At 38.5% G+C, this 57,671-nt stretch carries 56 protein-coding genes and 1 tRNA gene (1 of these 57 cut by a window edge); 30 read left to right on the top strand and 27 right to left on the bottom strand.

The window, feature by feature from the left end; all coding sequences use genetic code 11:
- Window position 1 precedes the first annotated feature (1 nt).
- The 3 genes from rpsO (at window position 2) to QJV33_RS06295 (ending at window position 4,232) form a co-directional block, all read left to right on the top strand.
- The gene (rpsO, locus tag QJV33_RS06285; RefSeq protein ID WP_281462520.1) at window positions 2-271 is read left to right on the top strand and encodes a 30S ribosomal protein S15; all 270 of its coding nucleotides are present in this window, start codon (window positions 2-4) and stop codon (window positions 269-271) included.
- Between the two features lie 245 nt (window positions 272-516).
- Window positions 517-2,685, top strand: a complete 2,169-nt coding sequence (pnp, locus tag QJV33_RS06290) for a polyribonucleotide nucleotidyltransferase (RefSeq protein ID WP_281462521.1) — start codon at window positions 517-519, stop codon at window positions 2,683-2,685.
- 128 nt (window positions 2,686-2,813) lie between these two features.
- Entirely contained in the window at window positions 2,814-4,232 is a 1,419-nt protein-coding gene (locus QJV33_RS06295; RefSeq protein WP_281462522.1) for an NAD(P)H-dependent flavin oxidoreductase, read from the top strand.
- A gap of 210 nt (window positions 4,233-4,442) precedes the next feature.
- Here QJV33_RS06295 and purD read toward each other — a convergent pair whose 3' ends face one another.
- The gene (gene purD / locus QJV33_RS06300; RefSeq protein WP_281462523.1) at window positions 4,443-5,717 is read right to left on the bottom strand and encodes a phosphoribosylamine--glycine ligase; all 1,275 of its coding nucleotides are present in this window, start codon (window positions 5,715-5,717) and stop codon (window positions 4,443-4,445) included.
- Window positions 5,718-5,775: 58 nt separating this feature from the next.
- Between purD and xseA the strand changes: the two genes are divergently transcribed.
- From xseA to QJV33_RS06315, 3 genes are all read left to right on the top strand, one after another.
- Complete coding sequence (xseA, locus tag QJV33_RS06305; protein ID WP_408869669.1) at window positions 5,776-7,221, top strand: exodeoxyribonuclease VII large subunit; 1,446 nt, start codon at window positions 5,776-5,778, stop codon at window positions 7,219-7,221.
- Between the two features lie 8 nt (window positions 7,222-7,229).
- Window positions 7,230-7,691, top strand: a complete 462-nt coding sequence (locus tag QJV33_RS06310) for a YcgN family cysteine cluster protein (protein ID WP_281462525.1) — start codon at window positions 7,230-7,232, stop codon at window positions 7,689-7,691.
- 146 nt (window positions 7,692-7,837) lie between these two features.
- A tRNA-Leu gene (locus QJV33_RS06315) sits at window positions 7,838-7,923 on the top strand.
- Window positions 7,924-8,139: 216 nt separating this feature from the next.
- On the opposite strand, the gene QJV33_RS06320 is transcribed toward QJV33_RS06315, so the two are convergent.
- The 6 genes from QJV33_RS06320 to QJV33_RS06345 all read right to left on the bottom strand — a co-directional run bounded on the left by QJV33_RS06320 (window position 8,140) and on the right by QJV33_RS06345 (window position 12,698).
- Window positions 8,140-8,715, bottom strand: a complete 576-nt coding sequence (locus QJV33_RS06320) for a TerD family protein (RefSeq protein ID WP_281462526.1) — start codon at window positions 8,713-8,715, stop codon at window positions 8,140-8,142.
- Between the two features lie 77 nt (window positions 8,716-8,792).
- Window positions 8,793-9,368, bottom strand: coding sequence for a TerD family protein (locus QJV33_RS06325; RefSeq protein ID WP_281462527.1), 576 nt, complete (start codon window positions 9,366-9,368; stop codon window positions 8,793-8,795).
- A 33-nt stretch (window positions 9,369-9,401) separates the two neighbouring features.
- Window positions 9,402-10,439: a DUF475 domain-containing protein gene (locus tag QJV33_RS06330; protein WP_281462528.1), complete on the bottom strand. Its 1,038-nt coding sequence runs from the start codon at window positions 10,437-10,439 to the stop codon at window positions 9,402-9,404.
- A 36-nt stretch (window positions 10,440-10,475) separates the two neighbouring features.
- Window positions 10,476-11,639, bottom strand: a complete 1,164-nt coding sequence (locus QJV33_RS06335) for a TerD family protein (RefSeq protein ID WP_281462529.1) — start codon at window positions 11,637-11,639, stop codon at window positions 10,476-10,478.
- Window positions 11,640-11,654: 15 nt separating this feature from the next.
- Entirely contained in the window at window positions 11,655-12,098 is a 444-nt protein-coding gene (locus QJV33_RS06340) for a tellurite resistance TerB family protein (protein ID WP_281462530.1), read from the bottom strand.
- Window positions 12,099-12,188: 90 nt separating this feature from the next.
- Window positions 12,189-12,698, bottom strand: a complete 510-nt coding sequence (locus tag QJV33_RS06345) for a TerD family protein (RefSeq protein ID WP_281462531.1) — start codon at window positions 12,696-12,698, stop codon at window positions 12,189-12,191.
- 162 nt (window positions 12,699-12,860) lie between these two features.
- On the opposite strand from QJV33_RS06345, the gene QJV33_RS06350 reads away from it, so the two are divergent.
- Window positions 12,861-13,076: a hypothetical protein gene (locus QJV33_RS06350; RefSeq protein ID WP_281462532.1), complete on the top strand. Its 216-nt coding sequence runs from the start codon at window positions 12,861-12,863 to the stop codon at window positions 13,074-13,076.
- A gap of 14 nt (window positions 13,077-13,090) precedes the next feature.
- Here the strand turns inward: QJV33_RS06350 and QJV33_RS06355 are convergent, their stop codons facing one another.
- The 4 genes from QJV33_RS06355 to QJV33_RS06370 form a co-directional block, all read right to left on the bottom strand.
- On the bottom strand, window positions 13,091-14,599 hold the full coding sequence (locus QJV33_RS06355; protein WP_281462533.1) for an efflux transporter outer membrane subunit: 1,509 nt from the start codon (window positions 14,597-14,599) through the stop codon (window positions 13,091-13,093).
- Between the two features lie 11 nt (window positions 14,600-14,610).
- On the bottom strand, window positions 14,611-15,522 hold the full coding sequence (locus tag QJV33_RS06360) for an efflux RND transporter periplasmic adaptor subunit (RefSeq protein WP_281462534.1): 912 nt from the start codon (window positions 15,520-15,522) through the stop codon (window positions 14,611-14,613).
- Window positions 15,523-15,557: 35 nt separating this feature from the next.
- Window positions 15,558-15,752 (bottom strand): DUF1656 domain-containing protein, encoded by a 195-nt coding sequence (locus tag QJV33_RS06365; RefSeq protein WP_271789617.1) that lies wholly within the window; start codon window positions 15,750-15,752, stop codon window positions 15,558-15,560.
- Between the two features lie 352 nt (window positions 15,753-16,104).
- A complete protein-coding gene (locus QJV33_RS06370; protein WP_281462535.1) occupies window positions 16,105-16,920 on the bottom strand; it encodes an extracellular solute-binding protein in 816 nt (271 codons plus the stop codon).
- A 382-nt stretch (window positions 16,921-17,302) separates the two neighbouring features.
- Between QJV33_RS06370 and QJV33_RS06375 the strand changes: the two genes are divergently transcribed.
- The 3 genes from QJV33_RS06375 (at window position 17,303) to QJV33_RS06385 (ending at window position 18,905) form a co-directional block, all read left to right on the top strand.
- On the top strand, window positions 17,303-17,584 hold the full coding sequence (locus tag QJV33_RS06375; RefSeq protein ID WP_281462536.1) for a hypothetical protein: 282 nt from the start codon (window positions 17,303-17,305) through the stop codon (window positions 17,582-17,584).
- Between the two features lie 34 nt (window positions 17,585-17,618).
- Window positions 17,619-18,050, top strand: coding sequence for a hypothetical protein (locus QJV33_RS06380; protein ID WP_281462537.1), 432 nt, complete (start codon window positions 17,619-17,621; stop codon window positions 18,048-18,050).
- A 144-nt stretch (window positions 18,051-18,194) separates the two neighbouring features.
- Window positions 18,195-18,905 carry a response regulator transcription factor gene (locus tag QJV33_RS06385; RefSeq protein WP_281462538.1) on the top strand — a complete coding sequence of 237 codons (711 nt, stop codon included), beginning with the start codon at window positions 18,195-18,197 and terminating at the stop codon, window positions 18,903-18,905.
- A 6-nt stretch (window positions 18,906-18,911) separates the two neighbouring features.
- On the opposite strand, the gene QJV33_RS06390 is transcribed toward QJV33_RS06385, so the two are convergent.
- Complete coding sequence (locus tag QJV33_RS06390; RefSeq protein WP_281462539.1) at window positions 18,912-19,700, bottom strand: NAD kinase; 789 nt, start codon at window positions 19,698-19,700, stop codon at window positions 18,912-18,914.
- A 450-nt stretch (window positions 19,701-20,150) separates the two neighbouring features.
- On the opposite strand from QJV33_RS06390, the gene QJV33_RS06395 reads away from it, so the two are divergent.
- On the top strand, window positions 20,151-20,678 hold the full coding sequence (locus tag QJV33_RS06395; protein ID WP_281462540.1) for a helix-turn-helix domain-containing protein: 528 nt from the start codon (window positions 20,151-20,153) through the stop codon (window positions 20,676-20,678).
- 15 nt (window positions 20,679-20,693) lie between these two features.
- On the opposite strand, the gene QJV33_RS06400 is transcribed toward QJV33_RS06395, so the two are convergent.
- From QJV33_RS06400 to sdhC, 5 genes are all read right to left on the bottom strand, one after another.
- On the bottom strand, window positions 20,694-21,371 hold the full coding sequence (locus QJV33_RS06400; protein ID WP_281462541.1) for a tyrosine-protein phosphatase: 678 nt from the start codon (window positions 21,369-21,371) through the stop codon (window positions 20,694-20,696).
- Between the two features lie 18 nt (window positions 21,372-21,389).
- The gene (locus tag QJV33_RS06405; RefSeq protein WP_281462542.1) at window positions 21,390-22,172 is read right to left on the bottom strand and encodes a succinate dehydrogenase iron-sulfur subunit; all 783 of its coding nucleotides are present in this window, start codon (window positions 22,170-22,172) and stop codon (window positions 21,390-21,392) included.
- A 21-nt stretch (window positions 22,173-22,193) separates the two neighbouring features.
- Window positions 22,194-24,005: a succinate dehydrogenase flavoprotein subunit gene (gene sdhA, locus QJV33_RS06410; RefSeq protein ID WP_281462543.1), complete on the bottom strand. Its 1,812-nt coding sequence runs from the start codon at window positions 24,003-24,005 to the stop codon at window positions 22,194-22,196.
- Between the two features lie 33 nt (window positions 24,006-24,038).
- A complete protein-coding gene (gene sdhD, locus QJV33_RS06415) occupies window positions 24,039-24,449 on the bottom strand; it encodes a succinate dehydrogenase, hydrophobic membrane anchor protein (RefSeq protein WP_281462544.1) in 411 nt (136 codons plus the stop codon).
- A 75-nt stretch (window positions 24,450-24,524) separates the two neighbouring features.
- On the bottom strand, window positions 24,525-24,977 hold the full coding sequence (gene sdhC, locus QJV33_RS06420) for a succinate dehydrogenase, cytochrome b556 subunit (RefSeq protein ID WP_281462545.1): 453 nt from the start codon (window positions 24,975-24,977) through the stop codon (window positions 24,525-24,527).
- A gap of 592 nt (window positions 24,978-25,569) precedes the next feature.
- Here sdhC and QJV33_RS06425 point away from each other — a divergent pair.
- Both QJV33_RS06425 and QJV33_RS06430 read left to right on the top strand, forming a co-directional pair.
- Complete coding sequence (locus tag QJV33_RS06425) at window positions 25,570-25,827, top strand: hypothetical protein (protein ID WP_281462546.1); 258 nt, start codon at window positions 25,570-25,572, stop codon at window positions 25,825-25,827.
- A gap of 42 nt (window positions 25,828-25,869) precedes the next feature.
- The gene (locus QJV33_RS06430) at window positions 25,870-26,181 is read left to right on the top strand and encodes a hypothetical protein (protein WP_281462547.1); all 312 of its coding nucleotides are present in this window, start codon (window positions 25,870-25,872) and stop codon (window positions 26,179-26,181) included.
- Between the two features lie 64 nt (window positions 26,182-26,245).
- Here QJV33_RS06430 and QJV33_RS06435 read toward each other — a convergent pair whose 3' ends face one another.
- Window positions 26,246-27,268, bottom strand: coding sequence for an aspartate-semialdehyde dehydrogenase (locus tag QJV33_RS06435; protein WP_281462548.1), 1,023 nt, complete (start codon window positions 27,266-27,268; stop codon window positions 26,246-26,248).
- 212 nt (window positions 27,269-27,480) lie between these two features.
- Between QJV33_RS06435 and zapE the strand changes: the two genes are divergently transcribed.
- The 6 genes from zapE to QJV33_RS06465 all read left to right on the top strand — a co-directional run bounded on the left by zapE (window position 27,481) and on the right by QJV33_RS06465 (window position 35,976).
- A complete protein-coding gene (gene zapE, locus QJV33_RS06440) occupies window positions 27,481-28,602 on the top strand; it encodes a cell division protein ZapE (protein ID WP_281462549.1) in 1,122 nt (373 codons plus the stop codon).
- Window positions 28,603-28,668: 66 nt separating this feature from the next.
- Complete coding sequence (locus QJV33_RS06445) at window positions 28,669-31,545, top strand: 2-oxoglutarate dehydrogenase E1 component (protein WP_281462550.1); 2,877 nt, start codon at window positions 28,669-28,671, stop codon at window positions 31,543-31,545.
- A 48-nt stretch (window positions 31,546-31,593) separates the two neighbouring features.
- Window positions 31,594-32,778 carry a 2-oxoglutarate dehydrogenase complex dihydrolipoyllysine-residue succinyltransferase gene (gene odhB, locus QJV33_RS06450; protein WP_281463398.1) on the top strand — a complete coding sequence of 395 codons (1,185 nt, stop codon included), beginning with the start codon at window positions 31,594-31,596 and terminating at the stop codon, window positions 32,776-32,778.
- 51 nt (window positions 32,779-32,829) lie between these two features.
- Window positions 32,830-34,533, top strand: coding sequence for a dihydrolipoyl dehydrogenase (gene lpdA, locus QJV33_RS06455; protein ID WP_281462551.1), 1,704 nt, complete (start codon window positions 32,830-32,832; stop codon window positions 34,531-34,533).
- A gap of 81 nt (window positions 34,534-34,614) precedes the next feature.
- Window positions 34,615-35,607, top strand: coding sequence for a L,D-transpeptidase (locus QJV33_RS06460; protein ID WP_281462552.1), 993 nt, complete (start codon window positions 34,615-34,617; stop codon window positions 35,605-35,607).
- A 141-nt stretch (window positions 35,608-35,748) separates the two neighbouring features.
- Window positions 35,749-35,976, top strand: coding sequence for a DUF3126 family protein (locus tag QJV33_RS06465; protein ID WP_281462553.1), 228 nt, complete (start codon window positions 35,749-35,751; stop codon window positions 35,974-35,976).
- Window positions 35,977-35,979: 3 nt separating this feature from the next.
- Here the strand turns inward: QJV33_RS06465 and QJV33_RS06470 are convergent, their stop codons facing one another.
- Window positions 35,980-36,543: a DUF2939 domain-containing protein gene (locus tag QJV33_RS06470; protein WP_281462554.1), complete on the bottom strand. Its 564-nt coding sequence runs from the start codon at window positions 36,541-36,543 to the stop codon at window positions 35,980-35,982.
- 226 nt (window positions 36,544-36,769) lie between these two features.
- Here QJV33_RS06470 and QJV33_RS06475 point away from each other — a divergent pair, with 226 nt between their 5' ends.
- Both QJV33_RS06475 and pyk read left to right on the top strand, forming a co-directional pair.
- Window positions 36,770-37,585, top strand: coding sequence for an SH3 domain-containing protein (locus QJV33_RS06475; protein WP_281462555.1), 816 nt, complete (start codon window positions 36,770-36,772; stop codon window positions 37,583-37,585).
- Between the two features lie 90 nt (window positions 37,586-37,675).
- Window positions 37,676-39,121: a pyruvate kinase gene (gene pyk / locus QJV33_RS06480; protein WP_281462556.1), complete on the top strand. Its 1,446-nt coding sequence runs from the start codon at window positions 37,676-37,678 to the stop codon at window positions 39,119-39,121.
- A gap of 38 nt (window positions 39,122-39,159) precedes the next feature.
- On the opposite strand, the gene QJV33_RS06485 is transcribed toward pyk, so the two are convergent.
- From QJV33_RS06485 to QJV33_RS06495, 3 genes are all read right to left on the bottom strand, one after another.
- Window positions 39,160-40,788 carry an ATP-binding protein gene (locus QJV33_RS06485; protein ID WP_281462557.1) on the bottom strand — a complete coding sequence of 543 codons (1,629 nt, stop codon included), beginning with the start codon at window positions 40,786-40,788 and terminating at the stop codon, window positions 39,160-39,162.
- A gap of 434 nt (window positions 40,789-41,222) precedes the next feature.
- Window positions 41,223-42,113, bottom strand: coding sequence for a prephenate dehydrogenase/arogenate dehydrogenase family protein (locus QJV33_RS06490; RefSeq protein WP_281462558.1), 891 nt, complete (start codon window positions 42,111-42,113; stop codon window positions 41,223-41,225).
- 42 nt (window positions 42,114-42,155) lie between these two features.
- Window positions 42,156-43,223, bottom strand: a complete 1,068-nt coding sequence (locus tag QJV33_RS06495) for a lysylphosphatidylglycerol synthase domain-containing protein (RefSeq protein ID WP_281462559.1) — start codon at window positions 43,221-43,223, stop codon at window positions 42,156-42,158.
- A gap of 159 nt (window positions 43,224-43,382) precedes the next feature.
- On the opposite strand from QJV33_RS06495, the gene hpnA reads away from it, so the two are divergent.
- The 7 genes from hpnA (at window position 43,383) to QJV33_RS06530 (ending at window position 51,681) form a co-directional block, all read left to right on the top strand.
- A complete protein-coding gene (hpnA, locus tag QJV33_RS06500) occupies window positions 43,383-44,372 on the top strand; it encodes a hopanoid-associated sugar epimerase (protein ID WP_281462560.1) in 990 nt (329 codons plus the stop codon).
- Between the two features lie 87 nt (window positions 44,373-44,459).
- The gene (locus QJV33_RS06505; RefSeq protein WP_281462561.1) at window positions 44,460-45,725 is read left to right on the top strand and encodes a glycosyltransferase; all 1,266 of its coding nucleotides are present in this window, start codon (window positions 44,460-44,462) and stop codon (window positions 45,723-45,725) included.
- Window positions 45,725-46,612: a squalene synthase HpnC gene (hpnC, locus tag QJV33_RS06510; protein WP_281462562.1), complete on the top strand. Its 888-nt coding sequence runs from the start codon at window positions 45,725-45,727 to the stop codon at window positions 46,610-46,612. The genes QJV33_RS06505 and hpnC overlap by 1 nt, the downstream gene beginning before the upstream one ends.
- 145 nt (window positions 46,613-46,757) lie before the next feature.
- Window positions 46,758-47,654, top strand: a complete 897-nt coding sequence (gene hpnD / locus QJV33_RS06515; RefSeq protein ID WP_281462563.1) for a presqualene diphosphate synthase HpnD — start codon at window positions 46,758-46,760, stop codon at window positions 47,652-47,654.
- A gap of 10 nt (window positions 47,655-47,664) precedes the next feature.
- Window positions 47,665-48,969, top strand: a complete 1,305-nt coding sequence (hpnE, locus tag QJV33_RS06520) for a hydroxysqualene dehydroxylase HpnE (protein ID WP_281462564.1) — start codon at window positions 47,665-47,667, stop codon at window positions 48,967-48,969.
- An 81-nt stretch (window positions 48,970-49,050) separates the two neighbouring features.
- On the top strand, window positions 49,051-51,015 hold the full coding sequence (gene shc, locus QJV33_RS06525) for a squalene--hopene cyclase (protein ID WP_281462565.1): 1,965 nt from the start codon (window positions 49,051-49,053) through the stop codon (window positions 51,013-51,015).
- Window positions 51,016-51,681: a phosphorylase family protein gene (locus QJV33_RS06530; RefSeq protein WP_281462566.1), complete on the top strand. Its 666-nt coding sequence runs from the start codon at window positions 51,016-51,018 to the stop codon at window positions 51,679-51,681.
- Between the two features lie 65 nt (window positions 51,682-51,746).
- On the opposite strand, the gene QJV33_RS06535 is transcribed toward QJV33_RS06530, so the two are convergent.
- Together QJV33_RS06535 and QJV33_RS06540 are read right to left on the bottom strand one after the other, a co-directional pair.
- The gene (locus QJV33_RS06535) at window positions 51,747-52,304 is read right to left on the bottom strand and encodes an LOG family protein (protein WP_281462567.1); all 558 of its coding nucleotides are present in this window, start codon (window positions 52,302-52,304) and stop codon (window positions 51,747-51,749) included.
- A 4-nt stretch (window positions 52,305-52,308) separates the two neighbouring features.
- Window positions 52,309-53,547 carry an MFS transporter gene (locus QJV33_RS06540; RefSeq protein WP_281462568.1) on the bottom strand — a complete coding sequence of 413 codons (1,239 nt, stop codon included), beginning with the start codon at window positions 53,545-53,547 and terminating at the stop codon, window positions 52,309-52,311.
- A gap of 114 nt (window positions 53,548-53,661) precedes the next feature.
- Between QJV33_RS06540 and QJV33_RS06545 the strand changes: the two genes are divergently transcribed.
- Entirely contained in the window at window positions 53,662-55,053 is a 1,392-nt protein-coding gene (locus QJV33_RS06545) for a M20/M25/M40 family metallo-hydrolase (RefSeq protein ID WP_408869670.1), read from the top strand.
- Here QJV33_RS06545 and QJV33_RS06550 read toward each other — a convergent pair.
- Window positions 55,048-55,791, bottom strand: coding sequence for a methylenetetrahydrofolate reductase (locus QJV33_RS06550; protein WP_281462570.1), 744 nt, complete (start codon window positions 55,789-55,791; stop codon window positions 55,048-55,050). The genes QJV33_RS06545 and QJV33_RS06550 overlap by 6 nt on opposite strands.
- 117 nt (window positions 55,792-55,908) lie before the next feature.
- Here QJV33_RS06550 and QJV33_RS06555 point away from each other — a divergent pair, with 117 nt between their 5' ends.
- The gene (locus tag QJV33_RS06555; protein WP_281462571.1) at window positions 55,909-56,412 is read left to right on the top strand and encodes a lytic transglycosylase domain-containing protein; all 504 of its coding nucleotides are present in this window, start codon (window positions 55,909-55,911) and stop codon (window positions 56,410-56,412) included.
- 25 nt (window positions 56,413-56,437) lie between these two features.
- Here the strand turns inward: QJV33_RS06555 and QJV33_RS06560 are convergent, their stop codons facing one another.
- Together QJV33_RS06560 and folD are read right to left on the bottom strand one after the other, a co-directional pair.
- Window positions 56,438-56,968, bottom strand: coding sequence for a splicing factor 3b subunit 2 (locus QJV33_RS06560; RefSeq protein WP_281462572.1), 531 nt, complete (start codon window positions 56,966-56,968; stop codon window positions 56,438-56,440).
- A gap of 151 nt (window positions 56,969-57,119) precedes the next feature.
- On the bottom strand, window positions 57,120-57,671 hold the 3' portion of the coding sequence (gene folD, locus QJV33_RS06565) for a bifunctional methylenetetrahydrofolate dehydrogenase/methenyltetrahydrofolate cyclohydrolase FolD (RefSeq protein WP_281462573.1). Its footprint extends 321 nt past the window's final position; 552 of the gene's 873 nt are visible here — the last part of the coding sequence; its start codon lies beyond the right edge, outside the window — the gene reads right to left on this strand; the stop codon is at window positions 57,120-57,122.

A 57,671-nucleotide genomic window follows, 5' to 3' on the forward strand; every position in this document is an offset into this window, starting at 1 on the left:
GATGTCGATTACAGCAGAACGTCGTACAGCGTTAATGAAGGAATATCAAACAAAAGAGAACGATACTGGTTCTCCTGAAGTTCAAGTTGCTTTGTTAACAGAAAGAATTGTTAACTTAACCGAGCACATGAAAGATCATGCTAAGGACTTTCATTCACGTCGTGGTTTGTTAAAATTGGTGGGGCAACGTCGTCGTTTATTAAGCTATTTGCGTAATAAAGATCAAGGTCGTTATGAAAACCTCATCAAACGTCTAGGCTTACGTCGTTAGTAATAATTAGAGGTTGGTTTGACTGGTTGAACCGACCTCTATTTTAAAAATTGTACAAATTAAAGATTGATAACTAAGGAAGAATTTTAAGATCCCGTTTACAGCGTTTCAGGCCACATGGTGCGATTAATGATAACAGTAAAACAAAGTTCCATGCCGTCCGAGACGCTGTCATTTGCAGTTTTATGGTGTAAGAGTGATTTGAATTTTTTCCTGTGGCTTATCTTAAAAATAGGACATAATTAATGTTTAAATATTATCGTAAAGAAATTGAATGGGGCGGTCGTCCTCTTGTTCTTGAAACAGGAAAAATTGCTCGCCAAGCTGATGGTGCAGTTGTGGTGACTTATGGTGGAACGGTTGTTTTATGTACCGCTGTTGGGGATAAAAAAGTAAAACCAGGTCAAGATTTCTTTCCATTGACCGTACATTATCAAGAAAAAGCATTTGCTGTTGGTAAAATCCCAGGTGGTTTTTTTAAACGTGAAGGTCGTGCATCCGAAGCGGAAACCTTAAATTCACGTTTAATTGATCGCCCAATTCGTCCATTATTCCCAGAAAACTTTACCAATGAAGTGCAAGTGATTGCAACAGTACTAAGCCATGATCTTGAAAATGATCCGGCGATTGTTGCTTTGATTGGATGCTCTGCGGCATTAACATTATCCGGTATCCCTTTCTTAGGTCCAATTGCGGGATGTCGCGTGGGTTATAAAAATGGGGAATATATTTTAAATCCAACCTTATCTGAAGTAGAAGATGGTGAGCTTGACCTTGTGGTTGCTGGTACTTCCGAAGGTGTGTTGATGGTTGAATCCGAAGCCAAAGAACTTACAGAAGAAGTGATGTTGGGTGCTGTTAATTTCGGTCACCAAGCAGGACAAGAGGTCATTGATGCGATTATTGCTTTGGCTGAACATGCAGCACGTCAACCTTGGGATTTGGTGGAACCTAGTGCAGAAGAGAAAAAAATAAAAACACGTATTGATAAAGTTGGTCGTAAGATTTTAGCAGAAGCCTATAAAGAAAAAGAAAAGCAAAAACGCTATACCGCTCTTGGTGAGGCGCGTGCTAAGATTATTGAAAAAATTACCGAAGAAGAATTAGATGTTGAAAAAGCACCTGCTTTGATTGATTCCCTTGAAGCAGACATCGTTCGTACGTCTGTGTTAAAAACAGGGATTCGTATTGATGGTCGTGACCTTACCACGGTTCGTCCAATTATCAGTGAAGTTGGTATTTTACCAAGGGCTCATGGATCTGCATTATTTACACGTGGTGAAACACAAGCCCTTGTTGTTGCGACATTGGGAACAGCGCAAGATGAACAAATTATTGATGCGCTAGAGGGTGAATATCGTTCTAACTTTATGTTGCATTATAATTTCCCCCCATATTCTGTTGGGGAATGTGGTCGTTTAGGTGCGCCTGGTCGTCGTGAAATTGGTCATGGTAAATTGGCATGGCGTGCAATTCATCCTTTGTTGCCAAGCAAAGAACAATTCCCATATACAATGCGTGTTGTTTCTGAAATTACGGAAAGTAACGGCTCATCCTCTATGGCAACTGTTTGTGGCACCTCACTATCTTTGATGGATGCTGGTGTGCCAATGGCACGCCCAGTTGCAGGGATTGCAATGGGTTTGATTAAAGAAGATAAAGGTGTTGCTGTATTAACCGATATTCTTGGTGACGAAGATCATCTTGGCGATATGGATTTCAAAGTTGCTGGAACCGAAGTCGGTGTCACTGCATTACAAATGGATATTAAAATTACTTCTATCACGCCTGAAATTATGAAACAGGCTTTGGCTCAAGCCAAAGATGGTCGTATGCATATTCTTGGTGAAATGGCGAAGGCATTAACTGAAAGTCGTTCTGAAATTTCAGAAAATGCACCTCATGTTATTATTATGAATATTCCAAAAGAAAAAATCAGAGATTTGATTGGTACTGGAGGAAAAACTATTCGTGAGATTGTTGAATATGCTGGGTGTAAAATCGATATTGAAGATGATGGTACGGTAAAAATCGCTGTAACGTCTAGCGAGCAAGAGCAAAAAGCCAGAGAACGTATTGAGGCAATTGTTGTCGAACCAGAAGTAGGTCGTATTTATTCTGGTAAGGTGGTTAAAGTGGCTGATTTTGGTGCATTTGTTAACTTTATGGGTGCTCGTGATGGGTTGGTTCATATTTCTGAACTTGCAGAAGGTCGCGTTGCCCGTACTGGTGATGTTGTAAAAGTTGATGACGTGGTTAAAGTCAAAGTCGTTGGTTTTGATGATCGTGGTAAAATCAAACTTTCTATGCGTGAAGTTGATCAAGAAACAGGTGCTGATATCAGCGAAAGCCTGCCTCCACGTGCGCCATCCCCTAGTCGTAACAGAGGTGATCGTCCTCAAAGAAGATCATAAAATCTGGTCGTTTTGGTGGAGGAAGAGTAAAAGAATTTTCTTTTTCCACTGGAAAAAAGAGTTTATATGAGTAAAAGATTTTATTTAAGTGTTTGTTCTAGATAATTGTATGTTGAGCTGGAGTAGGAATGAAGGCAGTTAATCCAATCCTTATGGGCGGTAAAGAAATTTTGCCACTGATTGAAGGGGGCAAAGGGGTTGCAGTATCTACAGGGGTCTCTGCTGGATATTGGTCTGCTGCTGGTGGTGTTGGTACTATTTCAGTTGTAAACGCAGATAGTTATGATGATAAGGGAAATATCATTCCTCAAATTTATCATGCTAAAACGCGTCGTGAACGCCACGAAGAACTCATTAAATACGCAATTTCTGGCGGAATTAGTCAAGCAAGAATTGCGCGAGAAATTGCAGGATCCAATGCGCCTATTCATGCAAATGTTATGTGGGAAATGGGCGGATGTGAAACGGTTATTTCTGCAGTTTTAGAGCAAACCAAAGGGACAATAACCGGCGTGACTTGTGGTGCAGGAATGCCGTTTAGATTGTCAGAGCTTGCTTCTAAAAATGGTGTATATTATTATCCAATTATCTCTTCTGGACGTGCTTTTAATGCGTTGTGGCGTCGTGCTTATAAAAAACATCCTGAATGGTTAGGTGGCGTCGTTTATGAAGATCCTTGGCGTGCGGGTGGTCATAATGGGTTGTCCAATAGTGAAAATCCATTGGAACCACAAGATCCGTTCCCTCGGGTGTTAGAGCTTCGCAAGGTCATGCGCCAATATGGGTTGGATAACACGCCGATTATTATGGCAGGCAGTGTTTGGTGGTTATCAGAGTGGGAAGACTGGCTTGATAATCCTGATTTAGGACCTATTGCCTTTCAATTTGGAACACGTCCTTTATTGACCAAAGAAAGCCCTATTCCACAAGCATGGAAAGATCGTTTAAGAACACTCAAAAAAGGGGATATCTACCTTAATCAGTTCTCACCCACTGGTTTCTATTCGTCTGCGGTTAAAAATAGCTTTTTGTTAGATTTAAAAGCACGTTCAGAGCGTCAGGTTTCTTTTGCAAAAGAACCTGAGGGGGAGCTGATTTTGCCTTACGAATATGGTGCAAGAGGTCGCGTTATTTACGTAACCGCTCAGGATCGTGAACATATTGCTGGGTGGGAACAACAAGGGTTCACACAAATGTTGTTAACCCCTGATAATACTTATGTATTTGTTACGCCTGAACAAGCAAAGTTAATTCAAAAAGAGCAAGCGGATTGTATGGGTTGTTTGTCCATGTGTCGTTTTTCCAACTGGTCACAACATGGTCCAGAATTTACCACTGGAAATCGCCCAGATCCTCGATCCTTTTGTATTCAAAGAACATTGCAAGAGATTGCACATGCTTCTGGTGAACATGCAGAAGAGGTTGTAGATCATAATTTGATGTTTAGTGGCACTCAAGGGTGGCGTTTCAGTAATGATCCATTCTATGCTAATGGGTTTACCCCAACCGTCAAAGAGTTGGTGGATCGTATTTTAACGGGATATTAATTTATAAGAGCCCTCTGATTTTTCAGAGGGTTTTTTTATATTTAATTGTAGGAATTGACCACTTTTGCAATTTATTAAGTAAAATTAAGAAGTTATTGTACATTACAACTATAAATAATTACACATTTATAATTAATTTATTTTTTTAAATAATTTTAAAAGAAATTGTCCATAAACCATTTTGTTAGTTTATAGACAAAATAAAAAAGACTATTTTCTTAATGCACGATTACCAATATCATTGCGCCAAATGCCGTCTTTCCATTTGATTTTATGGACAGCTTGATAGGCGATTTTTTGTGCTTGGGTGAGGTCATCGTGTAATACAGATACGCAAAGCACACGTCCTCCTGCAGCACAGATTTCGTTGTTACTATTGAGGGATGTGCCTGCATGGAATACTTTAACATTTGGTAAAGATTCAGCATCTTCGATCTTTGAAATCACACCACCTGTTGTGGGAGTTCCAGGATAGCCTTTGGCAGCCATGATGATGCAAATCCCAGCTTGGTCTGAGAATTTGATTTCGGATTGAGAGAGTTTTCCTTGGCTGAGATTAAATAAGATTTCCAATAAATCAGATTCTAAACGCGGTAAAAGCACTTCGGCTTCTGGATCTCCAAAACGCGTATTATACTCAATCAAAGCAGGACCTTTAGAGGTTAACATCAATCCAGCAAAGATCACGCCACGGAATGGTGTTCCTCTTTTGTTCATTTCTTTGAGCATTGGGCGAACGGCTAAATCTAAAGCATGTTCTTGAGCCACTTTGTCAAAGAAAGGAGGAGGTGACACTGCACCCATTCCGCCTGTATTAGGACCCGTGTCCCCATCGCCAATACGTTTATGATCTTGCGCGGCGCCGATAAGCACAGCATTTTCACCATCACAGAAAGCAAATAAAGAAACTTCTTCACCCGTGAGGAATTCTTCAATCACGACTTTATGTCCAGCCTGTCCAAACGCCGAGCCTGCTAACATATCTTGAATGGTTTGTTTTGCTTCTGTGAAATTAGCAGCAATAATCACACCTTTACCCGCAGCCAACCCATCAGCTTTAATCACAATAGGAAAAGATTGCGTTTGAAGATACTCAATTGCAGGGGCAAGTTCTGTAAATTCTTGCCATTGAGCGGTTGGAATTTTGGCAGCATCACAGACGATTTTGGTAAAGCTTTTGCTTCCTTCAAGTTGTGCAGCTTCTTGTGTTGGACCAGCACAAGGGATTCCAACGGCATTACATGCATTGGTAAGCCCTTTGACCAAAGGCAGTTCAGGACCAGGGATCACAAGATCAATATGATTTTCTTGTGCAAATTTTACAAGATCGGTGATATTATCAACGTTGATATCAATATTTTTACCATATTGAGCAGTGCCTGGGTTTCCTGGTGCGATAAATAGCTCGGTAAGTTTAGGGGAACGGGCGATAGCCATAGCAATGGCGTGTTCTCTACCTCCTGAACCGACCAGTAAAACTCGCATTGTGATTTCCTTCCTTTTTTATTTTTTACTTGAGTAAGGTGTATCATATTTTATGTCTATGAATGACCAACTTTCTGATTTGATGACCGATAATATACCAGAATTTAGTGTTGGGGATATCTCTACAGCGATTAAACGGATTTTAGAAGGGAATTTTTCACGGGTAAAAGTGCGTGGAGAGATAACCGAGTTAAAGAAATATCCATCAGGTCATATTTATTTTTCTTTAAAAGATGAAGCAGGTAAGTTAACAGCGATTATTTGGCGCTTTATGGCGGCTAAATTAAAAATGCAGTTGGAAAATGGGATTGAAATCGTTGCGACAGGCAAGATTTCTTCTTATGGAGAGCGTTCGTCCTATCAGTTGATTGTCGATCATGTTGATTATGCAGGCGAAGGGGCAATGCTTGCTCGAATCGAGATGCTGCGTAAGAGGTTGGAAGAAGAAGGGCTTTTTGCTCAGGAAAGGAAAAAGTTAATTCCTTTGTTGCCTCAAACGATTGGGGTCATTACTTCACCCAAAGGGGCGGTGCTGCATGATATTAAGACAACCATTGCGCGTCGTTTTCCACGGGACATCATCATTTGGCCTGTGGCAGTGCAAGGGGATGGCGCTGTAGAACAAATAGCTCAAGCGATTGAAGGGTTTAATCAATTATCGTCTGAGACAAAAGTACCGCGTCCTGATATTCTGATTGTGGCAAGAGGTGGTGGGTCACTAGAAGACCTCATGGCTTTTAATGATGAGCGTGTGGTAAGAGCTGCTGCCAATTCTCAAATCCCATTAATTTCTGCGGTGGGACATGAAACAGACACGACTTTGATTGATTTTGCTTCGGATCGTAGAGCCCCAACGCCAACGGCTGCGGCTGAGATGGCAGTCCCGTCCAAGGTGGAAATGATTGCAGGGTTAATGCAATATACTACACGGCTTAGCAAAGCATTCATTCATACCAATCAAGCCTATCGATTACGACTAGATAGAGCTATTTCTAAATTACCTGATATTCCGACTTTATTGGCACAAAGCCGTATGCGGCTCGATGATCGCTCTTATCGATTGGATTTAGCGTTGCCATCCTTGGTGATGAAAAGACGACATCAGCTTGCTGGGATTAAGCCTGTCGATCAATATGTATATAGTTTGTTAAATCGATTGAAATCCACAGTGCAAATGCATCAAGTGCAAATGGCTTCTTTATGGCGACATTATGGACAGCAGCAAAAAGCTGCGTTACCGATCTTGCCATTATCGTTGTTAAAATCAACCTATAGAGAAAAGAAAATACAGCTGGACTCGCTTAGTTCTCGTTTGGAATCGTTATCACCCCAAGCAATTTTATCACGTGGATATGTATTTGTTAAAGATAAACAGGGTCACACGATTACTCAAGCCAAAGGATTACGTGCTGGTGCAGAGTTAAGCCTGACCTTTTATGATGGTGAACGGACTGTTCGAGTGGTAAAAGAACAAGATAAACGGCAAGAAACTTTGGATTTATAAAGAGTATAATGGTTAAAGATAAACAACATATCGAAAAATATTGGGAAATATTGACTCTCGATCAGATGGATGAAACACAGTGGGAAGCATTATGTGATCGTTGTGGTCGGTGTTGTCTGCATAAATTACGAGATGAAGATACGAATGAAATTGCTTATACCAATGTTGCTTGTCGATTATTAGATGCTCAGACAGGGCAATGTTCGGATTATTGTCGCAGGAAAATGCGAATTCCTGATTGTATCCACTTAACCCAAGAAATGATTGTTGAAATTGATTGGTTGCCGCCTACTTGTGCGTATCGTTTGATATCAGAAGGAAAAAACTTGCCAGAATGGCATTACTTACAGTCTGGCAGTTTTGATACCGTTCATCAAGCTGGGATTTCCGTTAAAGGGCGAGTTATCAATGAACGTGATGCAGGGGATTTAGAGGATTATATTGTGGAGTGGCCTCCACAAGAATCGTAGCTTTAAAATGATTATCAGTTTAAATAATGGTTTAATAATTGAAAAATTTAAAGTTTTTTCTGCTGATAAAAAAAAATTAGAATTTTGTCATTATTTATTTGACGTTTTCAATCTTCATGCTATTAATATCTCACAAACATCAAGAGGCGAGCTTGGCGGAATGGTAGACGCTCAAGACTTAAAATCTTGTGTCCAATTGGACGTGTGGGTTCAAGTCCCACAGTTCGCACCATTGATGTTTGTTTTAAATTATTTCCCCTTTAAAAACTGAAAATATAGCAAACGATTTAATCGTTTTGATTTGCTGTTTATTCCTACATATCAAGTTATATTTAATTCAGATAACGTAATATATCAAAGATTATCAATATAATGAATCACGATACAGAATTTAAAAAAGCCTTATATAAAATATAAGGCTTTCTTTATCAATAATCGCAGAAATATATTAAATATTTACACCAAAATTAGTGGCAACAGCACCCAGACCACCGCTATAGCCTTGACCGATGGCTTTGAATGACCATCCGCCATCTTTGCGATAGACTTCGGCAAAGATCATGGCGGTTTCCGTAGACGCATCTTCTGACAAATCAAAACGAACAATCTCAGTTTTAGATTCTGCATTCACAAGCCGAACAAAGGCATTGGAAACCATACCAAAATTTTGCTTACGGGCTTCAAAATCATAAATGGTTACGACAATCGCAATTTTTTCAATTTCAGCAGGCACTTTGGAAAGGGTAATTCTGATTTGTTCATCATCCCCATCACCTTCGCCTGTTAAATTATCGCCTTGATGTTCGACGGCACCATTAGCAACTTTGAGTTGACCATAAAAGCAAAAATCTGAATCATTACGAACACGACCGTTTTTGTCTAATAAAAATGCAGAAGCATCCAAATCAAATGCTTTGCCATCAGTCGTTCTGGTATCCCACCCTAAACCAACCAATGCAAACTCAAGAGAAGCATCAGTTTTTGTTAAGCTGATATTTCCACCTTTTTGTAATGAAATAGCCATGTATCTGTCCTTTCGTAAAATATAATAGATTATAGTTTAGCAATTATGTTTTATTTATGGTTTTATTTCACTAAATACTAAACATTAACACCATAGTTACGTGCCAAAGGCCCTAAACCACCATTATATCCTTGACCAACTGCTCTGAATGACCATCCGCCATCTTTGCGATAGATTTCAGCAAAGATCATCGCTGTTTCCGTAGAGGCATCTTCTGACAAATCAAAACGAACGATCTCAGCCCCTGATTTATCATTCACAAGACGAACATAAGCATTGGAAATCATACCAAAATTTTGTTTACGTTCTTGAAATTCATGAATGGTGACAACGATTGCAACTTTTTCAATATCAGCAGGTAATTTGGAAAGCATGATCTTGATTTGTTCATCATCCCCATCGCCTTCACCTGTTAAATTATCACCTTGATGTTCGACGGCACCATTAGCAATGTTCTTTTGATTGTAAAAACAAAAATCATCATCGCTACGAACGCGACCATTGGCTGTTAATAAAAAGGCAGAAGCATCCAAATCAAAGGCTGTGCCGTCTGAAACGCGTGCATCCCAACCAAGTCCAATTAGAGCAAGGTCAAGTGTAGCATCTGTTTTTGTAAGGCTTAAGTTAGCACCTTTTTGTAATGTAATAGCCATAACATAAATCTCCTTGAATAATATAAAGTCAATTTAATCTTGTGATGTTTGCTCTGGATTTTTTTTATTCCACCGTATTGAGGAATACAAAGCCAATAGGATAAAGGCTGCACCAATTAATCCAGTCACGACTTCTGGGACTTCTTTACATACACTAACGAACATTAGTCCTGAGAGTGCAAGAATTGCCCAAAACGCACCATGTTCAAGAAAACGATAACTGGAAAGCGTATCTAATTCAACCAACATCACGGTGAGGGAACGGACAAACATCGCGCCAATTCCTAAACCTAGAGCAATAACGAATAAATTGGTTGATAATGCAAATGCACCGATAACCCCGTCAAAGCTGAATGAAGCATCCAATACTTCAAGATATAGAAAAGCGCCTAATCCAGCTTTTGCAACGGTTGTTGAGGCATCTTCTGCATCCAGTAATGTTCCAATTGCTTCAACGGCAATAAAGGTAATAATTCCAAAAATACCTGCAATGATAAAGGTCAAGGCTTCTGCCGTTGGTAAGAATTTTGAAATACCAAAGAGAGCCAACAAGACAATAACAATTTCGATTGCTTCTAGCTTAGAGAATTTGGTCAGTTGTGTTTCTATGAGAGAAATCCAATGCACGTCCTTTTCTGTATCGAAGAAGAATTTCAATCCAACCAAAGCTAGGAATGAACCACCAAATCCCATAATACCAACATGAGCACCAGACAGAATTTGTGCATATTGGTCTGGATGTTTAATGGCAAGATCTAATGCTGAAATAGGACCTAGATGGGCGGCAATACCAACAATTAATAAAGGGAAAATCAGCCGCATGCCAAAAACGGCAATTAAAATCCCCCATGTTAGAAAACGACGTTGCCATACTGGATCCATATCTTTCAGAACCGTGGCATTGACCACTGCATTATCAAAAGACAAAGAAACTTCTAAGATGCCTAAGATAGCACAAATAAAGACAGTTGATAAAGCCCCTGTGATTGTGCCCGTTGCATTGTAGCCAAGTACAGCACCCAAGCCAAGGCAAATAATTGTAAAGACAATAGAGCCTTTAAAATATTTCATAAATAATAATCCATTACTAGATATTGATTGAATATATTAATTTTTGCGAGCAGAAACCCATCTCAGAAAAATATTAACGCTTTTGGCAAATTCTTCGTGGTCTCTAAAATATTCAACTAATCGACTTACCTTCATTTGACCGTTATGGTTATCAATAACAGCAATGCCACACATGGTTTTATTGTTATTTCCTTGAGTCATCCTGACTTCCAGAGGCGGTTGCTCGGGAACGGTCAAGGTAACAACGCCATTTGTTTCATTCCAGTTTGGAACGCCATCGTAAATATAAGCAAAGATTGCTATTTTTTCGATTTCGTCAAAGAATTTTCCATTAATAAGGATCGTTTCCCCTGTGTTTACATCCCCTGTTCTGTCGTCCCCTAAAAGTTTGATATAGGGTTTACGGTCAAAGTGACCAAAACTTTTCCCCAGCGCTTGTACCACACTTTTTTCGCCATTTTTCAAGACATACAAACAACCCAGATCCAAGTCAACGGCTTTATTAGAGCTGATCTTACCAAAGAAACCGCGTCTGGCCGAAGAGCCTCTTGACCAGTTCAGGTTGATTTTAATCTCTCCAAATGTAGGGGCTGTTTTGGTTAGACTGATGGATTGTTTGGCTTCCAGAGTAATTTTATTCAGATTTAATCTCGGTGGTACAGGATTGGAAGTAGGAGAGGGCGAAGATGATGGCGGAGGCGGAGCAGCAATTTCACCACCAAAATGGGTAATTAAAGCTGCAAGCCCACCATTAAATCCTTGCCCAATCGTTCCTATACGCCAAGCATTTTGATGTCGATATAACGCGATCATCATTACTGCTTTTTCAGTGGTTAAATCTTCTTTGGCATTATAAGTGCCTGCTTGTTGACCAACAGTAACTTCTAGTTTTCTTGCTTTGCCGATGGCATGAATATCGTGCGTCGCTGTGAAAATAATGCGGTCAATTGTTGTGGGTAAACGATCAATATCAATTGTAAAAATTGCTTTGCCCTCGTGAAGAGTCAAAGCAATGGAATTATCTGGGCTTTGTCGATTGCTGAATAGGATTGTATAACGATCATCCTTAATTTTATGGTCTTTATCTAAACTAAATGCAGCAATATCTATATCGGTTGGATAATAGTCAATGGTAATAGACACAGAGCCATTAGGAATAAGATCTCTGATCGATAGTTTTTGACCACGAGAAAGGTGCATGATCGTTTTTTCCTTTCAAAGGTCAAAGTCAGCAGGGTTCTCGCCAAGTTCATTGATAATAGTTCTGACAGCTATTTTTTCATTTTCATCAAAATTACCATCAGAATTACCAATCATGATTGCTGCACGAATAATTAAACGCGCAATTTCGCTATTTCCATGATATTTGCTGATGATACGAAGAGCTTCTGCTTTTCCAATTTCAAAGTCAAAGTCAAAACGGTCTGCATGTTCAGTAAAAACTTTGATGGCATTATCTGCGCCATAAACGCTGATGAGTGGACTATTTTTAACCAACCCAACCATTTTACGTTTCTCTTCGGGATCGATGTGACCGTCTGCTGCAGCAATATAAGCACATGCAGCCATGACTGAATTTAAAATATCTTTATTTTTAAATTTTTTGAATTCTTCTGTTAAACCTGAAAGGCGGTTTTTTAAGTCGTCAAAAAATCCCATTATTATTCTCCTTAAACTAATTTTACTTTATAATAGTAAATAATATTCACTTTTAAAATGCAAATATATTATAATTTTCATATATTGCGTTTATTGCCGATGAGGTGCTAGATGAACGGGAATATCATATTGTTGGTATATATCCTCTAACCCATTTAAATAGGCTTCACCAATGGCACGAAACCGCCAAGTCATGTTGCGACGATACATGGAAAAAGCAATTATAGCTCTGCCATCAGAATATTCTTTTAAATCAAATAATTCATTATTGACTCGAACAAAAATATTCCCCACATTTTTAATGTTTACCCTCATCATTCCTGCTTTTTCAGCGTGAATAATCGTCAGCAACGTATGAACAGAGGACGGAATAGCAGTTGTATCGACAATGATTCTGAAACGATTCATTGCAAGTTTTGTAATCATTGTTCCTGTGACTGTATCGGTTGGCATCCAGTTTTTCAGGACATCACCAGTCGATTCAAGAGGGATAACCATAAGTTGAAGTGTATTTTCAGGGATGTTTTCAGGTTTTTCAATTTCTAAATCGATAATTTGTCGGCGGTTTAATAAATCAAATCGTTGTCCTCTGATTATCAATTTATTCCCCCTTTCTGGAAGTAATAGGTTTTGATAGTCGATAGTGCCAATAGATTAAAAGATCATTTATGGTCGAGTAAGACGACGTAATACAATGATATTTTATTTATTTTTTTTTTCATACTTTGGTTATAGTAATAATATAAATTGAAAGAGATTAAAATGGAAGATTACTTTTTGTTAAGAAACCTAACCCATGCGGTCATTACATGGGTAGTTGGGATTATTCTAACTTTTACTAATGTTGTTTACATAGCGATGCATATTTATGTTGCAGGCTATTCTTTGGTAATTCCTACAACCCTGATGATTATAGGAATTATCTTGCTTGCTTGGTCAAGCTATCGTATTGCAGTGATGGGTCGTGAAAATGATTGATCGTTTGTAACAATTTATTGTTTTGTTGCCTTTGCCCAGATATTTTGCTGTTCCAAGGTCACAGGAAGTTCGGTTTTGGTAATATCGACCCCTTGCCATCCTGCACCCAAAGCGGTGAACAGATTAACTGCGTCTTGGAAGCGATCTAAAATTGCAACAGCCTCTGCATTTGTGGCTGTGGTTGCCGTTCTTTGTGCAGTCAGCACATCTAAATATCCAGTTAAGCCTGCTTTATAGAGTTTTTGTGCCCGTTCTAATGCTAGTTGGCTGCTGAGCTTTGATTTATGTAACAGCTCAACATGCTCGGCATCATCCCCCCAAGCGGCAATAATATCTTCTATTTCTTTTAAAGCATTTAAAATAGTTTGGCGATATTGTAAGCGGGCTGCTTCTGCATCTGCTTCTGCACCTTTGACTTGTGCGCTTAAACGACCGCCATGTAATCCAGGAATAGACATATTGATAAAGCTGCTGGAAATCAAGCTGGCAATATTTGCCATTTGGCTTGTGAAGGATGTGGTCGGCATTGCACTGAGATCAATGGTGAATTGAGGATATAGTTCAGCAACGGCAACACCAATATTTGCAGTAGCCATCGCGTATTGACGTTCTGCCATTCGGATGTCAGGACGATTTGCCAATGCAATAGAAGGAATAGAAGGAGGATAGGCTGGTAAATCAGGTTGTGGCTTTTCTTCTTTTAGTAATGCTTCAGTTGTACCTGGAATTTGACCAATAAGCACATCAATTGTATGGGTGATTTGCGTAATATTTGTTTTGATGGGTTCTCTGGCGGCACGTTGAGATTCTAATTCTGCTTGTGCTTGTGCGGTGCTGAGGGTTGTGCCGGTGCCTTCTAGATATTGTTTTTGCGTTAAATTAAAAATATATTGGGCAATAGCAACGTTTTCATCAGCAATCCTGAGTCGTAATTGCATATTACGCAAAGTCACATAGTTATTTGCTAATTGAGATAACATGGTAAGCAATACAAAGCGTCGTTCTTCAATAGAATATTTTACGGCTTCTTCCTGAGATTGAACCAAGCGTCTAATTTGACCAAAAGCATCAATTTGCCAGCTTAACGTGGCTCCATATCGTCTGATGGCAGCGTTATTCGCACTTCCATTTTGTGCAATGGTTTGCGATGTTGTATAAGACGTTGTTTGGTATCCATATCCTGCTGAACCATCCAGTTGAGGGTACCAATTCGATGCATTCTTATCTCTTAATGCTTGTGCGGACAGGATACGTTGTCCCGCGACTTTGAGGTCATAATTATTTTTAATGGCTTCATCAACCAAGTGATTTAACAGCGGATCATGAAATTGTTCCCACCAGCGTTTCATGTCGTTTGTAGCCTGTGCAATTTGTTCGGCTGTAGCAGGCTTTTTCCAAACTTTTTCTGTCCATTGATCGGGGATCTTCATATGATCTTTGTGGAAATCAGGCCCTACTGTACAGGCGGATAATCCGCATACTAGAACAATTGTTGTTGTATAACGAAGAAAATGTTTATACATAAAATTGTTCCTTATAGATGATTTTGAAGCCATGAAGCCAATAAACCTCTGCGTCCTTTGGTTTCTGGACCAATACTGACAGTTGCTGTCATACCAGCAGATAAATGAATGGTATCAGGAACATGGTCAATATGGATTCGTACCGGGATACGTTGGGCTAGTCTGACCCATGTAAAGATAGGATTAACATTTTGTAAGCCAAATGCATCCGCGTCCGCGTTAGCATCATTAATACCACGTGCGATACTGACCACATGTCCTGGTAATATTTGTTTATAACCCATCAATTTGATTCGTGCGACATCGCCTATATGAATACCCCACATTTTTGTTTCTTCGAAATATCCATAAACCCAAAAAGAATCGGCATCGATAACGGATAAATAAGATTGCCCAGTGGTGACATAATCCCCCACACGCAAGTTGAGGTTCGTTACATAACCATTAACGGGCGAGTATAAAATAGAGCGTTGCATATTCAATTTGGCTTCGTCCAACGTAGCTTTGGCACTGTCAACGCTAGCTTGAGCGGTTGCAACTTTGGTATTGAAATCTTCTTTTTCTTCCGTAGATACAATGCCTTCCAAGCCTTTTCGACGCATTGCATTACGGCGTTGTAGTGTCAAATTGGCTTCGGCATTTTCTAAACTCGCTTGGGCTTGTTGGATCGCAATTCTGAACCGTGCGGGGTCAATGATGAATAAAGGTTCACCTTTGCGAACATATTGGTTATCTTTGACGGGGATTTGCACCACAGTCCCAGAAACTTCGGGGGCAATTTTAACGACGTAAACACGAACTCTACCGTCGCGCGTCCAAGGCGCGATCATATAGGTATCCCATAATGTTACCCCCAGAATAATGGCAATGATAACAACAATGAGTGTTAAACTGATACGAATAATATTGCTAAGAGAAAACATGGTGCAGGATCAAAACTTATATGGAAATAAAGGGGTTATAGGTAAAGGATAAGTAAACATAAAACACAAAAATATAAGGCTACTTCAAACAAAGCAAGGTGCCAAAACATTTTTATTAGTCCTGTTCGCCATAAAATAGAACGTATAATCGTGGTAACGATCAAGGCAAGCAATGTATATACAACAAAGGGGGCAATAAAGATGCCAAAAAAATTAAATTCCGCGATCATTTCATTGTAACTAACAGGGTATTGTTATCAGTTTTAAGAGTGTAAATAGACAGGGGAAATAGAACAAATCTATTTATGCTAAATACGATAAAAAAGTAAAACAAGTGTATATTAAAAGAAAATATATACAATAATTTATATATTATTTTCATCTTTTTCAGTAAAGACAAAAACAAGCATCGTTTTATTGTGTGTAAAAGACCAAAAAGAAGCATCATAGAATCATTTTAATATATCTATTTTTATGATTTCCGGTAACAGATATATATTCCGTTTTTAAAATATAGTTAATGCGAATAAGTCTTTGTGAGATTACAGTCAAGAAGTTTTCAGTATTTTATCGATATTTTGTTTATTGTTTTGTCAAATGCAGCCATTCATCAAAAATATCATCCAAAGAAACAGTGGGTTGTTGAAAAGAGTTCGTTTCTTCTTTGACGATTGTTTCTTGCATTATTCGTTTCGGATCGGCTGATGGAAAAGAAAGAAAAGACGGATGTTGTAGCAAAGAGTTAATTAATTTGATTCGTTGTGTTGGAATGGTCGCAGGGATACTATACACAATTGGATTTTCAATTGTGTTTTTAAATTGATATTGAAAGTGTGATGATGGGTATTGCTTTTGAAATGCGTTGATACTGAGAACAGAGCCACTGGTCATTAATACCTGATTTTTATGTAATAAAAAATTGGCTTCATTGGGCGTTGTCCACCAAACGATATAAGGTCGGAGCTGATTGAGTTTTTTAAAAGCGCGTAAAATACCCGAAGGAGTTGATAAAACGTCTGTAACTTCATCAAAAGGAACATCGTCAGCGAGTAACGCAATCGAAAATGCGCTGAAAGCATCTTTTTGTAATCCTCTTTTCCCTGGGTATTGCGTAATATTCCAGAAATCTTTCCAAGTAGGGTTAAAGTGTATTTTATCAGTATCCCACGCCAATGTAATATGATCTGTAATGGTTTGAAAATTACATTGTTTGTCATTTGATGACAGTAAATCATCAGGAAGCGCAATCAACAATCCAAGATCACATGCTTGTTCAGCTGTTTTTTCGTTTAATAATAAAATATCAACGGGGTTTTTGTTGAGCGATAATGCTTTTTGCAATGTGGCAAGATGACCATCCCACGTCATTACGTGATATTTTTGTGTATATTTTTCCAAATAAAATTGATAACCGTTAAGTATACCAAGATTTATTTTGTTTGCTTTAGTATGAGCAAAACATAAAGAAGGTAATAAAATGATTGAAAGAAAAAATAAGAGTTTAAATTTAGGAAAATACATATAAATTATTAAACATTGCATTAAAGTAACTTATTTTACTATAAATTGTTTAGTTTAAGATGTAAAATAGTTTGTATGACTAAAAACAACATAATTATTCTCTAAGTAAAATAATAGTTATTAAAAATTAAAAAAACATTTATTTTTTATGTATAAATTATTGTGTTTTAAATATATGATGTTTTATGTTGGAGAGTTGATATGTTGTAAAATGAGTAATTAACTATATCTGGAAACAATTTTATTAAGGAGAGCCAAAATGTTTTTTAGCAAAAAAGACAAGAAAAAAGCAGCAGAGCTTCAAAAAAGTGCCCAAGAAGAAATCGTATCTTTAAAAAAACAAGTCGAAGATTTGTTAAATGATCGTGTAACGCCTGCAATTGTGCAAGCAGCAGATAAAGCAGATAAGGTTGTTCATAATACAAAGGAAATAACCGATCATCAAATGAAACAGGTTTCTGATAAAGTACAATCTAAACCTTTAATTGCTATTGTTCTATCCATCGTCATTGGGTATTTATTAGGTAGAGTTATTCGTTAATTTTATCGTAATATAGAAAGTGATTTAAAAACTCATGAAGATTGCTGAGTATGGTAAGGCCGCAGTTGATGCTGAGGTTCTGCTTCTTAAGAAAAAGTCAATTAGAATTAGCAAACAAGTTGTTTTATGCTTGATTGGTGCTCTTTTTGGCTTGTTTACTTTGATTTCAATTCATGCTGTTTTGGCCGCGTTATGTTGGAATATCTTCCATACAGGCGTTTTAGGAACCGCGTTGATTATTTTGGTGTTTGATATTGTTTGCATGCTGTTGCTATTTTTGTGTGCATTTAAACAAAGAGTCAGCGAAGAAGAGATCGAAGCAAAAATCGTTCGTAATTATAACCTAAAAGAATTACGAAATTCATTAGCTGTTACTGCATTAATAGGTACGCTTAGTGGACCCTTGGGCGGCTATTTACGTGGTTTTTTTTGGCAGTTTATTAAAAAAATATTTAAAAGAAATTAATTGCTACAGACAACATTGGTGGTTGATTATGGTTTTGAAGTTAACCATCAATAATATTTTATTGCTATTCATATAATGTTATATTTTTTTTTGTTTTCAACTTATGATAGTTATATAATTTAGGAACTATCTGGAGTAGATATTATGCATGTTCTTCTTATGGGTGAAACGTTTTTTTCTGAACATGAGTTTTATCAGGAGTTGAAAGCGACAGGATTCTCAATCGATCGTGTTGGCTATGATCCGCAAATATTATCAGCATCTCAGTTTTACGACTACGATATGATTATCGTTGAATTAGATCAGCTAGATAAACAATTTTTCGCTACGATCAAATTATTAAGATCAATTAACGAGCAATTGCCCATTATTATCGTTTCTAAAAAAGACGACGTAGACATGAAAATACAAGCCTTTCAAGCAGGTATTGATGATTACGTTATGATCCCTTTTGCGATGCCTGAATTATTAGCTCGGTGTAAGGCTGTTTTGAGGCGATCCAATAAAGTAATTGCAGACCGTGTCATTCAAGTTGGGCAGTTGAAAATCAATTTGGAAACACGTGAGGTGTTTGTAAGTGGTAAACCAGTTAATCTTACGGGCAAAGAATATGCTATCTTAGAGATGTTGGTATTAAGACGAGACGTGTTAATTAGTAAAGTTACAATTTTAAATGCTCTATATGCCGGCAGTAGTGATGAGCCTGACATGAAAATTATTGATGTCTTTGTTTGTAAGCTAAGAAAAAAATTGCAAAAAGCTGGTGCTGGCGATCTAATTTCAACAATGTGGGGGCAAGGTTATATATTCCGTCAACCAAGCCCCGTTTCGACAGAGCACGAGCATGCAATGTAATCACAGCTAGGCTGTAAATTGCTCTGTTACGATTCTTTCTGACAATTCATGCCCTGGATTAAATAGAATTTCAGATTTGATCTTTTTATTTTCCTTTACAAAAACTTTGGTTACATCCCTAATCTCAGTAAAATCTGCTACTGCCGCGATTGGTCGTTTCTGTTCTTCGATGGTTAAGAATTGAATAGAGGTGCTAGAAGGCAAGAGAGCACCTTTCCACCTACGAGGACGAAACGGACAAATAGGCGTTAGTGGTAACAGCTCAGAGTTAAGCGGAACGATAGGACCGTGGGCGGATAAATTATAAGCTGTCGACCCTGCTGGGGTTGAAACAATAATACCATCACAGATAAGCTCTGATAACCTAATTTCATCATTTGTAATAATTTGAATTTTGGCGGCTTGTCTTGTTTGTCGATAAAGAAAAATATCATTAAATGCCAAAGCAGTGTGGGTTTTACCATCAGCCGTGTATGCAGTCATCGATAATGGATGGAGGTATGTCGGTTGTGCTTGGTGTAAAATAGCAGGTAGATCTCTTTCCAATGGTATTTTTGGATTTGTTAGGAAACCAACAGAGCCAAAATTAATACTGTAAATCGGAATATGATAGTTTAAATAATTGTGTAATGTCTCCAACATAAACCCGTCGCCGCCGATACAGATAATGACTTCGGCTTCATTGATGTCAGAATTTCCGTATTTATCAATAAGGCTCTTTTTATATTGGGTAGCTTTCGAGCTGGGTATAGAAACAAAATGTAATTTTTGTGGAGGATTCGTTGGTGGCCACATAATATTCCCAATAATTTAGAGTACACTTTAACATTTATATAAAAGCAGATTCACAAAACGATTCTGCGAGATATATTTATATAGAAGTTTTATATTACTTGATTTTAAAAATAATCATAGATGACTTAGACTAAATTAGTCCTTTTTTTGAAAAAACATCAAACAGATGGTATGATTTTTATTAAGTATTTTTTTTATTTAATGATTATTTTATTATTGAGTTCTATTATATAATTGTCATTATGTAATAAGTATATATGTGTATCATTTTAAATAAAAATACAATTTATATCGATTTTAATTTTTACTTTTTTTCGAGTCATTACATTAAATAATAGTATCTATACTTGAATTTTTTTTTTTATGCTGCTAGTTATTATTGCAATTGATATTTAGTTTTAATAAAAAATATTTTTTAGTAAATATTTTCATTTACAGAGTAATTATTTCATGACTACCAATCAAAAGTTTTTAAATTTAGATTCAAAAGATCAAAGTTCAGAAGCAGCTGGTATAGATCAAAGGGTAGGCAGCCGCATTCGTTTAAGAAGAAGGTTACTGGGATATTCTCAAGAAAAGCTTGCGTTGGCATTGGGGCTTTCTTTTCAACAAGTGCAAAAATATGAAAAAGGAAGTAACCGTGTCGGTGCATCTAGGCTGTTTGATATAGCAGAAATCTTACAAGTGCCTATTAATTTCTTTTTTGACGAACACTTAAATCCTTTTTACATAGAGGAAAATGCATCTTCGTCAAAGTCAAAATCCTCCTCTGCTGTGCAAGCTTGTGATGTTCATGTGGCGTTGGATGAAGATCATGTCGTAGGTAACTCTTTACCAACTGGAAATGATGACGCTTTTGATTTAATGACCAGCAAAGAAACAATGAATTTGTTAAAAGCTTATTATGCGATTCAAGAGCCAGAAGTCCGTCAAAGACTGTTACATTTAATTTGTGCGATGAGCGACAATAGCAAGTAAAGGCTAAGAGTTTTCTTATTCTCGATGTAAGATTTTGTCGGTGATGAAAGAGGATAGTTTTTTGTGTTGGAATTTTTTTCTTAGAATATCTTCATGATATTCATCTTGAACCCATTTTAAGAAATCACTTTGACCTTTTGTTTGTTGATAGTAGTCAATAAAAAATTGGTCAAGTATTCCTGTTTTGGCTTGTTTGAAATGTCCAAATTTCCAAGATAATTGCTCTATAGCCTTCTCTATTGTTTGATTTTCGAATAAAGCAATCAAAGTCGATACAAGTCCTGCACGATCAGCACCAGATTTGCAATGAATTAAAATAGGGAATGCGAGTGTTGGATAAAGTCGAGCAAGGTTTAAAATACGATCTTTATGAGGCGCACCACGACTTTCAAATGGTAAATCGAGTAAAGTAACCTCTAACTCTTTGGCTGTATGGCGAGAAAGGGCGTCAGAACCACAATCTCGTTTTCCACGTAAATTGATAATTGTTTTAATGTGATATTGTTGAACAATTTTTTGCAAGCGTCCAGGTGTAGGATGATTGCAACGATATACTTTGTTGGGAATAACAGTATGAAAATTTGTCCATACTAATCTAAATATGGAATGGTCTATAAACAAACTATCTATCCATGCCTTGTAACGGTCGGATGGACGAGAGAGTGATGGATCAAAAGATATTTTCTTGCTCATGATCCATCACTACATGATTTACATTTTACGTTCAACCTGTAAATGTTTTAGCTCAGCAATTGCTTTGGCAGGGTTTAACCCTTTTGGACAAGTTTGTGTACAGTTCATAATTGTCCGACATGCATATAAACGCATAGAATCTTCAAGCTCATCCAATCGCTCACCAGCAAATTCATCGCGGCTATCAGAAACCCAGCGCATTGCAGCTAACAGAACCGCAGGACCTAAATACTTGTCTCCATTCCACCAATATGATGGGCAAGAAGTGGAACAGCAAAAACAAAGAATACATTCATAAAGACCATCCATTTTTTTGCGCTCTTCGATACTTTGAAGGCGTTCTTTATCAGGTGGCGGTGGAGTATCAGATTTTAACCAAGGTTCTACCTCACGTAATTGCGCATAGGGTCCGCTGAGGTCAGGAATTAAATCTTTGACGACAGGCATATGAGGTAATGGATAAATGGGTACATCGGAATCAATATCTTTGATATATTTCAAACATGCGAGGGTATTATGTCCATCAATATTCATCGCACATGAACCACATACCCCTTCACGGCAAGAACGACGGAAAGAAAGGGTGGGGTCAATTTCATTTTTGATGTAGATTAACGCATCCAATACCATTGGGCCAATTTTATCTAGATCGATTTCATACGTGTCAGTAACAGGATTACGATCATCATCGGGACTCCAGCGATAGATTTTAAACCGTTTGACATTTTTTGCATCAGGAGCCGCATGAAATGTTTTTCCAACACCGATACGACTATTTTGGGGTAATCTAAATTCAACCATAATTTTTTACCTTTCTTTCTCTTAATATACCCGTTTTTTCGGTGGGAATGTTTGAATCTCATCTGTCAAAGTATTCATATGTACTGGACGATAATCCAAGGACACTTCACCTTTGTCATTAAGGAAAGAAACTGTGTGTTTTAACCAATCTTTATCATCGCGATCTGGATAATCATCATGTGCATGCGCACCACGGCTTTCTTTGCGTGCTTCAGCACTGACCATTGAAACGGTTGCATTGGCGAGAAGATTTTCGAATTCCAATGCTTCCATAAGATCTGTATTCCAGATCAAAGATTCATCCGCAACTGAAATATCAGCTAGTTCAGGCCATAGTTTTTCGATTTTTGTCACACCGTCTTTAAGGTTTTGATTATTACGGAAAACAGCGGCATGACGTTGCATGGTGCGTTGTAAGGAATCACGCATTTGTGCAACTCTGGTATTTCCTTTGGCGTATCTTAATTTGTCTAAACGAGCGATCGCATCTTCGCCAGCACCTGCGGGTAATGGGGCAATTGCGTCATGAGGTTTCAAGATTTCTTTGGCGCGTAATGCAGCAGCACGACCAAAAACGATCAAATCGAGTAAAGAGTTAGTTCCAAGACGGTTTGCACCATGAACAGAGACACAGGCTGCTTCACCCACAGCCATGAGGCCAGGAACCGTTGCATCAGGATTTTCTTTGGTTGGGCGAATGACTTCGGCATGAATATTAGTAGGAATACCACCCATATTATAATGCACGGTTGGTAAAACAGGAACGGGGTTTTTGGTTACATCAATACCAGCAAAGACCCTGGATGTTTCAACGATACTTGGTAAACGTTCATGCAAGATGTCTGCACCAAGATGTTCAAGGTGCAACATAATATGGTCTTTGTTTGGACCACAGCCACGTCCTTCGTTAATTTCAACAATCATCGCACGAGAGACAACATCACGAGAAGCAAGGTCTTTGGCATGAGGAGCATAACGTTCCATGAAACGTTCGCCTTCAGAGTTGGTTAGATATCCACCTTCACCACGGCACCCTTCGGTCAACAAACAGCCTGCTGGGAAAATACCTGTTGGATGGAATTGAATAAATTCCATGTCTTGGGTTGGAATACCAGCACGCATTGCCATTGCATTTCCGTCGCCAGTACAAGTATGGGCTGAAGTACAAGATTGAAAAGTTCGTCCATATCCACCTGTTGCTAATACAACGAGATTAGCACGGAAACGGTGCATTGTGCCATCGTCAAGGCACCAAGCCATCACCCCTTTACACGCGCCTTTGTCATCCATAATCAGATCAAGGGCAAAATATTCAATAAAGAATTCTACGTCATGCTTGAGGCTTTGTTGGTATAAAGTATGTAAAATGGCATGTCCTGTTCTGTCAGCAGCAGCACAAGCACGTTGAACGGGTTCTTTACCAAAATCGCTCATATGTCCACCAAAGGGACGTTGATAGATTTTTCCATCTTCGGTACGTGTAAAAGGGACACCCATATGTTCAAGTTCATAAACAGCAGGTACAGCTTCACGGCATAGATACTCAATCGCATCTTGGTCGCCTAACCAATCTGATCCTTTAATGGTATCATACATGTGCCATTGCCATTTATCTTCGGCCATATTGCCCAAAGATGCGGCAATACCGCCTTGGGCTGCGGTTGTATGGCTGCGTGTAGGAAAAACTTTGGTGATACAAGCTGTTTTTAAGCCAGCGGCACCCATACCCAATGTTGCACGAAGTCCAGAGCCACCAGCGCCAACAACAATAACATCATATGCATGATCGACAATGCGATAACTGCGTTGTGAAGGTAAGGTTATGGTATTCATTATTTAATATATCCTGTTTCTTTTATTTCTTGATTATTTTTTGGCTGGAGCAAGAGCAATTTTTAAAATGGAAATAACAGAGAGCAGCCCTAAAAAGAAAGTTCCGCCTTTAATGACTAAATCAAGGATTGTTTTGTTTTTACCACGAGCATAATCGCTGGTAATGACTTGTAATCCCATTTGCATATGGTGAAAGGTTAAAATCATCAAAGAGAGTAATAAGACGGTATTAACTGGTTTTCCAGCCCATTGTACGACATTTTTATGGTCTGCATCACCCAGTCTTAACATTTGAATAATAAACCAAATGGATAAAGGTGCGCTGCCGATTGCTGTTAACCGTTCGGCTTTCCAATGTTCAACAATGTGATGACCAGCACCTAATTGACGCATACGACCAAGGTTAGAACGTAAAATAGTAGGGCGATCTGAAGGGGTTGTCACTTGTAGTTTCTCCTAAAAACTTAATAATACATTACAAAAATATGAGTGATTATTCATTATATAATTGCGTATTTATTATTTTTTCTTTTTACCTAATTTCTTGCCTATAATAATCGTCCATAACCCAAGCGTTAAGGCAGAGATACTGACAATATCTATTTTACTATCTTGATTAATTTCTTCTTTTTCCAAACGCTTTGCGGTGCTGTCCCACACCAGATGACGTATTCCACGGATAAAGTGAAGAAAGAAAGAGGCTGAAAAACCAAATAAAACAAGCTGTCCAGGAAAGCTGCCTGTGACTTTTTGAACTTTTTTAAACGATTTTGGACCTTTTGCTGCGGATGCAAGCCAAGCAACCATGATCGCTGATCCAAAAGATAAAGCTGCCCCAGTAATACGATTTAAAATAGACAAGGACATCGAAGGGATAGGTTTATAAACTTGCAAATGCGGTGACATAGGTCGTTTTTTAAGAGAACCATCGCTCGTATGGCCGACATAAAAAGTTTCGCGTATATCCAACATAATTATTTCCTAATGTATCATTTTCGGCATAGTGCCAAGTAAATTACTTAGGTCTTAACCTATACCCCGTTATTCAATAGGTCTAGTCAATTTATTAGGAGAAAGTAGATATTTTAATTAAAAAACATATAGTTTTTTGTATATAATGCGTTTTGTATGGCTTGCTTATAATGATAAAAAATGCGTGAGTCTATAGTATGGTAAATAGACGAAAGAGATTTATGAGTAAGCGTATTAGAATTTTGAAATTTGAGGATAGATTAGGTAAAACAGAAATTATTAATAGTGCCTTTTGCTTTGATAGGAATAGTGTATAATTCCACTGACTTTGCATAAGCTGTGCCAGAGCGAATAATACAAGGATCCTTTACAATGACTTTATATCCAAATGGCAAAATATATTTTACAAGAGAAGATGACGATAACAACGTATCTATTCAAAGATGCCATTCAATTTCTTTCTTTTTATAACAAACCCACAATAATGTAGTGCAGAAAGAAAAGATAGACTTATATGAGCATGATGGAGGATGTCCAGAAATAAAATCTGTTTTCTTTGGAAATATACAAAATAAAAAAATATATTTTCGTTATGGTTGTTTGGGATTCTAAACATCTTAAGATTGGTATAGATGGCGATTCCTATCAAACATATGTTTATACCAAGAATCAGCAAGGAATATTGTCACTTGATAAAGTGATTTCAGATGATGACAATCTATCAAGTTTTGAGGGCGACAATAACTGTAAAAATGATATTAATCCCGATAGTGACGATGACGGTTATGTAAAATATAAGTATAAAACCACAGCAGATATAAAGAAATATTTAAAGCAAAAATATCATTAGATATACACAAAGAATATATTTTAATTATTTGGAAAAAAGAACATGGATTTTTATACAGGAAAACCTGATCGGGCTATCAAGCATTTTGGTATTATTCATTATACTTATGAGACGTCTCAGGCAGTTGGTTTGATGAAGGCAATTACAAATGCGTTTAGGTACGAGACCGATGTTAAGCAGCAATCGGATGAGGATGCGTTGTTAGCTATAGAAAATTTGGTTTTAGAAAGGAAACCCAATGCTAATGTGGTCTATGATATGAATGTATCCATGGTGCATATCCCTATACAAGGAAGCTATTGTATTATTACGAAAATATTCGCCAGTTACGGTGCTTATCAAGATGTATGGTAATTAATAAAAAAAAGCGAGAGATGTTCCCTCGCTTTATACTTTATATCTCGTTTGATGCCCAGAATTATTTCTGAGAAACCAGATTTTGTGCCACCATAGATTCTGCAATTTGTACCGTATTTAATGCAGCACCTTTGCGTAGATTGTCAGAAACGCACCACAAAGCCAAACCATTAGGAACCGTTGGATCAATGCGTAATCTGGAAACATAAGATGCATCTTCACCAGCAGCTTCGATTTGTGTGACATATCCTTCATCTTGGCGTTCATCATATAAAATGACACCTTCTGCATTACGCAGTGCTTTGCGCGCTTTTTCCAAATCAACAGGGCGTTCACATTCAATCGTGATGGCTTCACCATGCCCAATGAAAACAGGAACACGAACACAGGTTGCGATCACGGCAATATCTGGATCCAGAATTTTTTTGGTCTCAACCGTCATTTTCCATTCTTCTTTGGTAAATCCGTCATCCATGAATTTATCAATATGGGGAATACAGTTAAACGCAATTTGCTTGGTAAAGTTACCACGTGTAATGCTTTCCCCAATCAAAGAGGCTTTAGTTTGGGTAAAAAGTTCATCCATTCCTTTTTTACCAGCTCCACCAGTGGCTTGATAGGTTGAGACCACGATTCTTGTTATTTTAAAAAGTTCATGTAGTGGTTTTAACGCCACCACCATTTGAATGGTTGAACAATTAGGATTCGCAATAATATTGCGTTTTGCTTTTTTAAGGGCTTCGGGGTTTACTTCTGGCACGACTAATGGCACGTCGGGTTCCATACGGAAATAAGAGGTATTATCCACCACGATACATCCTGCTTCAGCAGCTTTTGGCGCATAAATTGCAGACACAGATGCCCCAGCAGAAGCCAATACAAAATCCCATCCGTTAAAGTCAAAGGTTTCAAGATTTTGAATTTTAAGAACTTTTTTATCACCAAAAGAAATTTCTTTGCCAGCAGAGCGAGGGGAAGCAAGCGCTGCAATATCTTTAATTGGAAAATTCCGTTCAGCAAGAATTTTTAAAATTTCTCTGCCAACAGCTCCTGTTGCGCCCATAACGGCTACGCGATAACCCATAGTTCTTTTATCCTTAGATTAGGTTCATAAATCTTAGAGGTTATAGTTTACCTGTTTATTTTTGGATGTAAACGCACGAAAATAAAAAACTAGCGAAAGAGATCACGATTGCACGAGATGGACAAAAATAACTATGAATTTTTATTTATGTCTTTAAAAAAGAAGATACAAAATTTTTAGTAATCTTTTAGGATCGGTTAGAAGAGTAAAATATGAATTTGCCCAGCAATGTTTATCAGGCAAGAGTAAAAGCAGGGACTTTAAAACAAGATGACGCACAACAAAAAATCGTGTTGTTATTCGATCAATTGTGTAAATCACTCGCAACTTATCAACCTGCTGTGCATTCTGTTGAAAGCGGGCTTTTGGGGTCTTTGAAAAGCCTTTGGCACAAGCCCCAGCAACCTCCAAAAGGGATTTATTTGGTTGGTTCTGTTGGGCGAGGGAAATCAATGTTAATGGATTTGTTTTTTGAACAAGTCCCCGTCCAGCATAAAATCAGAACACATTTTCATATTTTTATGCAAGAGACTTACAAACGGTTTCATATCTTAAAACAACAATCAGGCAAAGGGGGAGATCCAATTCCTGATTTAGCCAAAGAGCTGGCTCAAAAAGCATGGCTTCTTTGTTTTGATGAATTCCAAGTTAATGATATTGCCGATGCGGTGTTGTTGGGTCGTTTGTTTGAGCAGCTTTTTGCACTGGGTGTGGTGGTTGTAGCGACTTCTAACGTCAAGATTTCTGCACTCTTTCAAAATAGACCTGGGGCAGATGCATTCAAGCCTTTTATTAAAATTTTATCTCAACAAATGATAGAGATAGAGTTGAATGCTGCTCAAGATTATCGTTTAGGTCGTCCCGAAGATGAAAAACGATGGTTGGTTCCTTGTACTGCCGAAAATAAAGAGCGTTTAGACCATATTTTCCTAAGTGAATCTCATGGTCGCCCCGTTAAAGAGGAAATTTTGACTGTGATGGGCAGAGCATTTCATGTGCCTTGTGCTTCTGGGATTGTGGCTCGGTTTTTATTTCGGGATTTATGCGATGTTAATTTGGGGGTAGGCGATTATCTAGCGCTTGCTCAGCGTTTCAAAGTGATTATTTTGGATGAGATTCCAAGGTTTAATCCAGATAATATGAATGTTATTGAACGTTTCACAATGCTTATTGATGTGTTATACGAACAAAATGTCAAATTATATGTTTCTGCAGAAGCAGAGTTTGAAGAAATTTATCGTAAAGAAGATCGAAGAGCGTTTTTTGAGCGTACGATTTCACGTCTAAATGAAATGCAAGGACAAAACTGGGGAAGTGCAGCTCGGGCTTCGTAAATGGGTTGTGGCTTTCGATTTATATTATAATTGTTTCAAAACGAAAAAGTAAGGAAGAAAATTAAGATGGCGATAAATGATCATATTGCAAGTGTGTTCAGCGGATCAAATAGTGCCTATCTTGCTGATTTATATGCACAATGGGTGGAAGATCCAAATAGCGTTGACCCTTCATTTTCAGAACTATTTATTGCATTAGATGATGCACAAAATATCGTTATTAAGGATGCTCGCGGTGCGTCTTGGGCGCCACGCCCTGTAACAGATATTGTGGTTGAGACGGATGAAAAAGCACCGTCATCTTCAAAAGGCGATAAAATTTCCAAAGATCAATTGTATAAAGCTGCACAGGATAGTATGCGCGCAATTCAGTTGATTGATGCATATCGTGCATTTGGACATCAATATGCACGGTTGGATCCTCTGCAACTTAGTCAAAGACATTTAGTTGCCGAGCTTGAACCAACAACATACGGTTTTACGTCTCAAGATATGGATCGCCCTATTTTTATTGGAAAAAATAGGGCTGTTTTTTTATCTAAGGAAATACATACATTACGTGAGATTGTTGCTGGGTTACAGCAGATTTATTGTCGTTCTATTGCTTGGGAATATATGTATTTACAGGATCATGAACAGCGCCAATGGTTGATGCAAAGAATAGAGCAATTGGGTTCTATTTCTTTAGCGAATGATGATAAAAAAAGAATATTGCAAGAATTGACCGAGGCGGTTGGATTTGAAGCCTTTTGTCAAAAAAGATATGTGGGCGTGAAGCGTTTTGGTCTTGATGGCGGTGAAGTTACAATCCCTGCATTACATGCTGTGATTAGGCATGCAGTCATGAAATATAATGTCAAATCGATCGGTATGGGTATGGCGCATCGTGGGCGGTTGAATGTATTAACCAATGTTGTTGGCAAGCCATTTACTGCGTTGTTTCATGAATTTGCTGGGGGCTCTTATAAGCCTGACAGCATTCCAGGTGCTGCGGATGTGAAATATCATCTTGGATATCGTAAGCAGGTCGAGATTGAAGGAAAATCTGTCGAGCTTTCAATGGCGTTTAATCCCTCTCATTTAGAAGCAGCGGGGGCTGTTGTTGAGGGGCAGGTTCGTGCAGAGCAAGATCATGATGGTCAAAAGCATTTGGCTGTTTTGTTGCATGGAGATGCTGCCTTTGCTGGGCAAGGTGTGGTTTATGAAATTCTAGCCATGTCACGATTACCCGCTTATGAAACGGGTGGAACGGTTCATATTATTACCAATAATCAAATTGGATTCACAACCTCGCCCGAGTTGGCTTTTTCTGGATATTATGGTTCAGATGTTGCCAAAGTTGCTCGTGCACCGATTGTTCATGTGAATGGTGATGATCCAGAGGCAGTTGTCAAAGTCATGCAACTTGCTGTGGAATTCAGAGAGCAATTTGCAACAGATATTGTGGTTGATTTGGTTTGTTATCGTCGGAATGGTCATAATGAAACGGATGAGCCAGCATTCACGCAACCTTTGATGTATAATGCTATTCGGCAGCATGAAACAATTTATAAAAAATACGCAGAAAAACTGGCGAATGAAGGTGTAATCACCTCTGTTGACAGTGAAGCCAATTGGAATGGGTTCCAAGAATATTTGCAGGCAAGCTATAATGCATCTCAGAATTATCGTGTCAATGAGATGGATTGGGTGAGTGCTGAATGGCAAAAAATGAAATGGCGTGGTCAAGAGCGTCAAGAAGAAGCAACTGCTATCTCTAGAGATGTGGCTTTGAAAATTGGAAAAGCATTATCCTCTTATGCCGATGGGTTTGATTGTCATTCGAAATTGATTCGTCAGTTAGAAGCAAAAGCACAAATGTTCTCCTCAGGTGAGGGAATTGATTGGGCAACGGGTGAAGCTCTGGCTTTTGGTAGCTTATTATTAGAAGGACACCCCGTTCGTTTATCAGGTCAAGATTGCCAAAGAGGTACTTTCAGTCATCGTAATGCCGTTTTATTTGATCAGAAAACACAGCAACCTTATGTATTGTTAAATCATATTCAGCCAGAACAGGCACAGATTGATATTTATAATTCGTTTTTATCTGAGTTTGCAGTGCTTGGCTTTGAATATGGGTATAGTTGTACAAATCCAAATGCTTTAGTCTTATGGGAAGCTCAGTTTGGGGATTTTGCTAACGGGGCTCAAATCATTATCGATCAATTTATTAGTGCCGGGGAAAGTAAATGGCTGCAAATGTCTGGTTTGGTCATGTTGTTACCTCATTCTCAAGAAGGACAAGGGGCAGAGCATTCTTCGGCAAGATTGGAACGTTTCTTACAGCTTTGTGCTGATGATAATATGCAGGTTTGTAATTTAACGACACCAGCCAATTATTTCCATGCGTTGCGCCGTCAGTTAAAGCGCAATTATCGCCAACCTTTGGTGATTATGTCCCCCAAATCTTTATTAAGACATAAATTGGCACAATCGTCGCTTGCTGAATTTATTGATGGAACCAAATTCTTGTCTGTGATTGACGAAGTTGATCCTATTGTCGTTAAAGATAAAGTGCAACATGTTGTATTATGTTCCGGTAAAGTCTATTATGATTTATGGACACGTCGCCTTGAATTAAGAGGGACATCACAATCGGAGCCAGTAGCCTTGGTGCGTATGGAACAAATTTATCCATTCCCAGCACAGGAATTGAAAGAAATTCTTGCACAATATCCAAATGCCGAGATCGTTTGGTGTCAAGAAGAACCAGAAAATATGGGCGCTTGGAATTTTGTAGATCGTAAAATTGAAAAATGTTTACGGGAAATGAAACATCAATGTACGTTTGTTAAGTATACAGGACGCTTGCCTGCTGCCAGCCCAGCTTCTGGTTTATCCTCAGTGTATAAAGCAGAGCAAGAAGGGTTAATTAATCAGGCGTTAAATTATCAAAAAGTTTAAATTTGTTACAATAAGAATTTATAAAGACAAAACAAGAAAGTAATTATGATGTCAGTAGAAATAAAAGTACCACAACTTGGAGAAAGCATTTCCGTTGCAACGATTGCCAAATGGTTAAAACAACCTGGCGAACATGTGGAAATGGATGAAGCAATTGTCGAGCTGGAAACGGATAAAGTCAGTGTTGAAGTTGCAGCATCACAAGCTGGTACTTTGGGAAATCATTTTGTGAATGAAGGAGATGAAGTTGAAGTCGGAGCGATCTTAACAACGATTGAAAAGGGTGGTGCAAAAGCGCCCGCAGCTCCAGTTACCAAAGCACCTAAGTCAGTTGAAAAGGCTGCGTCATCTCCCGAACTTCATCAACCTATGCCTGCTGCGCGTAAAATGATGGATGAAAAACAGGTTTCTGCGACACAAATTGGTCAAGGAACAGGGAAGAACGGTCGTATAACGCGTGAAGATGTTATTAACTTTGTAACAGGTGCAAATACTAAACCAATTGCATCTGTCCCAACGCGTCAAGATGATCCTCGTGAAGAGCGCGTAAAAATGACTCGCCTACGTCGCACGATTGCTCGACGTTTGAAAGATGCCCAAGAAACAGCAGCCATGCTGACCACTTTTAACGAAGTGGATATGTCTGCAGTGATGAAATTGCGTGCTGAATATAAGGATGCATTTAACAAAAAATATGAAGATGCACGTTTAGGATTTATGTCCTTTTTTGTCAAAGCAACGGTTTCTGCTTTACAAGAATTTCCAGCAATTAATGCTCAGATTGATGGAGAAGATGTGATCTATCGTCACTTTGTGAATATGGGGATTGCTGTTGGGGGACCAAATGGATTGGTTGTTCCAGTTTTACGGGATGCGGATCAGATGAGTTTTGCTCAGATCGAGAGCAATATTATTGGTTTTGCAAAAAAAGCCAAAAACAATCAATTAAAAATAGATGACTTATCCGGTGGGACTTTTTCAATAACGAATGGTGGGATTTATGGTTCCTTGATGTCTACGCCGATTTTAAATATGCCGCAATCAGGTATTTTAGGAATGCATGCAATCAAAGAGCGTCCTATTGCTGAAAATGGACAAGTTGTTATTCGTCCAATGATGTATTTGGCATTATCTTATGACCATCGTATTGTTGATGGCAAAGAGGCCGTCAGTTTCTTGGTACATATTAAAGACAGAATTGAACATCCAGAACGCTTGTTACTTGGTGTGTAATTTTACCCGATTAGACACCATTCATATTACAAATAAAGAAGGATTATCCTTATGACTGTGGAAATTATAGTTCCTGTTCTGGGCGAAAGTATTACTTCTGCTGTTGTTTCTAAATGGTTAAAGCAACCAGGTGAGGCAGTCAGTGCTGACGAGGCTATTGTTGAGTTAGAAACAGACAAGGTGAATGTAGAAGTTTCTGCCCCCGTTGCAGGAATTATAGGACAACATCAGGTTGTTGTTGGGGATGAAGTGTCCGTTGGTGCTTTATTGGTTGTTGTCGGCGATGCTGGCGATACAGGAGCGTCAACAGCGACAGTTTCTTTGCCCCCTGTTGTCCAAGAAACAAAAGAGACTGTAACATCTGGTGATGCTGAATTTGATTTGATTGTTATTGGTGCAGGACCTGGTGGTTATGTTGCATCTATTCGTGCGGCTCAATTGGGGATGAAGGTTGCTTGTGTTGAAAAAAGAAAAACATTAGGTGGCACGTGTCTGAATGTGGGGTGTATTCCTTCAAAAGCATTATTATACGCCTCAGAACAATATGAAGCAGCACAAAAGCGATTTGCGGATTTAGGTGTATTGGTCAAAGATGTTGAGTTAGATTTGGCTAAAATGCATGCACACAAAGATTCTGTCATTAATGCGAATGTTTCAGGGATCGAGTTTCTTTTAAAGAAGAATAAAATTACGTGGTTAAAAGGAACTGCAACTATTCCTGCGCCTGGTCAAGTTTCAGTAGAGGGTAAAATTGTTACAACACGTTCTATTGTGATTGCAACAGGTAGTGAAAGTGTTTCTTTACCCAATGTAGAGATTGATGAAAAACGAGTTGTAACTTCTACTGGGGCTTTATCGCTTGAAAAAGTGCCAGAACATATAGTTGTGATTGGCGGTGGGGTTATTGGTGTTGAATTGGGCAGTGTTTGGCATCGTTTGGGTGCCAAAGTAACCATTGTTGAATATTTTGATCGTTTATTGCCTGGATTTGATAAAGAAGTTTCTTTGACCTTTGCAAAGATATTGGAAAAACAAGGGATTCAATTAAAGCTAGCCCATAAAGTAGAAAAGTTGGAGAAAACAGGCAAAGAAACTCAGGTCACGATTAGCAATGCGGCTGGAGATCATACAGAAATTTTGTCTGCGGATGTGGTGTTGGTTTCAGTGGGTCGTCGTCCTGTGACACAAGGATTGGGTTTGGAAGCTCTTGGTGTTGCTTTGGATGAAAAAGGACGGATCAAGACCAATGGTCAGTTTCAAACCAATATCTCTGGGGTTTATGCTATTGGGGATGTGATTGCAGGACCTATGCTGGCACACAAGGCAGAAGAAGAAGGTGTTGCCGTGGCTGAATATCTGGCAGGGCAAAAACCGCATATCGATTATGGGTTAATTCCTAGTGTTGTTTATACAGAGCCAGAAATTGCGATGGTTGGTAAGACAGAAGAAACATTGCAAGCTGAATCGATTGAATATACAGTTGGCAAATTTCCATTTAGTGCCAATGGTCGCGCAAGAGCAATGAATCAAACAGAGGGATTTGTGAAGATTCTTGCCGATAAACGTACCAATAAAATATTGGGTGTTCATTTAATCGGTCCACATTGTAGTGAAATGATCGCTGAAGTTGTATTGGCAATGAATTTTGGGGCTTCTGCCGAAGATATCGCCTTGACTTGTCATGCACATCCGACCTTGACAGAATCGATCAAAGAAGCGGCTTTGGGAACACAGAAAAGATCAATTCACATGTAATGAATATAAATCCTTTGTTTTTACATTCGATTACAGTATGATTCTATATTAATTAATCTTGTGTAATAAGGAGTGGTAGGAATGAAGATTAATCGTATTGCTGTCAGTGTGATTGGTGTTTTGACCGTATTGACACAAATACAATCTCAAGCAATTCCTACTTCTTTTGATATAAGAGACGATATTAAAGGGTTAGAGGATACTAGTGGCTTGCCACAATACACACCGATTCCTGATCCACATGCAGATCGTTCTTATGTGCATTTTTATAATCTGGCGGACACGTCTTTATTTAAAAAAGAGCATGAGCTGCATGGTCTCCCCCCACTACCTTCTTTAAATCAAGAAGAAGCCTATCAAGAAGCAGCAAGGCTAACTGCTTTGTTAAAAAAAACAGTTCCCAACGCTTTAATCTATTCTTCGCAGCGAAATAAAAAATGGGTTCAACTGGCTCAAGAGGAAATGGGACGCAAAGGTCCCCCTGTTAAAAGAGCGCAATTATTAATTGTTGTGGATCGTAATCCCAAAGTCCAAGAATTATGCTTTGTATTGGCATTTCCAAAAGGACAAGGGGAGTGGAAAGCATTGGGGGGAGGAAAGGTTTCAACGGGAAATACTGCACGAAAATTATATTATATTACTCCCACGGGTGTCTTTTATAATACTGTAGAGCGAATTGGATATCGAGCATTAGGAACTAAAAATAAAAACGGTATTCGTGGGAATGGTATTAAGGGAATGCGTGTTTGGGACTTTGGATGGCAATGGGCAGAGAAAGGTTGGTTGCCTAGCCGAGAAAAAGGACAAATTCGCCTAGAAATGCATGCGACAGATCCAGATTATTTAGAACAGCGGTTGGGTAAACCAGCATCAGAAGGATGTGTCAGGCTAGCGACGAAAATGAACGAATTTATCGATCATAATGGTATTATCGACGCATTATATACTCAAGCTGCCTACAAAGATAAACGATTTAGTTCCGTTTTATCCAAAAAGATTCAATTCACACCATTGGCTGGGGACAAATTGGTCATTGTTGATTCTTCTCAATCCGAAGCTTCTCAACGTAGCTAGATCTGTATCTGTTAAGGATGATTGTTAGTGTGAGAAATTATGTTTGGTTAATAAATAACAGTTTAGTGGTATAGACTGGGCAAAAGATTGTTTTGTATAAACTGCGTTTAGTAGTAGTAATGATTTAGAGGAGAAAATAACATGCCTATACAAACCAAAGAAGCTGAAGCATTAGAAAAATATTTGCAAAAAAAGTTAGAAAGTAATTGCCTAAAGGTTGTCTTACCTAAACGTATTGGTCAACCCGTCGAACTGTGCGTTCAAAATGGTAAGACATCAGAATCTATCGGCACGGTTTATCGTGATGAAGATGAAGGTGAGGTTTCTTATGCAATTTCTCTAACAATTTTAGAAGAAGATTTGGAATAAAATTTATTTTAAATCAGATTGTTGGAAAAGCTGGAAAGTAAGCTGTTCTGAAAACTTAAAAGAAATTACTTTCCATTTCCAATTTTGTAAATGCAACGTCATTTGAATAGAGTTTTTTTCTTCGCCTGGAATGACAATATCAGCTTGCAACGAGATTGGTGATATAAAATGAACATGAGTCGCCATAAAAGAGCTTAGCAATGTTTTGATGGTAGAAGTGTTTTCTTCAGAATTGTCTTGTTTAAGGTGATTAATAAATTTGGCTAGATTATCGGGTGTTAAATTTTGATCTACAGCATTAGAAATAGCCGTTTGTGCAAAAGAATTTCCAAAATCTGGTAAGTCATCTTGAGATGTCGGGGTATTCTGGACCGCTTGAGTTAAATCAGATTGTAAATTGGTTTTAATGGATTGCCAGTCCAAATACGTTACCAGCTGTGGTGTATTATAGGTTTGAATGGCTTTGTAAATAGACCATAATGTTGTGTAGGGGTATATAATGTAAAGACCACCTAAAAAAAGAAGTATAAAAATTAACTTCCATTTTTTTAAAAATGAAACAAACATTTAATATTCCTTTAAAATAAAATAATCAGGTGGTGGTTTATTATATGAATATATAACAATCTGAATAGCATATAATTTTCATAGATAGAGGATTAGATAATTGCTATAAAGAATCTTCAGAAGTCATATTAACATTAGCTGCATTTTATATTACTAATATAAGGAGCTATAAATTATTTATTTAAATTTGAAAATAAAAATGTATATCTTTGAAAGATAGGATCATATGAACTATTGTTTTTCTGAATTGTCTATACCTTATCAATGGACAAAATATAAAATGACTGCTGCTTTGATAATTGCTTTGGTGGCTGGTGGTGTCATTTTTCCTGTTTCTGGATATGCACAAGGTTCACAAGAAAAACAATATTCACCCAGTGCAACCATTCCTGCGCAACCAATCACACCACAAAATGGTGCTTTACCTGCGGTCAGTGGAACGGGGCAAATCCTTCCCTCCGCTGCTGATAATGCGGAAAAGGGGTCTGTAACTGGTAAGCCTTTGCCTTATTTTTTGTCCTTACGTGCCGATGAAGTCAACATGCGCGCAGGACCAGGGGTGCGTTATCCGATTAGTTGGACATATCATCGTCGTAATATGCCAGTCAAAGTGACACGAGAGTTCGATATTTGGCGATTGGTAGAAGACGTCGATGGTCAAAAAGGTTGGATCCAACAAGCTATCTTATCAGGTGGTCGCTCTTTTATTATCACAGGGGAGCCTTTGTCTGTAGGTCAGGAAGTTGCGGATTCTGGCAAGGACAAGGATAAAAAGAAAAACGACCACATGGACAGCCGTATTGTTGGTTATATTGCCGATGCCCAATCTGTACAGCCAGGTAAAAATAGTATTATTGTTAGATCGGAACCAAAAGATACAGCCACAGCGATAGCTGTTTTAAAGCCTGGCGTTGTGGGTAGTATTAAGTCATGTCCCGCAGGATCAGAATGGTGTAATATTGCGATTAAGGGGTATAATGGTTGGATACCACGCAGTAGCTTTTGGGGAACGACACCTCAAGAAGCCATCGAAGGTCATTAAGGCATTTTAGAATCAATTTTTATTGATGTTTATTGTTACAAACAAAATAACTTTGATTTATTCATTTAGAATATAAAGGAATTACGTATTATGGAAGACAAAGCTAGTTTATTAAGAGGTCGTCGAACCAAAATTGTTTCTACTTTGGGACCTGCATCTTCTACCAAAGAGATGATTCAGACATTATTTTTTGCTGGCGTTGATGTTTTTCGTTTAAATTTTTCTCATGGAACACACGAAGAGCAAGCCGCACGATACCATATTATTCGCGAACTTGAAAAAGAAACTGGTAAAGTAATCGGGGTGCTTGCAGATATTCAAGGACCTAAATTACGTGTTGGCAACTTTGCAGACGGCAAAGTTACTCTGAAAACGGGCACCGTGTTTCGTTTGGATTTAGATACAACTTTAGGTACTGAACAGCGCGTTTGTTTGCCTCATCCAGAGATTATTAATAGTGCAGAACCTGGATGCCGTTTGTTGCTTGATGACGGTAAGTTATGTTTAATTGTTCGTAAAGTAGGTAAAGATTTCCTAGAAACTGAGGTTGTTGTTGGCGGATCATTGTCCAATCATAAAGGGGTGAATGTTCCTGATATGATTTTACCAATTCCTGCTTTGACAGAAAAAGATCATAAAGATCTTAAGTTTGCTTTGGAACTAGGGGTTGATTTTATTGGTCTTTCCTTTGTTCAACGCCCAGAAGATGTTCAAGAAGCAAAAGATATCTCCAATGGTCGCGCATGGATTGTGACCAAGATGGAAAAGCCACAAGCAATGCAAAATATTGATGCTATCCTAGAATTAACAGATGGTGTGATGGTTGCTCGTGGTGATCTTGGGGTGGAAATGCCCCCAGAAGAAGTGCCTTTGGCTCAGATCAAAATCATTCGTAAAGCACGCCAATTGGGTAAACCCGTGATTGTTGCAACACAAATGTTGGAAAGTATGATTTCATCTCCAACTCCAACACGTGCCGAGGCTTCAGATATTGCAACGGCTGTGTTTGAAGGTGCAGATGCTGTGATGTTGTCTGCTGAAAGTGCTGCTGGGCAATATCCAAAAGAAGCGGTTAGCATCATGGATCGAATCATCAGTCGTGTTGAAAAAGACGATGAATGGCGTAAATTAATGGAAGCAACACGGGAACAACCACATAATAATGTTGCAGATGCAATTGTGGCTGCTGTTCAAAAGATTTGTAACACGTTGGAAACGCCTGCTGTTGTTGCATTTACACGCAGAGGAAAAACCGCACAACGTATGTCCAGAGAACGCCCCGATTCAATGATTTTTGGTGTAACACCAACGATGGAATCCGCCAGAAAGCTTGCGTTGGTTTGGGGGGTTCATCCGTATCATTCTGTCACTGTTGATAATCCAGCATGTAGCGTTGAAGATATGGTTGCAGAAGCATCACGTATTGTCCAAAGCTATCAAGTTGTCACCAAAGGGGATCATATGGTAGTTATTGCTGGTATGCCGTTTGGTCAGGCTGGTAGCACGAACTTAATCCGTGTTGTTGATATTCAATAATTAATGACTATAAAGAGGGGTTCAAATACCTCTCTTTATTATATGAAATGATCTTTAGAATCTTCAATAGCTTTGACACAATCTGCAAGCACTGTATGGGTTATTGGTTTGCGAATAATGAAATTTTGTTCGCGGATAAATGAATCGAATATAATGGGTGTCTCCTCATACCCTGTAATAAATAAAATAGGGAGTTGAGGAAAATTTTGGTTAATTATTGATAAGAAATCCGTAGGCGTATTGGGTAAAATACGGGTATCAATCGCAACAAAGCTGAACTGATCGTCGCTTTTGAGTAAAGTAAAGGTTTCCTTGGTTGTTTGAGCGATGGTCATTGAATATCCTAAATCCTTTAGATTCTCGCTGAGCAACATGCATAGATGATTATCTTGTGAAATCAGTAATGTTTTAAGCAAGTTCACTTTGGTAGAGTTGCTATTTAATTTTTGTATCGTCATAGAATTATAATAGCGAGGTAAAAAAAGGCTAATTCTTGTCCCTACTTTGGGATTGGAATCGATGGTCAAATGCCCGTTGGATTGTTTGGTAAATCCATAAGCCATTGACAACCCAAGACCGGCGCGCTTTCCTAGAGGTTTTGTCGTAAAAAATGGGTCTGTAGCTCTGTTAATAATGTCAGGAGGCATGCCAATTCCATTATCCTGAATAAGAATATTAATATATTCCCCCTGCTTGATAAATTTGCGCAGGGGATGCGATGGTGTGACCCTTACATTATGTGTCTCTATGATAATTTTGCCATTTGAAGAGCGGATGGCTTCGCAGGCATTTTGGAAAATATGTATAATAGCATTTTTTAAATGTTCTGGATCACAAAAAACTGACCAAATATCTGCTTCTAACTGAATTTGTAAGTTGATATGTTTCTTAATGGTATCTTTATCTTCTTTAATAAAATTTTGAAAAGTATCTAATAGAACTTGTATCGTGTGGTTGGGATCGATGATGTGTGGCGCTAGAATCTGTCGTCTAGAAAAAGAAAGAAGTTGATGTGTAATTTCGGTAGCTTGTGTTGCAGCTTTTTGGGCAGCGTGGATATAACGAGGCAGTAAGTCTGCTTTATTTTGTTCAATGCGCATCTGCATCAGTTCTAGGTTGCCAATAATACCAGCTAGTAAGGTATTGAAGTCATGTGCTAATCCACCGATCAGCTGTTCAATTGTTTGGATTGGAGAATTGGTGGATAGACTCGATTCCGTCACGATACTCAACATTCCTTGGACTTGATTTTGTTCACCGAGAATAGGATTATATGTCACTTCTATTTGTGTTGGTGTTGAGTGCTGATGGGTTACGCCAGGAATTTGATAGTCGCTTGTATATTGAATGGTTTCTTTTTGATAAACAGCACTGACAATTTGGTTAAAGTGGGATTTGCGTTCAGGCCATACATCTATTAATGGTCTGCCCAATAAAGCTGGGTGTTTTGTGCCGATTAATTTTGCATAAGCATCATTATATAAAGCAATATTTTCTCTTCCCCAGTAAATAACCATAGGTAAAGATGTGTTTAAAACCAATGATAAAATTGCTTGCAAATTTAGAGGCCAAGAATCTTGCTTACCTAATAAGGTAGTGTTCCAATCAAAGCTGCTGATAAGTTGTTTGACGGTCAATAGTTCTGAAGTTGGAACGGGTTCTGTCATTACGATGCCTTGCGTATTTTACATCATCAAAGAGTATTGGGTTGTTAAATGATATTATACCCGTTTTTATTTTATTTTAAACTCTGTCTGGCAATAACGTGATTTTCTTTTGAATGAAATTTTATTTCCAAGATTATTTTACATTCAGGGTTTGTTTTAAGTTGTCTCAAATATTTTATAATAGGATAATAAGATACTGCTTGGTAAGTCGACGCAACTTATCTGTAAAGAGGAGCTGTTCTCCTCTTTGTTTTGATGGTTGGGTGCAATGTTAATTTCTAAGATATAAAATGCAATTGCAGAATAACCCGCAATCTCAGTTCGTGGTAAGCTACAGCTATAGTCACTTAATTTGCTTGGGACTGGTGCTTTCCGAAAGACCATGAATGAAATATTCATCTGATTGGATTAAATAGCGTTTAGTATGATATATATTATTGCACTTGCTTGTTTTCGATCAAAGATTTACGAATGCGTCGTCCTTTTTGGATGGTTTCTGTAATATATTCTTCATCTTTCCATCGGATTGCTTTTGCCATGGCTTGAGCATCTTCTGTAAAACGAGCCAGCATTTCGAGGATGGCCTCACGATTATTGATAAATACATCTCGCCACATGGTTGGATCAGAAGACGCAACCCGCGTAAAATCTCTGAAACCAGAGGCTGCGTAATCTAGAACTTCAGATCGTGTTTCTTCTTCTAAACTATCAGCAGTATTGCAAATGGTAAATGCAATTAGGTGAGGTAAATGGCTGACAATAGCACAGACTTTATCATGGTGTTGAATGGTAAGGTTCCGTGTATTTGAACCCATTGCTTGCCAAAAAGCAGTTATTTTATTTAGTCCTTCTGGGGTTGTGTTGGCTATGGGCGTAATCAAACACCAACGATTTTCAAATAACGTGTCAAACCCAGCATCTGGACCAGAGAATTCTGTTCCTGCCATCGGGTGCGCAGGGACGAAAATAATATCGGGGGTAAGGTGAGGTTCAATCGCTGCGATTACAGAGGCTTTGGTGGATCCAGTATCGGTTAAGATTGCACCTTTTTTCATGTAAGGAATGATTTGTTTTGTGACATCTTCCATTGCTCCGACAGGAATGGCGAGGACAACGCAATCAGCATTTTCAACAGCGGATTTTGGATCAAAACAGACCTCATCTGCTATTTGCAGCTTTTGAACATGCTTACAAACCTCTTGGTTATTGTCATAGGCAATTGTGTGGGTTGCGATAGAGCGATCCTTTTGGATACGTCTTAAAATAGAAGATCCAATTAAACCTGGTCCAATAACAGCAACGCAATGAAAGATAGGAGTGTTCATAATGTGTAATCAATATTCAAAATGAAAGATGAAGGGAATAGATTAATTAGACGTAATATTCAGATTGGTATCTTTTTGAGGGTTTTTGCGTAGGTATCGTATCTCGCCCAATTGCCATAAAAGTAAAATAGGAATACCGATAATAAGATCACGTGCGCGACGTAATATAGACAATACGAAAGACAGAGAAGGGTCAACCCCAAATATCGTTCCAATGATAACATAGGCTCCTTCTTGTATGCCAACACTGGCAGGCACTAAAAATCCAATAGAAATAACAACACAAACCAAAGCTTCGATGGTAATGGCTTCGAGTAAAGTAATATCTGCCCCAATGAAATGATAACACATCCATGTTCCAATACCACTGCCGACCCATCCGATAAAATGGATAGTACAACTATAGATTATCCTTTTGGGATGTGCCCAGATTTGATCTAGGGCTTCTTGCAAGGAATCTGCACTAGAAACGATTTTGCCACTCCATTGTTGGGCAATATTAGAGCTCAACCCGTTCACAATTTTGCGGAAGAAAAGATTCCCTTGTCTTTGCGTCCAAATAAAAGGGATTAATCCAAAAATCAGTAAGAGAACTCCAAAAATAATAAACCATTTGAGATTGATTTGAACACCCAATAGATGAATATCTTGTAATTGTGTATGATATCCTCCGACTAACAGAATTGTGATGCCTGTAATGATAAACACAACCTGTCCCAATGTTTCTGTTGTAATATCAACGATATTGGAACTTATCCCTTGTGCGGCAGATAGGTTAGGGGGGTTTTTAAGATAACGATACCCTTTGAAACATACCGCACGCACCCCCAGCACAATCCCGCCAATTTGCGAAAAAGGAAGGCAAGTTGCAGCGGCTTCTCTAAGGTTTCTTGCCCAAAAAAGCCTGCCGACCCCTAATTCTGGGCAAATGCAATGCCAAGCCCAGCTTAGCACGACAATAATCAATAGTTGCCATATACATAAAATAAGTAATCTGTCTAATCCAATAGAAAAAACAGATTTTAAGATACTATCTGCGCCTATCCAAGCCGCACCAGCAATAATGAGGCTGAGCCCCAAAAAAAATAAAATAATCGAATTTTTTTTCAAAGTAGACCGTGTATCTTGTTATATAGAGTAGTTATTATTTCGTTTAATGGAATACATAGTAATTATAGATGAAATCGATTACAATATTCTTTAACATAATATTCAATAACAGATTCAACGTTATATGTGAAATTTTTATATTTTTTGATCGGGGGTTTTATGGTTACCTCAACTTTCGTTACTGGGGTTACAGGATTTGTCGGTTCAGCTGTTGCAAGGAAATTGGTTCAAAAAGGTCATCACTTAAAATTATTGACTCGTCCCAATAGCAACAAAGCCAACTTGCAAGGGCTGGATGCAGAAATTGTTGAGGGGGATTTATTAAACCCAGAGGCTTTTGAAGAATCCTTGAAAGGGTGTAAATATCTTTTTCATGTCGCTGCGGATTATCGTTTATGGGTACCTGACCCTGCACAAATGATGAAAATTAATGTGGAGGGAACACGCCGATTACTATTGGCTGCTCAACGAGCGGGGGTAGAAAAAATTGTTTATTGTTCCTCCGTCGCAGCGTTGGGGTTGGTAGGTGATGGCAGCATTGCAGACGAAACAACGCCGGTTCATAAGATTATTGGGATTTATAAACAATCAAAATATGAAGCGGAACAAGCCGTTTTAAAGCTGATAAAGGAAAATCAATTACCTGCGGTAATTGTGAATCCTTCGACGCCTATTGGTCCAAGAGATATTAAACCAACCCCAACAGGACAAATGATTCTAGATTGCGCCAGAGGGAAAATGCCAGCTTATGTCGATACAGGGTTGAATATTGTTCATGTAGATGATGTCGCTGAGGGGCATTTACTGGCTTTGGAAAAAGGCGTGATTGGTGAGAAATATATCCTTGGAGGAGAAAATATGTCTCTACGTGAATTTTTCGACATGACTTCTAGGATTGCGAATGTCAGACCTCCGCTAGTACGTTTAAATCAAAAGGTTATTTGGCCAGTCGCTATTGTGTCCGAGTGGATGGCTAATCGATTTAATATACAACCACGTGTTACACGTGAAATGTTATTAATGTCCTATAAAAAAATGTTTTTTTCTTCTGCAAAAGCTGAAAAAGAACTTGGATATTATCATCGCCCTGCACATGAAGCCATTAAAGATGCTATTGAATGGTTTCATCAGCAAGGATATGTGCGTTAATAATTTTTTAATCAGTAATTAAAGAGTAATGAGGGAAATAGAATTCGTTTGAAGATATATCCGATTAATGAGTGATGAATTAGAGAATTGATAATGATGATAGTTGCACTATGTTCTTTGGCTTTGTGGATTTTGCTGTTTTTATTTCATGGACGTTTTTGGCAGAGAGGACCAATCTTATATGCTTGTACTCAATCAACTGTGGATGCTGGAAAAGAATGGCCCGATGTTTTTGTTGTGATTCCTGCACGTGATGAAGCAGAGACAATAGAGCGTGTAACACACTCTTTATTACAGCAAGATTATTTAGGGCGATATAAAGTTCTAGTCGTTGATGATGCCAGCACCGATCGCACAGGCGATATTGTTCGGACATATCAAAAGAATTTATCGCCTTCTATTCAAAATCGTTTAGAAATTATTGAAACGTCTTTACGTCCAGCAGGGTGGAGCGGTAAATTATGGGCATTATCAACAGGCGTAGACTATATTAAACAGCATAATTCTGTTAAAGATGCGTTTTTCTTTTTTACGGATGCGGATATTGAGCATAATTCCACACATTTGACAAGTTTGGTCAATAAGGCTCTGATAGATCAATTGGATCAAGCTTCTGAAATGGTTCAGTTAAGATGTGAAAATATGTACGAGAAAATTTTTATCCCTGCATTCGTTTATTTCTTTTGCATGTTATATCCTTTCTCACAAGTAAATAAAAAAAGTTCCTCAGTGGCAGCAGGGGCAGGGGGAACTGTTTTATTACGCAGTGGCATGTTGGAGAAAATAGGTGGTATTGCTGCACTCAAATCAGCGTTAATCGATGATGTGACTTTGGCAAGTTTAGTTAAACAAAATGGCGGTCATATTTATCTTGGTCATAGTAGTCTTGCCCGTTCTTTGCGACCTTACGAGGTGCTAAGCGATATTTGGAATATGATTACCAGAACAGCTTATGTACAATTACGCTATTCGATACTACTTCTATTATTAACGATTCTGTTAATGTCTTTGATGTGGTTCGTACCATTTATACAAATCGTAACAGCGCGTGGGGTCACACAACAGATAGCGATTGCCTCATATTGTATTTCTATTGGTTCTTTTATTCCGACTTTATCGAGATTTCGCCTGTCCTTTTTATGGATTTTTGCGTTACCATTGATTGCTTTATTTTATTTATTAGCAACAATCGGATCAGCGATTAATTATTATCGTGGCAAAGGAATGACGTGGAAAGGCAGGGCTTATACAGCACCAGCGATTGGCAAGGATAAAAAAGAGTTGCATATTGAGTTGCCAGATATGGTAAGCTCTGACAAAATTCAACAAACCAAGACGCAGAGTGATAATTAATGATATCTTCTCAATCCAGTAAATCACATTTATATAATTCTTCAATTTGGGGAGAGGAGGACGTTTCTTCTGGTAAAGCAGCCAAAGATGAAAATTTCCCCGTAGGTTCTTTGTTGATTAGCCGTGAACTTAGACCCCATGTTCAAGCCTATTATGATTTTGCAAGGGTGATTGATGATATTGCTGATTCTGAAATGTTGAGCGCAGAGGAAAAGATCAATCGCTTAAACGGGATGGAAGCGGTTTTATGCAAAGATGTTCCCGCTCCAGATCGCTCGGATGTTTGGACGGCACGGCGTTTGCATAATAGTTTTATTGAAACTGGTGTGTCTTTTGATACGGCAACTGATTTGCTCATCGCTTTTCGTCAGGACGCAGTAAAAACACGCTATAAATCATTAGAGGAACTAATTCAGTATTGCCGTTACTCTGCCAATCCTGTTGGGCATTTTTTGTTGAATTTACACAAAGAAGGTCCAGATACGATCCCTGCCTCTGATGCGTTATGCACTTCATTGCAAATTTTAAATCATCTGCAAGATTGTAAAACAGATTTAATTAAATTGGGGCGTTGTTATATTCCGTTGGATTTGATGCAAAAGCATAACGTGGTAGTTGAAGATCTGTTGGCGGATACAACCAGTTTCTCATTACGAACGATATTTAATAGTTTGTTGGATTATATTGACGCATTAAATAAAGAGGCAGAGGATTTGCCACGTTTAACACGTAATCGACGGTTACGTTTAGAGGCCGCGGTCATTGTTTATTTGGCTAAATTTTTAGCTCAACGGTTAAGAAACGAGGATCCTTTGGCTGGGCGTGTGAAGCTCAGCAAAAAGGACGTTTTATATTCTACTTTGAAATCTTTTCGTCATTTTATGTAAAAATATGTGATATGTCTGATCGCACTCATCTGTATCTAATTAGAAAAAAAAGATATATAGTTGAAGGTTGTATATTTAATTGTAACTTGGTATTTGTGACATCTGTTAATATTTGTCATGCAAAAGAAAGGTTCGATCAGACATTATGCGTAAGCCGTTAGCTGAAGCTGCACAAACAATGGGGTGCAGCGAACTTGATTTGACTTATGTAGAAAATATTGTTTGCAAATCAAAGACCTCTTTTGCTGCGGGTATGCAGGTTTTATCACCAGAGCGTCGTTATGGGATGTATGCACTTTACAGTTTTTGCCGTATCGTTGACGACATTGCAGATGAAGAAGGCGATATTGCAACAAAGCATCGTTTATTACAAGAATGGCGCGATAAAATGCCTCGCCTGTATGATGGGCATGCAGAAGATGCGGTTGAAAGAGTATTACTCGCAACCATCCAACGGTTTAGCCTTAAGCAACAAGACTTTATTGATATTATTGATGGTATGGAAATGGATGTTGAACATCCAATTGTTGCACCAGATGAAAAGACATTGGATCTTTATTGTGATCGTGTTGCCTCTGCTGTAGGTCGCTTAGCCGTTTGTATTTTTGGCGATAGCTCGAATTCAGCCCAAGAAGTTGCGTATCATTTGGGTAGGGCGTTGCAATTAACAAATATTTTACGTGATATTGAAGAAGATGCTGGACGTGGGCGTCTATATTTACCCAAAGAACTATTGGAGCGTTTTCGCCTGCCATTAGATCCCAAAGGATGTATTCATCATCCCAATATAGATCAAGTTTGTAATATTTTGGCATATAGAGCTTCGGATCATTTTAAATTGGCACGTCGATTTACAGCACAATGCAGTCAAAAATCGTTGCGTCCTGCAACGATTATGGCGATTACCTATGGGTATGTGTTGTGTAAGCAAAGAAAGTTAGGGTGGAAGCAGCCTTTCCAAAGAGCTTCTTTATCAATGCTTGAAAAAATTACGGTAACTGGCATCGGGTTGCTGATGGGCTTTATTGGATCGAAGAGATAGATATTTTAGGATGGCAAAAAAACATATTCATATTATTGGTGGTGGGTTAGCGGGTCTATCTGCTGCTGTTTCTTTATCTCAAAGATCTGATGCGCAAGTCATTCTGTATGAAAGCAGCCCATCCTTGGGAGGGCGAGCACGTTCTTTTTACGATGCGCATTTGGATCGAACGATCGATAATGGTAATCATTTGATCTTGTCAGGAAATGATGCTGTTTTTAAATATTTGCGTATGATTGATGCAACCAACAGTTTGATTGGATCAGGATATCCGTTATTTCCCTTTGTTGATTTGGAAATTGGCAAACGCTGGGATTTGTTATTATCAAAAGGGCGTTTTCCGTGGTGGTTATTTTTTGCCAGTCACCGTGTTCCTGATTTTAAATTTCCAGAATTATTGGCTTTATGGAAGCTATTAAAAGCTGATACACAGCAAACCGTTGCGGATTGTTTGGTTAATGGACAGTTCGCACGTCGATTGTTAAAACCTTTTGCGGTTTCAGCGTTAAATACGTCTTGTGATATAGGCAGTGCTTTGTTACTGGGTTCTGTTATGCGACAATCGTTGATGAAAGGTGGCAAGGCTTGCATTCCATATTTTCCTAAAGTGGGGCTTTCTGAAACATTTGTGCAACCCGCAGTATCTTTGATTAATTTACAAGGCGGTAAAATCCATACAAAATCTCGTCTTTCGGAGCTGCATGTCGAAGAGGGTAAAATTGATTATTTGATTATGAATAATGATAAAATAGAGGTTAGACCTGAAGATACGGTTATTTTGGCGCTAAGTGCGCATGTTGCGGAACAAATCTTGGGGACTGTTTGTCCAAAGGTAAAAGTTCCTAATCAGTTTGAAAGTATATTAAACCTGCATTATGCGGTTGATCTGAATTTGCGCGTTAAAGGGAGTATAGGCAAAGCGAAATTTGCGGGTGTTATTGGCGGTATTAGCGAATGGATTTTTGTAAAACCAGGCGTGATTTCTATTACAGTAAGTGCAGCCAATCGTTTTATGGGGTGTCAGTCTGAAAATTTAGCATCTTTAATCTGGCAAGAGGTTAAGGATGTTCTCTCTCCTGTGTTGGAAACTCCTTTACCCCAAGAAATTCCTCATTATCGCCTTTTATGGGAAAAACGTGCTAGTTTTGTTGCGACAGTAGAGCAAAATCATCGTCGTCCATCCTGTTATACGCCATATCAGAATTTATTCTTGGCTGGAGATTGGGTGGCAACAGGGTTGCCAGCAACGATTGAGGGGGCTATTCGTTCTGGATTTGGTGCTGCGGAAGTGATTTTTTCTTCTCAGCCTCTTTAAGGAACGATATTATTATCAAAGAGGATAAGGATTTATCCCAAAATACTTTGTGTTGTATAAATAAAAAGGAAATATTTGATTATGCTTGACCATGTTGACTCTTTGGAAAACACGATAAAGGACGAAGCATTAGATCATGCTATTTTACAAGCACAAAATATATTGGCAAATCGTCAGAATAAAGATGGACATTGGGTTTTTGAGTTAGAAGCCGATGCAACGATCCCTGCTGAATATGTATTGTTGGAACATTTTCTTGATCGTATTGATACAAAGTTAGAAGAAAAAATAGGGGTATATTTACGCCGTATTCAAGGCGATCATGGGGGATGGCCTCTTTATTATGGTGGGAATTTTAATATTTCGGCCTCTGTTAAGGCATATTTCGCGTTAAAAGCCATTGGGGATGATATTGATGCCCCTCATATGAAGCGTGCAAGAACAGCGATTTTAGCACATGGTGGTGCCGAAGTATCTAATGTGTTTACACGTACACAACTTGCTCTATTTGGTGAAGTGCCTTGGCATGCGACCCCAGCAATGCCTGTTGAATTAATGTTAATGCCAAAATGGGTGTTATTCTCAGTTTGGAACATGTCTTATTGGTCCAGAACTGTTATTGCACCGCTGGTTTTATTAGTTTCTTTAAAGGGCATAGCGGTTAACCGTCATAATATTCACGTTCAAGAATTATTCGTAACACCGCCTGAACAAATCAAAGATTGGATCAAAGGACCATTTCGCTCTCAGTGGGGATATTTATTTAAATATCTTGATAAAATTATTCGTCCGGCTGAGAAATTATTTCCTCGTTTTTTACGCAAACATGCACAAAAGAAAACAGTAGAATTTATTGAAAAACGCTTAAATGGCGAGGATGGATTGGGTGCAATTTATCCAGCAATGGCGAATACAGTGATGGCGTTTCGTTGTATGGGGATGCGCGATGACGATCCTAGAGCAGCAGTTGCTTGGGAATCAGTAAAAAAATTGATGATTGTTAAAGGTGAAGAGGCTTATTGCCAACCTTGTGTATCTCCTATTTGGGATACAGCATTAACAGGGCATGCACTGTTTGAGACAGCCTCTGGCATTCGTGCTGCGGATCGTGAAGAAACGATTAAAAGGCTTGCACAAGCAACAGATTGGTTAAAAGAACGTCAAATTCTGGACGTTAAAGGGGATTGGGCAATTAATTGTCCTGATGTGGCTCCTGGTGGTTGGGCGTTCCAATATCGTAATGACTATTACCCTGATGTTGATGATACTGCTGTGGTGGGGATGTTGCTTCATCGACAAGGCAACCCTGAACATCAAGAATCTATTGAACGCGCGCGCCAATGGATTATTGGAATGCAAAGTTCTAATGGAGGTTGGGGAGCTTTTGATATTGATAATAATAAAATGCTCTTAAATCATATTCCGTTTTCCGATCATGGGGCTTTGCTTGATCCACCAACAGTTGATGTGGCGGCGCGATGTATTTCTTTTCTTGCACAATTAGGGCATCCAGAAGATAAACCTGTTATTGATCGTGGTATTCAATATTTGCGCGATGAGCAAGAAAAATTTGGTGCATGGTTTGGACGTTGGGGAACCAATTATATTTATGGAACATGGTCTGCATTATGTGCGTTTAATGCAGTGGGTATTTCGGAAGATGATCCTGCGGTTAAAAAAGCAGTTGATTGGTTGCTTTGTGTTCAACGTCCTGATGGTGGTTGGGGCGAGAGTGAAGAATCCTACGAGGGTGCAACACCAGGTCAGTATCATACCAGTTTGCCTTCTCAAACGGCGTGGGCATTGTTGGGATTAATGGCTGCAAAGCAACATCATCATCCAGCCGTGCAAAAAGGTATTCAGTGGTTAATGGAAAATCAAGAAGTTGATGGTCAATGGAATGAAGATCCTTATAATGCTGTTGGCTTTCCAAGAGTTTTTTATTTGCGTTATCATGGATATCGTCAGTTTTTCCCACTATTTGCGTTGTCACGTTATCGGAACCTGCAATCTAGCAACACAGGTAAAGTAGAGGTAGGATTTTAAATGCAACAACGTATCGGTGTTTTGGTTGGGATGCAATCAGAGGCGAAATTGGCTCGCCATTTGTATCCTGCGGCTATTGAAGCAAGTGGAGCAACAAAAGAAGGTGCAAAATTAGCTTTAAATCGCTTGGTAGTAGCAAATGTAACTTCGATTGTTTCTTTTGGTTTTGCCGCAGGGTTAGATCCATTAATCAAGGCCGGTACTATTTTGCTGCCGAATGTTATCCATGTAAATGGTAAGGACTATGTCTCCGATCCTATGTTACGTGTGAAACTTGGTGCTGAAAAGTCTCGGATTAAAGTCGGTGCTTTGTTACATAGCGATGAAATCATTACTGCATCGGTTGAAAAGCAGGAACTTTTTCAAAGGACTGGGTGCGTAGCCCTTGACATGGAAAGTGGTATCGTTGCGCAATATTGTGCAGATCATCAAATCCCTTTTGCTGTTTTAAGAGTCGTTTGTGACTCTGCGGCAAGGGATTTGCCCCCTCTTGCTTGTATGGCTTTGTCACATGATGGTAATTTGAATAGGCTTCAAATGATGAAGAGTTTATTATTAAATCCAGGGCAAATTGCGGGGTTAATTAAACTAGGAGTGGATGCTGGCATTGCCTATTCACAGTTAAATAGTTTTGTTCATCATAAAAATATGTTTGAAAATATTTAATGTATATTATTTTAGGAAATATTCACAATCTACGATGAAATATGTTTATAGATTGTGAATATTTTTTAGGACAATAATTCGTTTAATCGTTCCAAAGTGGTTGGTACATCTTTAATGACTTCGAATAAACTCAGGATGCCAGCATCGGCAAATCCTTGATCGACAATGGCTCTGAGTTGGTGACAGACGGGCTCTGCCCAGTTTTCAATATTAATGATGATAATGGGTTTGTTGTGCAGATGTAGTTGTTTCCACGTTAGTATTTCAAAAAATTCATCAAAAGTTCCTATGCCACCTGGCAAGCATAAAAAGGCATCTGCTTCGTTATATAGAATTTCTTTTCTACTGTGCATATCTTGGGTGATAATGAGGTCTTTAACGCGGGAATGTTCGCCTTCTTTTTTTTGTAAAAATTTAGGGATAATTCCTTTTACGGCACCGTTTAAGTCAATGACACTATTGGAAACCGCCCCCATAATACCGACATTTCCCCCTCCAAAGATAAGGCGATAATTATTTTGAATTAATCCCACCCCTAGATCTTTTCCTGCTTGTTCATAAGCAGGATTATTTCCTAGATGAGAGCCACAAAAAACAGTGACAGAATGTGTATATGTAGACATTAATTTAACTTTTTATAATATTGTTTTCATCAGAAGCCATAACATTACGATATTTTGATTGATAGTGCAAAATATAGGTTAATATTGCCCCAGCACAGGTAAAGATAGCAGCGCTCAGGAATAACCAGTAATAGCCCCAATGAAATAAAATAAACCCTAATAAAGGTCCAGCGATAAATAAAGCAATATCAAGGAATAGACCAAAGCCAGCCAAAGCCGACCCTCGATTTTCTGCACCAACAGTGGCAATCGCAATAACACCTAGTGCAGGGAAAATTAATGAAAAGCCACAGCCAGTCAGCGCAGCACCAATATAGGTGCCAATAATCGAATGATTAAATGCGATGAAACATAATCCTATGGTTTCGATGCTCAGAGAAACAATGGAGACAATATATCCACCATATTTATGAATAGAGTTTTTAAAGATAAAGCGAATCAAAACAAAGCATATTCCAAAAAGACTAATCACATAACCAGAGCCACTCCACCCATTAAATACAAAATACAACGCCATAAAAGCTTGTATGCTTCCAAACCCCACGGTTGCCAGACCAAGACTAGAACCCGTTGGTAGGACACGCATAAAGACTGTGGTAAAAGGAAGCGGTGGGTTTGTTGATGGGGTTGGAGCAATATTGGGATAAGTCGTTGCAAGTGCAGCTCCTATGCCAGCAAGAACGATTGTAACGACAGCAATCGTTGTTAATCCACCAAAATGACCAGGAAGATTTAAAAGAAAAATCCCTAATGGTGCGCCAATAGCCATTCCCCCGTAAGAGGTAACCCCATTCCAAGAAATAACTTGGGTTGCATTTTCAATACCAGCACGGCTAATATTCCAAAGATTAGTTCCCGTAGAAGCCCAGCTTTCAGAAGCCCCTATACATAAACGACCAAGGATAATAATAAGCAATGTGACGATTGGCAGGCTGGTAAATAAGGTAGAAATAAGTGTAAATACACCCCCAATTGCGCTGATTGTTAATCCAATAATTACAGAATTTTTTGCGCCTTTGGTATCAATCCACCTGCCTGCGCTTGGTCGTGTTAGAAATGTACCAATATAAGCAACAGAAACAGCCATTCCTGCAATAACAGAGTTATATTTAAGAGATTGATGCACAAATACGGATATTGCCGTAAAGAACATTCCTACGTTAATGTAACAAATCAGGTTGAAAATAACAACAGCAAGGATTTTTAATGTAATTGGACTGGGTTTAAGGTTATTGATAGGCATTATATGAGAGTACAGTGCTTTGTTTAAAAAATCCCGTCTATGATAAAGATAGATTTTTTAATTTTTTGGAAAATGATTGTAATCATAAAATGGTTATATGGAGAAAGAAAGGAAATATTTTTGCACACAATTTTAGGATCAGTTGATCGAACGCTACCTCAATCACTAGAAAAATTATTCGCGTTATTGAAAATTCCTAGTATTTCAGCCCACCCCGGTTGCGCGAATGAGTGTCGTAATGCAGCCAATTGGTTGAAAGAATATCTAGAGTCTTTTAACTTTGTCACACGCATTTGTGAAACAGAAGGGCATCCAATAGTCTTGGCACAAGAGCTTTCGGCAACAAATGCTCCACATATTTTATTTTATGGTCATTATGATGTTCAGCCCGTTGATCCGATTGAGTTGTGGGAAAATCCCCCTTTTGAACCGTGCATTCTTAAAGATGCTTTGGGTCATGATGTGATTCATGGTCGTGGGTCTTCTGATGATAAAGGACAAATTCTAACATTTTTAGAGGCATGTCGTGCAATTTACACGGAAACTGGTGAATTGCCCGTTCGTATTACAGTCATATTGGAAGGTGAAGAAGAAAGCGGCGGTGAACATTTACCGGCATTTTTAGCCGAACAAAAACACCATTTAACCCCTGATATGGCGTTTATTTGCGATACAGATATGGCAACACCAGATGTACCTGCAATTACAGCAATGGTGCGAGGATTGGTGGGGGAAGAAGTAACGATATATGCTGCCAATAGAGATTTACATTCTGGTATTTATGGAAATGCGGCAAGGAATCCTATTCAAGTTTTATCTGAAATTATCATTGCGTTAAGAGACGATCAAGGTCGAGTAAGCATTCCAGAATTCTATGAAGGCGTTCCTGAAATTCCTGTGGAAATAAGAGAAAAATGGCAAGAAATTGGTAAAACGGATGAAACGCTTTTATCTCCTATTGGATTGAAACAAGCTGCGGGTGAAAATGCGTTTAATGCTATAGAACAAACGTGGTGCAGACCCTCGTGTGAAATTAATGGGATTAGTGGTGGTTATCAAGAGGCAGGTTTTAAAACAGTCATTCCCGCAAAAGCGTCAGCAAAAATCTCTTTTAGATTAGTGGGTCAGCAAGACCCTTTGAAGATTAGAAAGAATTTCCGTGAGTTTGTATCTACTCTGATTCCTCAAGATTGCCGAGTTGAGTTTAAGTCTCATGGAGCTTCTAGGGCAGGAATGGTGTCGTTAGAAGGGGCTGTTTTGGAAAAGGTTTGTCAGGCTTTGCAAGATGAGTGGAATTGTGAAACAGCGATTGTTGGCAGTGGGGGTGCTATTCCCGTCGTCAATGATTTACAAAGAGAATTCGGTATAGAATCATTTCTGGTCGGTTTTGCAAATGCCGATGATTGCATTCATTCCCCCAATGAAAAATACAATTTACGTTCTTTTCACAAGGGGATACGGTCTTGGGTACGTATTTTATATGCGTTACAATCAGTAAAATTATGAGAATACTTCCATTAAAGGAGGTAAATATTTTTCAAGTTTAACCCGTAACGGCATTAAATATGTATTGCTATTGGTTTGTTTAATTAATTGCAAAGCACGTTTGGCAAACGCGATATTGGCTTCTAATGTTGGTTCAAAATGATGAGGGAAAATAACATGATTGGTGACTTCCCAATATGATTTGGATTTTGGACCAACAACAGGGGATAATCCCCAAAAAACATTTTTATCATGTAACCAATCCATGCAAAGTTCTAGCATTTTTTCATCAAATATTGGCTGGGTGAAAAATCCTGAGGCTCCCGCAGCTTCTTTGGATTGGATATGTTCTAACTCTTCCTTAGGAGAGCGTCGATAAGGGTCAAATGCTGCATATAACGTAAGGTGCGGCAGCTCTTTTTGATAGCGACGTAAAATTGTTTCTGTGGTATTGGGATAAGTGACTTTATGAAGGTCTGCTGGTGGATCGCCTTGGATAACCAGTATTTCCTTGAGGTTTGTCTGATTATATCCTGGTAAAGGGGCATTAGGATCAATATCGATCGCCCTAATATGAGGGATTGTGTTGGGATATAAAGGATAAGTGATATCAAATGCTTCCCAACTTCGTAAAGGGAAACGCATAAGGTCAGGAATATTAATGGTGTTTGTGATAGGAAAATATTCTTTGATATGGCTCATATCGAGCGTCAAGCTGTCTTTATCCCGCGGGATAAGTTCAATTGAGATGCGTGTCATTTTTTATCCTTTATTGTTTGAGATATAGTATAAAGGTTTGGTAATGACTGCAAGTCATCGTCACATAGTTTATGTTCAATTTTATAACGATAAAAATTAACTATAGTAGGTTATCTTATGGTTGCTCCGTATCTTCAATGTATGATGATGGTCTCATCTTTTCACCATTTGCCACCCAATGTGCTGCCATCAATACAGCGTGTTGAAGGTGGTGCGCCTGGTGCTGTTTCAAACAATAAAAACGGAACACAAGATTTGGGGGTGATGCAAATCAATACACGGTGGATAGAGCCATTACGACGTACCACAGGTGAAGCTGGAGAGATCGTTTATAAAAGATTAAAAGAGGATAGTTGCTATAATATTGCTGTGGCTGGTGCCATTATGAAGCTGTATTTAAAAGAAACAAACGGAGATTTGATGCAAGCAATTGGTAATTATCACTCACACACACCTTCTTTGAATAATCAATATCAGTTAAAAATTGTTAATGCGTCTTACAAAACCAATGTTTCGGATATTTCTTTGGGAAAGCATTTGTCACCTTACCAAAGACGCTTATTAAAAGCTAGGTCAAAACCGAATAGGTATCATCATCGTAAAAAATATCAACGATCATGATACCTATTCAAAGCAACCGTTCATTTTAAGCTGTGGTTGAACGTTTTCTTTTTGATGTAGAGTGTGTTATTTTGGCTTTTGTTGCTGTTTTTGGAGTTCTTTTTGTTACCGTCTTCGCTTTTGCTGGAGAGTCAACAACGATATCTTCTTTTGGTTCTTCTTGTTCTGCGTCTGTTTGAACTTCAACAGGTTCTTTTGGAATGTCTGATACAGTTTCTAATACATCAGAATCTTCGGTCTCAATAAGGTCTTCTTGCAGAAAAATATCAAAATTAATAGGAGGTAAAGGGGGAAAACCTGGTGCACGGGGTAATCTGCCTTCTGAAGCACCATATAAAATATAGTGAATAAAAGGATTAATTGAAGATTGTGCTAGATCAGGATAAGAGACCAAGTAAAAGTCAGTGTTAAAAAAACGATTAGGGTTACGTCCTTCTCGATACCCGAACGAAAGGTAATGCTCTAGTGGGTCGCAATTTGCCATCGCGACATCTTGATATGTCGCGAGATACCAAGCAGAGTCAAATAAAAGAGATAGGGTTTCAATTTCAGACATTTTATTTTTAATCCATTATAATATTTTGTGAATTATGAAGAAAGTATAGCACCAGTTTATTGATAATTCAGACATATAGGTAATGTTTAAAAGAATGTTTTACAAGATTTATGATTTTTTTTATGAAAAATTTATAATTTCCTATTGTTCTCTATTTTTTTGCTGCGCTTAAGGTATTGAATAATAGGCAAGATATTGTTACTGGACCCACTCCGCCTGGAACTGGAGTAATTTTGCTTGCAATCCCTAATGTTTCATGAAAAGCAACATCACCGACCAATTTTACTTTATGATCTGCTGTTGTGATTCGATTTATTCCGACATCGATAATGACAGCACCTTTTTTTATCCAAGACCCTTTGACCAACTCTTTGCATCCTGTGGCGACAATTAAGATGTCTGCTTGTCGTGCTAATTCTGCGGTATTTTTTGTATCGATATGCGCAATTGTAACCGTACATCCTTGGTTTAAAAGTAATTGTGCCATTGGTTTGCCCATCAGATTGGAGGCCCCAATAACCAAAGCATTTAATCCGCGTAAGTTAGAAAGCTCTTGTTGCAATAATAATAAACATCCCAAAGGTGTACATGGAATAAAGCCATCTGTATGTCCAAGGGTTAATTTTCCAGTATTATACGCAGTCAGCCCATCAACATCTTTTTCAGGTAAAATTGCTTGAATAATTGGATCCGAATCCAGATG

It is taken from the genome of Commensalibacter nepenthis, from assembly GCF_029953305.1.
Lineage (GTDB): Bacteria > Pseudomonadota > Alphaproteobacteria > Acetobacterales > Acetobacteraceae > Commensalibacter > Commensalibacter nepenthis.

Bases quoted from the DNA above. Each gene is read 5' to 3' on its own strand.
- odhB (WP_281463398.1), top strand. From the start codon at position 31,594: ATGTCAGTAGAAATAAAAGTACCACAACTTGGAGAAAGCATTTCCGTT.
- QJV33_RS06355 (WP_281462533.1), bottom strand. From the start codon at position 14,599: ATGTATAAACATTTTCTTCGTTATACAACAACAATTGTTCTAGTATGC.
- QJV33_RS06540 (WP_281462568.1), bottom strand. From the start codon at position 53,547: ATGCCTATCAATAACCTTAAACCCAGTCCAATTACATTAAAAATCCTT.
- purD (WP_281462523.1), bottom strand. From the start codon at position 5,717: ATGCGAGTTTTACTGGTCGGTTCAGGAGGTAGAGAACACGCCATTGCT.
- xseA (WP_408869669.1), top strand. From the start codon at position 5,776: ATGAATGACCAACTTTCTGATTTGATGACCGATAATATACCAGAATTT.
- QJV33_RS06335 (WP_281462529.1), bottom strand. From the start codon at position 11,639: ATGCACCTTTCTCGTGGTCAAAAACTATCGATCAGAGATCTTATTCCT.
- QJV33_RS06325 (WP_281462527.1), bottom strand. From the start codon at position 9,368: ATGGCTATTACATTACAAAAAGGTGCTAACTTAAGCCTTACAAAAACA.
- hpnD (WP_281462563.1), top strand. From the start codon at position 46,758: ATGCGTAAGCCGTTAGCTGAAGCTGCACAAACAATGGGGTGCAGCGAA.
- zapE (WP_281462549.1), top strand. From the start codon at position 27,481: ATGAATTTGCCCAGCAATGTTTATCAGGCAAGAGTAAAAGCAGGGACT.
- QJV33_RS06475 (WP_281462555.1), top strand. From the start codon at position 36,770: ATGAACTATTGTTTTTCTGAATTGTCTATACCTTATCAATGGACAAAA.
- QJV33_RS06435 (WP_281462548.1), bottom strand. From the start codon at position 27,268: ATGGGTTATCGCGTAGCCGTTATGGGCGCAACAGGAGCTGTTGGCAGA.
- QJV33_RS06485 (WP_281462557.1), bottom strand. From the start codon at position 40,788: ATGACAGAACCCGTTCCAACTTCAGAACTATTGACCGTCAAACAACTT.
- QJV33_RS06360 (WP_281462534.1), bottom strand. From the start codon at position 15,522: ATGTTTTCTCTTAGCAATATTATTCGTATCAGTTTAACACTCATTGTT.
- QJV33_RS06560 (WP_281462572.1), bottom strand. From the start codon at position 56,968: ATGTCTGAAATTGAAACCCTATCTCTTTTATTTGACTCTGCTTGGTAT.
- QJV33_RS06530 (WP_281462566.1), top strand. From the start codon at position 51,016: ATGCAACAACGTATCGGTGTTTTGGTTGGGATGCAATCAGAGGCGAAA.
- lpdA (WP_281462551.1), top strand. From the start codon at position 32,830: ATGACTGTGGAAATTATAGTTCCTGTTCTGGGCGAAAGTATTACTTCT.
- hpnE (WP_281462564.1), top strand. From the start codon at position 47,665: ATGGCAAAAAAACATATTCATATTATTGGTGGTGGGTTAGCGGGTCTA.
- QJV33_RS06295 (WP_281462522.1), top strand. From the start codon at position 2,814: ATGAAGGCAGTTAATCCAATCCTTATGGGCGGTAAAGAAATTTTGCCA.
- QJV33_RS06470 (WP_281462554.1), bottom strand. From the start codon at position 36,543: ATGTTTGTTTCATTTTTAAAAAAATGGAAGTTAATTTTTATACTTCTT.
- QJV33_RS06395 (WP_281462540.1), top strand. From the start codon at position 20,151: ATGACTACCAATCAAAAGTTTTTAAATTTAGATTCAAAAGATCAAAGT.
- QJV33_RS06430 (WP_281462547.1), top strand. From the start codon at position 25,870: ATGGATTTTTATACAGGAAAACCTGATCGGGCTATCAAGCATTTTGGT.
- pyk (WP_281462556.1), top strand. From the start codon at position 37,676: ATGGAAGACAAAGCTAGTTTATTAAGAGGTCGTCGAACCAAAATTGTT.
- QJV33_RS06310 (WP_281462525.1), top strand. From the start codon at position 7,230: ATGGTTAAAGATAAACAACATATCGAAAAATATTGGGAAATATTGACT.
- QJV33_RS06380 (WP_281462537.1), top strand. From the start codon at position 17,619: ATGAAGATTGCTGAGTATGGTAAGGCCGCAGTTGATGCTGAGGTTCTG.
- sdhA (WP_281462543.1), bottom strand. From the start codon at position 24,005: ATGAATACCATAACCTTACCTTCACAACGCAGTTATCGCATTGTCGAT.
- QJV33_RS06365 (WP_271789617.1), bottom strand. From the start codon at position 15,752: ATGATCGCGGAATTTAATTTTTTTGGCATCTTTATTGCCCCCTTTGTT.
- QJV33_RS06405 (WP_281462542.1), bottom strand. From the start codon at position 22,172: ATGGTTGAATTTAGATTACCCCAAAATAGTCGTATCGGTGTTGGAAAA.
- QJV33_RS06320 (WP_281462526.1), bottom strand. From the start codon at position 8,715: ATGGCTATTTCATTACAAAAAGGTGGAAATATCAGCTTAACAAAAACT.
- QJV33_RS06400 (WP_281462541.1), bottom strand. From the start codon at position 21,371: ATGAGCAAGAAAATATCTTTTGATCCATCACTCTCTCGTCCATCCGAC.
- pnp (WP_281462521.1), top strand. From the start codon at position 517: ATGTTTAAATATTATCGTAAAGAAATTGAATGGGGCGGTCGTCCTCTT.
- QJV33_RS06330 (WP_281462528.1), bottom strand. From the start codon at position 10,439: ATGAAATATTTTAAAGGCTCTATTGTCTTTACAATTATTTGCCTTGGC.
- QJV33_RS06550 (WP_281462570.1), bottom strand. From the start codon at position 55,791: ATGACACGCATCTCAATTGAACTTATCCCGCGGGATAAAGACAGCTTG.
- QJV33_RS06425 (WP_281462546.1), top strand. From the start codon at position 25,570: ATGGTTGTTTGGGATTCTAAACATCTTAAGATTGGTATAGATGGCGAT.
- sdhC (WP_281462545.1), bottom strand. From the start codon at position 24,977: ATGTTGGATATACGCGAAACTTTTTATGTCGGCCATACGAGCGATGGT.
- rpsO (WP_281462520.1), top strand. From the start codon at position 2: ATGTCGATTACAGCAGAACGTCGTACAGCGTTAATGAAGGAATATCAA.
- QJV33_RS06340 (WP_281462530.1), bottom strand. From the start codon at position 12,098: ATGGGATTTTTTGACGACTTAAAAAACCGCCTTTCAGGTTTAACAGAA.
- hpnC (WP_281462562.1), top strand. From the start codon at position 45,725: ATGATATCTTCTCAATCCAGTAAATCACATTTATATAATTCTTCAATT.
- hpnA (WP_281462560.1), top strand. From the start codon at position 43,383: ATGGTTACCTCAACTTTCGTTACTGGGGTTACAGGATTTGTCGGTTCA.
- QJV33_RS06350 (WP_281462532.1), top strand. From the start codon at position 12,861: ATGGAAGATTACTTTTTGTTAAGAAACCTAACCCATGCGGTCATTACA.
- QJV33_RS06465 (WP_281462553.1), top strand. From the start codon at position 35,749: ATGCCTATACAAACCAAAGAAGCTGAAGCATTAGAAAAATATTTGCAA.
- QJV33_RS06555 (WP_281462571.1), top strand. From the start codon at position 55,909: ATGGTTGCTCCGTATCTTCAATGTATGATGATGGTCTCATCTTTTCAC.
- QJV33_RS06390 (WP_281462539.1), bottom strand. From the start codon at position 19,700: ATGTGGCCACCAACGAATCCTCCACAAAAATTACATTTTGTTTCTATA.
- QJV33_RS06445 (WP_281462550.1), top strand. From the start codon at position 28,669: ATGGCGATAAATGATCATATTGCAAGTGTGTTCAGCGGATCAAATAGT.
- QJV33_RS06460 (WP_281462552.1), top strand. From the start codon at position 34,615: ATGAAGATTAATCGTATTGCTGTCAGTGTGATTGGTGTTTTGACCGTA.
- QJV33_RS06535 (WP_281462567.1), bottom strand. From the start codon at position 52,304: ATGTCTACATATACACATTCTGTCACTGTTTTTTGTGGCTCTCATCTA.
- QJV33_RS06385 (WP_281462538.1), top strand. From the start codon at position 18,195: ATGCATGTTCTTCTTATGGGTGAAACGTTTTTTTCTGAACATGAGTTT.
- QJV33_RS06490 (WP_281462558.1), bottom strand. From the start codon at position 42,113: ATGAACACTCCTATCTTTCATTGCGTTGCTGTTATTGGACCAGGTTTA.
- QJV33_RS06375 (WP_281462536.1), top strand. From the start codon at position 17,303: ATGTTTTTTAGCAAAAAAGACAAGAAAAAAGCAGCAGAGCTTCAAAAA.
- shc (WP_281462565.1), top strand. From the start codon at position 49,051: ATGCTTGACCATGTTGACTCTTTGGAAAACACGATAAAGGACGAAGCA.